Source organism: Kitasatospora purpeofusca, from assembly GCF_000718025.1.
GTDB classification, from domain to species: domain Bacteria; phylum Actinomycetota; class Actinomycetes; order Streptomycetales; family Streptomycetaceae; genus Kitasatospora; species Kitasatospora purpeofusca.
Genome location: NZ_JODS01000007.1, coordinates 57,672 through 114,690 on the forward strand (window position 1 = coordinate 57,672; position 57,019 = coordinate 114,690).

52 protein-coding genes (2 of these 52 only partly in view) are annotated in these 57,019 nt (G+C 72.5%); 13 read left to right on the forward strand and 39 right to left on the reverse strand.

Annotation, left to right across the window (positions count from 1 at the left end; all coding sequences use genetic code 11):
* Positions 1–2,109, reverse strand: partial view of a bifunctional FO biosynthesis protein CofGH gene (locus IF01_RS0112945; protein WP_030393504.1) — the 5' portion only. The gene continues 480 nt to the left of window position 1, outside the view; only the first 2,109 of its 2,589 coding nucleotides appear in the window; the start codon lies at positions 2,107–2,109; its stop codon lies off the left edge, out of view.
* Positions 2,110–2,297: 188 nt separating this feature from the next.
* On the opposite strand from IF01_RS0112945, the gene IF01_RS0112950 reads away from it, so the two are divergent.
* From IF01_RS0112950 to IF01_RS0112960, 3 genes are read left to right on the forward strand one after another with little or no spacing between them, the layout of a single operon-like run.
* Complete coding sequence (locus IF01_RS0112950) at positions 2,298–3,569, forward strand: LolA family protein (protein WP_051755273.1); 1,272 nt, start codon at positions 2,298–2,300, stop codon at positions 3,567–3,569.
* A 56-nt stretch (positions 3,570–3,625) separates the two neighbouring features.
* Positions 3,626–4,609, forward strand: coding sequence for an ABC transporter ATP-binding protein (locus IF01_RS0112955; protein ID WP_051740407.1), 984 nt, complete (start codon positions 3,626–3,628; stop codon positions 4,607–4,609).
* On the forward strand, positions 4,596–5,510 hold the full coding sequence (locus IF01_RS0112960; protein ID WP_030393507.1) for an ABC transporter permease: 915 nt from the start codon (positions 4,596–4,598) through the stop codon (positions 5,508–5,510). The genes IF01_RS0112955 and IF01_RS0112960 overlap by 14 nt, the downstream gene beginning before the upstream one ends.
* On the opposite strand, the gene rarD is transcribed toward IF01_RS0112960, so the two are convergent.
* Positions 5,500–6,552, reverse strand: a complete 1,053-nt coding sequence (gene rarD, locus IF01_RS0112965) for an EamA family transporter RarD (protein WP_030393508.1) — start codon at positions 6,550–6,552, stop codon at positions 5,500–5,502. The genes IF01_RS0112960 and rarD overlap by 11 nt on opposite strands.
* 171 nt (positions 6,553–6,723) lie before the next feature.
* On the reverse strand, positions 6,724–7,572 hold the full coding sequence (locus tag IF01_RS0112970) for an SDR family oxidoreductase (protein WP_030393509.1): 849 nt from the start codon (positions 7,570–7,572) through the stop codon (positions 6,724–6,726).
* Between the two features lie 139 nt (positions 7,573–7,711).
* Here IF01_RS0112970 and IF01_RS0112975 point away from each other — a divergent pair, with 139 nt between their 5' ends.
* The gene (locus tag IF01_RS0112975) at positions 7,712–8,113 is read left to right on the forward strand and encodes a winged helix-turn-helix transcriptional regulator (RefSeq protein ID WP_167349742.1); all 402 of its coding nucleotides are present in this window, start codon (positions 7,712–7,714) and stop codon (positions 8,111–8,113) included.
* Here the strand turns inward: IF01_RS0112975 and IF01_RS0112980 are convergent.
* Positions 8,100–8,867 (reverse strand): TetR/AcrR family transcriptional regulator, encoded by a 768-nt coding sequence (locus IF01_RS0112980; RefSeq protein ID WP_030393511.1) that lies wholly within the window; start codon positions 8,865–8,867, stop codon positions 8,100–8,102. The genes IF01_RS0112975 and IF01_RS0112980 overlap by 14 nt on opposite strands.
* A 43-nt stretch (positions 8,868–8,910) precedes the next feature.
* Here IF01_RS0112980 and IF01_RS0112985 point away from each other — a divergent pair, with 43 nt between their 5' ends.
* Positions 8,911–9,111, forward strand: a complete 201-nt coding sequence (locus tag IF01_RS0112985) for a DUF6011 domain-containing protein (RefSeq protein WP_030393512.1) — start codon at positions 8,911–8,913, stop codon at positions 9,109–9,111.
* A 114-nt stretch (positions 9,112–9,225) separates the two neighbouring features.
* A complete protein-coding gene (locus tag IF01_RS0112990; protein ID WP_030393513.1) occupies positions 9,226–9,612 on the forward strand; it encodes a VOC family protein in 387 nt (128 codons plus the stop codon).
* 178 nt (positions 9,613–9,790) lie between these two features.
* On the opposite strand, the gene IF01_RS0112995 is transcribed toward IF01_RS0112990, so the two are convergent.
* From IF01_RS0112995 to IF01_RS0113090, 20 genes are all read right to left on the reverse strand, one after another.
* Entirely contained in the window at positions 9,791–10,843 is a 1,053-nt protein-coding gene (locus tag IF01_RS0112995; RefSeq protein WP_030393514.1) for a 2-oxoacid:ferredoxin oxidoreductase subunit beta, read from the reverse strand.
* Complete coding sequence (locus tag IF01_RS0113000; protein ID WP_037779730.1) at positions 10,840–12,819, reverse strand: 2-oxoacid:acceptor oxidoreductase subunit alpha; 1,980 nt, start codon at positions 12,817–12,819, stop codon at positions 10,840–10,842. Before IF01_RS0113000 ends, IF01_RS0112995 begins: the two co-directional genes overlap by 4 nt.
* Before the next feature lie 234 nt (positions 12,820–13,053).
* The gene (locus IF01_RS0113005) at positions 13,054–13,716 is read right to left on the reverse strand and encodes a response regulator transcription factor (RefSeq protein ID WP_030393516.1); all 663 of its coding nucleotides are present in this window, start codon (positions 13,714–13,716) and stop codon (positions 13,054–13,056) included.
* Positions 13,717–13,830: 114 nt separating this feature from the next.
* Positions 13,831–14,841: a polyprenyl synthetase family protein gene (locus tag IF01_RS0113010; protein WP_030393517.1), complete on the reverse strand. Its 1,011-nt coding sequence runs from the start codon at positions 14,839–14,841 to the stop codon at positions 13,831–13,833.
* A gap of 257 nt (positions 14,842–15,098) precedes the next feature.
* The gene (gene nuoN, locus IF01_RS0113015) at positions 15,099–16,736 is read right to left on the reverse strand and encodes an NADH-quinone oxidoreductase subunit NuoN (RefSeq protein WP_030393518.1); all 1,638 of its coding nucleotides are present in this window, start codon (positions 16,734–16,736) and stop codon (positions 15,099–15,101) included.
* Complete coding sequence (locus IF01_RS0113020) at positions 16,733–18,382, reverse strand: NADH-quinone oxidoreductase subunit M (protein ID WP_030393519.1); 1,650 nt, start codon at positions 18,380–18,382, stop codon at positions 16,733–16,735. The genes nuoN and IF01_RS0113020 overlap by 4 nt, the downstream gene beginning before the upstream one ends.
* Positions 18,383–18,419: 37 nt before the next feature.
* Positions 18,420–20,315 carry an NADH-quinone oxidoreductase subunit L gene (gene nuoL, locus IF01_RS0113025; protein WP_030393520.1) on the reverse strand — a complete coding sequence of 632 codons (1,896 nt, stop codon included), beginning with the start codon at positions 20,313–20,315 and terminating at the stop codon, positions 18,420–18,422.
* 13 nt (positions 20,316–20,328) lie between these two features.
* A complete protein-coding gene (gene nuoK / locus IF01_RS0113030) occupies positions 20,329–20,628 on the reverse strand; it encodes an NADH-quinone oxidoreductase subunit NuoK (protein ID WP_030300898.1) in 300 nt (99 codons plus the stop codon).
* Complete coding sequence (locus tag IF01_RS0113035; protein ID WP_369826062.1) at positions 20,625–21,554, reverse strand: NADH-quinone oxidoreductase subunit J; 930 nt, start codon at positions 21,552–21,554, stop codon at positions 20,625–20,627. Before IF01_RS0113035 ends, nuoK begins: the two co-directional genes overlap by 4 nt.
* The gene (gene nuoI, locus IF01_RS0113040; RefSeq protein WP_051740409.1) at positions 21,551–22,162 is read right to left on the reverse strand and encodes an NADH-quinone oxidoreductase subunit NuoI; all 612 of its coding nucleotides are present in this window, start codon (positions 22,160–22,162) and stop codon (positions 21,551–21,553) included. The genes IF01_RS0113035 and nuoI overlap by 4 nt, the downstream gene beginning before the upstream one ends.
* Before the next feature lie 6 nt (positions 22,163–22,168).
* Complete coding sequence (gene nuoH, locus IF01_RS0113045; RefSeq protein ID WP_030393523.1) at positions 22,169–23,545, reverse strand: NADH-quinone oxidoreductase subunit NuoH; 1,377 nt, start codon at positions 23,543–23,545, stop codon at positions 22,169–22,171.
* Positions 23,542–26,043 carry an NADH-quinone oxidoreductase subunit G gene (locus IF01_RS0113050; RefSeq protein WP_030393524.1) on the reverse strand — a complete coding sequence of 834 codons (2,502 nt, stop codon included), beginning with the start codon at positions 26,041–26,043 and terminating at the stop codon, positions 23,542–23,544. The genes nuoH and IF01_RS0113050 overlap by 4 nt, the downstream gene beginning before the upstream one ends.
* Complete coding sequence (nuoF, locus tag IF01_RS0113055; RefSeq protein ID WP_030393525.1) at positions 26,040–27,401, reverse strand: NADH-quinone oxidoreductase subunit NuoF; 1,362 nt, start codon at positions 27,399–27,401, stop codon at positions 26,040–26,042. The genes IF01_RS0113050 and nuoF overlap by 4 nt, the downstream gene beginning before the upstream one ends.
* On the reverse strand, positions 27,401–28,201 hold the full coding sequence (gene nuoE, locus IF01_RS0113060) for an NADH-quinone oxidoreductase subunit NuoE (protein ID WP_078879915.1): 801 nt from the start codon (positions 28,199–28,201) through the stop codon (positions 27,401–27,403). Before nuoE ends, nuoF begins: the two co-directional genes overlap by 1 nt.
* The gene (locus IF01_RS0113065; RefSeq protein ID WP_030393527.1) at positions 28,198–29,553 is read right to left on the reverse strand and encodes an NADH-quinone oxidoreductase subunit D; all 1,356 of its coding nucleotides are present in this window, start codon (positions 29,551–29,553) and stop codon (positions 28,198–28,200) included. The genes nuoE and IF01_RS0113065 overlap by 4 nt, the downstream gene beginning before the upstream one ends.
* Positions 29,553–30,266: an NADH-quinone oxidoreductase subunit C gene (locus tag IF01_RS0113070; RefSeq protein WP_030393528.1), complete on the reverse strand. Its 714-nt coding sequence runs from the start codon at positions 30,264–30,266 to the stop codon at positions 29,553–29,555. The genes IF01_RS0113065 and IF01_RS0113070 overlap by 1 nt, the downstream gene beginning before the upstream one ends.
* Positions 30,263–30,817, reverse strand: coding sequence for a NuoB/complex I 20 kDa subunit family protein (locus IF01_RS0113075; RefSeq protein ID WP_030300882.1), 555 nt, complete (start codon positions 30,815–30,817; stop codon positions 30,263–30,265). The genes IF01_RS0113070 and IF01_RS0113075 overlap by 4 nt, the downstream gene beginning before the upstream one ends.
* Before the next feature lie 125 nt (positions 30,818–30,942).
* On the reverse strand, positions 30,943–31,302 hold the full coding sequence (locus IF01_RS0113080; RefSeq protein ID WP_014137597.1) for an NADH-quinone oxidoreductase subunit A: 360 nt from the start codon (positions 31,300–31,302) through the stop codon (positions 30,943–30,945).
* 713 nt (positions 31,303–32,015) lie between these two features.
* The gene (locus tag IF01_RS0113085; protein ID WP_030393529.1) at positions 32,016–32,738 is read right to left on the reverse strand and encodes a response regulator; all 723 of its coding nucleotides are present in this window, start codon (positions 32,736–32,738) and stop codon (positions 32,016–32,018) included.
* A 149-nt stretch (positions 32,739–32,887) separates the two neighbouring features.
* The gene (locus tag IF01_RS0113090; RefSeq protein WP_051755274.1) at positions 32,888–33,964 is read right to left on the reverse strand and encodes a sensor histidine kinase; all 1,077 of its coding nucleotides are present in this window, start codon (positions 33,962–33,964) and stop codon (positions 32,888–32,890) included.
* 188 nt (positions 33,965–34,152) lie between these two features.
* Between IF01_RS0113090 and IF01_RS0113095 the strand changes: the two genes are divergently transcribed.
* Positions 34,153–34,776, forward strand: a complete 624-nt coding sequence (locus IF01_RS0113095; protein ID WP_078879917.1) for a hypothetical protein — start codon at positions 34,153–34,155, stop codon at positions 34,774–34,776.
* Positions 34,777–34,831: 55 nt separating this feature from the next.
* Here IF01_RS0113095 and IF01_RS0113100 read toward each other — a convergent pair whose 3' ends face one another.
* Positions 34,832–35,761: a DMT family transporter gene (locus IF01_RS0113100; protein WP_051755277.1), complete on the reverse strand. Its 930-nt coding sequence runs from the start codon at positions 35,759–35,761 to the stop codon at positions 34,832–34,834.
* 237 nt (positions 35,762–35,998) lie between these two features.
* Here IF01_RS0113100 and IF01_RS0113105 point away from each other — a divergent pair, with 237 nt between their 5' ends.
* Entirely contained in the window at positions 35,999–36,718 is a 720-nt protein-coding gene (locus IF01_RS0113105; protein WP_244215496.1) for a peptidylprolyl isomerase, read from the forward strand.
* 71 nt (positions 36,719–36,789) lie between these two features.
* Complete coding sequence (locus tag IF01_RS0113110; protein ID WP_037779732.1) at positions 36,790–37,119, forward strand: MazG-like family protein; 330 nt, start codon at positions 36,790–36,792, stop codon at positions 37,117–37,119.
* Positions 37,120–37,225: 106 nt separating this feature from the next.
* Here the strand turns inward: IF01_RS0113110 and IF01_RS0113115 are convergent, their stop codons facing one another.
* From IF01_RS0113115 to IF01_RS0113145, 7 genes are all read right to left on the reverse strand, one after another.
* On the reverse strand, positions 37,226–38,509 hold the full coding sequence (locus tag IF01_RS0113115) for a geranylgeranyl reductase family protein (RefSeq protein ID WP_030393534.1): 1,284 nt from the start codon (positions 38,507–38,509) through the stop codon (positions 37,226–37,228).
* A 158-nt stretch (positions 38,510–38,667) separates the two neighbouring features.
* A complete protein-coding gene (locus IF01_RS0113120) occupies positions 38,668–39,360 on the reverse strand; it encodes a demethylmenaquinone methyltransferase (protein WP_030393535.1) in 693 nt (230 codons plus the stop codon).
* Between the two features lie 216 nt (positions 39,361–39,576).
* The gene (locus tag IF01_RS0113125) at positions 39,577–40,164 is read right to left on the reverse strand and encodes a hypothetical protein (RefSeq protein ID WP_043466611.1); all 588 of its coding nucleotides are present in this window, start codon (positions 40,162–40,164) and stop codon (positions 39,577–39,579) included.
* A 354-nt stretch (positions 40,165–40,518) separates the two neighbouring features.
* Complete coding sequence (locus tag IF01_RS0113130; protein WP_030393537.1) at positions 40,519–41,217, reverse strand: amidohydrolase family protein; 699 nt, start codon at positions 41,215–41,217, stop codon at positions 40,519–40,521.
* Between the two features lie 65 nt (positions 41,218–41,282).
* The gene (mqnC, locus tag IF01_RS0113135) at positions 41,283–42,506 is read right to left on the reverse strand and encodes a cyclic dehypoxanthinyl futalosine synthase (protein WP_051740416.1); all 1,224 of its coding nucleotides are present in this window, start codon (positions 42,504–42,506) and stop codon (positions 41,283–41,285) included.
* A 176-nt stretch (positions 42,507–42,682) separates the two neighbouring features.
* Positions 42,683–44,500: a serine/threonine-protein kinase gene (locus IF01_RS0113140; protein ID WP_030393539.1), complete on the reverse strand. Its 1,818-nt coding sequence runs from the start codon at positions 44,498–44,500 to the stop codon at positions 42,683–42,685.
* Between the two features lie 142 nt (positions 44,501–44,642).
* Positions 44,643–45,581, reverse strand: coding sequence for a menaquinone biosynthetic enzyme MqnA/MqnD family protein (locus IF01_RS0113145; protein WP_051740419.1), 939 nt, complete (start codon positions 45,579–45,581; stop codon positions 44,643–44,645).
* 356 nt (positions 45,582–45,937) lie between these two features.
* Between IF01_RS0113145 and IF01_RS0113150 the strand changes: the two genes are divergently transcribed.
* Complete coding sequence (locus tag IF01_RS0113150; RefSeq protein ID WP_030393541.1) at positions 45,938–46,141, forward strand: cold-shock protein; 204 nt, start codon at positions 45,938–45,940, stop codon at positions 46,139–46,141.
* Between the two features lie 253 nt (positions 46,142–46,394).
* Here IF01_RS0113150 and IF01_RS0113155 read toward each other — a convergent pair whose 3' ends face one another.
* Positions 46,395–47,744, reverse strand: a complete 1,350-nt coding sequence (locus tag IF01_RS0113155) for a dicarboxylate/amino acid:cation symporter (protein WP_030393542.1) — start codon at positions 47,742–47,744, stop codon at positions 46,395–46,397.
* Positions 47,745–48,228: 484 nt separating this feature from the next.
* On the opposite strand from IF01_RS0113155, the gene IF01_RS0113160 reads away from it, so the two are divergent.
* Positions 48,229–49,467 (forward strand): MFS transporter, encoded by a 1,239-nt coding sequence (locus IF01_RS0113160; protein WP_030393543.1) that lies wholly within the window; start codon positions 48,229–48,231, stop codon positions 49,465–49,467.
* Between the two features lie 203 nt (positions 49,468–49,670).
* Here IF01_RS0113160 and IF01_RS0113165 read toward each other — a convergent pair whose 3' ends face one another.
* The 5 genes from IF01_RS0113165 to IF01_RS47475 form a co-directional block, all read right to left on the reverse strand.
* Positions 49,671–50,765 carry a LacI family DNA-binding transcriptional regulator gene (locus IF01_RS0113165; RefSeq protein ID WP_051755279.1) on the reverse strand — a complete coding sequence of 365 codons (1,095 nt, stop codon included), beginning with the start codon at positions 50,763–50,765 and terminating at the stop codon, positions 49,671–49,673.
* 11 nt (positions 50,766–50,776) lie between these two features.
* The gene (locus IF01_RS0113170) at positions 50,777–51,154 is read right to left on the reverse strand and encodes a DUF4229 domain-containing protein (protein ID WP_233290062.1); all 378 of its coding nucleotides are present in this window, start codon (positions 51,152–51,154) and stop codon (positions 50,777–50,779) included.
* Positions 51,155–51,264: 110 nt separating this feature from the next.
* A complete protein-coding gene (locus IF01_RS0113175; protein ID WP_030393546.1) occupies positions 51,265–51,792 on the reverse strand; it encodes a GNAT family N-acetyltransferase in 528 nt (175 codons plus the stop codon).
* A gap of 77 nt (positions 51,793–51,869) precedes the next feature.
* On the reverse strand, positions 51,870–53,267 hold the full coding sequence (locus tag IF01_RS0113180) for an MFS transporter (RefSeq protein WP_375340979.1): 1,398 nt from the start codon (positions 53,265–53,267) through the stop codon (positions 51,870–51,872).
* A 509-nt stretch (positions 53,268–53,776) separates the two neighbouring features.
* Positions 53,777–54,370, reverse strand: coding sequence for an ATP-binding protein (locus IF01_RS47475; RefSeq protein ID WP_106981204.1), 594 nt, complete (start codon positions 54,368–54,370; stop codon positions 53,777–53,779).
* A gap of 560 nt (positions 54,371–54,930) precedes the next feature.
* Between IF01_RS47475 and IF01_RS0113190 the strand changes: the two genes are divergently transcribed.
* Together IF01_RS0113190 and IF01_RS0113195 are read left to right on the forward strand one after the other, a co-directional pair.
* A complete protein-coding gene (locus tag IF01_RS0113190; RefSeq protein ID WP_063764201.1) occupies positions 54,931–55,593 on the forward strand; it encodes a sigma-70 family RNA polymerase sigma factor in 663 nt (220 codons plus the stop codon).
* Positions 55,590–56,813, forward strand: a complete 1,224-nt coding sequence (locus IF01_RS0113195; RefSeq protein WP_030393550.1) for a zf-HC2 domain-containing protein — start codon at positions 55,590–55,592, stop codon at positions 56,811–56,813. The genes IF01_RS0113190 and IF01_RS0113195 overlap by 4 nt, the downstream gene beginning before the upstream one ends.
* A gap of 31 nt (positions 56,814–56,844) precedes the next feature.
* Here IF01_RS0113195 and purU read toward each other — a convergent pair whose 3' ends face one another.
* On the reverse strand, positions 56,845–57,019 hold the 3' end of the coding sequence (gene purU, locus IF01_RS0113200) for a formyltetrahydrofolate deformylase (protein ID WP_030393551.1). It continues 692 nt past the right edge of the window; 175 of the gene's 867 nt are visible here — the last part of the coding sequence; its start codon lies off the right edge, out of view; its stop codon occupies positions 56,845–56,847.

Sequence of the window (57,019 nt, forward strand, 5' to 3'; positions counted from 1 at the left end):
GTGCGCGGGGGTGTCCACATGCCCGTACATCATCGTGGAGGAGGAGCGGATGCCCAGCTCGTGCGCGGTGCTGACGACCTCCACCCAGGTCGCGGCCGGCAGCTTGCCCTTGGTGAGCACCCAGCGGACCTCGTCGTCCAGGATCTCGGCGGCCGTGCCCGGGATGGTGTCCAGACCGGACTCCTTGGCCCGCTGCAGCCAGTCCCGGATCGACAGACCGGTCCGGGTCGCGCCGTTGACCACCTCCATCGGCGAGAAGGCGTGCACATGGATCCCCGGGACCCGCTCCTTCACCGCGCGGGCGATGTCGAAGTAGGCGGTGCCGGGCAGGTCCGGGTGGATGCCGCCCTGCATGCAGACCTCGGTGGCGCCGACCTCCCAGGCCTGCGCGGCCCGGTCGGCGACCTGCTCCAGCGAGAGGCTGTAGGCGTCGGCGTCGGTGCGGCGCTGGGCGAAGGCGCAGAACCGGCAGCCGGTGTAGCAGACGTTGGTGAAGTTGATGTTCCGGGTGACGCAGTAGGTGACCTCGTCGCCGACCGCGTCCCGGCGGACCGCGTCGGCGATCCGGCACAGCGCGTCCAGGGCCGGGCCGTCCGCCTGGAACAGCGCCAGCGCCTGCGCGTCGGTGAGCCGGGTCGGGTCGTCGGCCGCCACCGCGAGCGCGGCCCTGACCTCGTCGTCCAGCCGCTCCGGGGCCCCGGTCGGGCCGGGGACGGCCGAGGCGGCCTGCTCCCGCAACACCTCCCAGTCGCCGTAGACGTCCTCGAAGTCGGCCCGCCGGTCGCCGGTCCGGCCCTCGGTGTCGATGGTGCTGTGCAGATCGGTGCGGCCGTAGGACTCCGGCAGGTCCTCCGGCTCCTGCCAGGGGTGTCCGGTGACCACCGCGTCCGGGCGGGCCAGTCCGGTCTCCGGGTCGGCCAGCGCCCGGACGTGCGGCAGCACCCGCGGGTCCAGCCAGGGCTCGCCGTGCCGGACGTACTCGGGGTAGACGGCGAGCCGCTCGCGCAGCTCGAAGCCGGCCGCCGCCGAACGCTCGGCCAGCTGGTCGATCTGCGGCCAGGGGCGCTCCGGGTTGACGTGGTCGGGCGTCAGCGGGGAGACGCCGCCCCAGTCGTCGACGCCGGCCGCGATCAGCCGCTCGTACTCGCCGTCCACCAGGTTCGGCGGGGCCTGCAGACAGGCGGAGGGGCCCATGATGTGCCGGGCCACCGCGACGGTGGCGACCAGTTCGTCCAGCTCAGCGTCCGGCATGCCGCGCATCGCGGTGTCCGGCTTGGCACGGAAGTTCTGCAGGATCAGTTCCTGGATGCCGTGGTAGGCCCGGGAGACCCGGCGCAGCGCGAACAGCGACTCGGCGCGCTCCTCGTACGTCTCGCCGATGCCGATCAGCAGGCCGCTGGTGAACGGCACCGAGCTGCGGCCGGCGTCCTCCAGCACCCGGAGCCGGACGGCCGGCTCCTTGTCGGGCGAGCCGTGGTGCGGGCCGCCGGGCTCGCTCCAGAGCCGGGTGGCGGTGGTCTCCAGCATCATCCCCATCGAGGCGGAGACCGGCTTGAGCCGCTGGAAGTCGGTCCAGCTCAGCACCCCGGGGTTGAGGTGCGGGAGCAGCCCGGTCTCCTCCAGGATGCGGATCGACATGGCGCGGACGTAGGCGATCGTGTCGTCGTAGCCGTGCGCGTCCAGCCACTCACGGGCCTCGGGCCAGCGGTCCTCGGGCTTGTCGCCGAGGGTGATGAGCGCTTCCTTGCAGCCGAGCGCGGCGCCTCTGCGGGCGACGTCCAGCACCTCGTCCGGGGACATGTACATCCCGTGGCCGGCCCGGCGGAGCTTGCCGGGGACGGTCACGAAGGTGCAGTAGTGGCACTTGTCCCGGCAGAGCCGGGTGAGCGGGATGAACACGCTCTTGGAGTAGGTGATGACGCCGGGGCGGCCGGCCGCTTCGAGTCCGGCGTCGCGGACCCGGGCGGCGGAGGCGCAGAGGTCGCGCAGGTCCTCGCCCCTGGCCCGGAGCAGTACCGCCGCCTCGGTCGCGTCCAGCGCGACACCGTCCCGGGCGCGGCGCAGGGCGCGGCGCATCGCGTTGGCAGTCGGAGTGTTGGATGCGTCCATGCCGCGACCCTACGCCAGTTCACGTACGTTCCTCGTACGTTCGGAGGAGACGACCCTGAGGGGGAATCAGGGTCGGCTGCGTCGCGAGATCGACCCCTATCCAACCCTGCAGGGCGATGACGCGGGCGACGCGGCACCGTCTAATGGATACCCAGGGACAGTCGGTCACTGACGGAGGGGTTGGACGGATGACGGACGACAGGGCGACCGCGGGCAGCGGCCCGGCGGACGAGTGGCAGGACGGGGCTCCCTACCGGTCCCGCCGACGCACGCTGGTGCGCGTCGCGGTGCCGCTGGCGGTCACGGCAGCGATCGCCGCCGGGGTGGGGCTGGTACCGGCGCTGGCGGACTCCTCGCCGCCGGAGCTGCCCGCGCTGACGGCGGAGCAGGTGGTGGCGAAGGTGCTCGGCTCCCAGGCGGAGACGCTGACCGGCACGGTGTCGCTCTCGGCCGACCTCGGTGTGCCGAGCCAACTGCTGGGTGCCGCGGCCGGCGGCCTCGCCGGCGGCGCGCCGGGCGGCGGTTCCGGGGGCAAGTCCTCGGGCGCCGACCCGACGGCGAAGCTGACCGGCCTGCTCGGTGGCGAGCACCGGCTGCGGGTCGCGGTGGACGGGCCCGACCGGCAGCGGATCGGCCTGCTGGAGCAGCTGGCCGGCTACGAGATGATCCGCAACGGCGACCAGGTGTGGACCTGGGACAGCAGCAGCAACGAGGCCGTGCACCTGACCGGGGCCCGGCCGGACGCCAAGGCGGACGGCCACCCGGGCAAGGGTCCGCTGACCGGGGTGCCGACCACCCCGCAGGAGGCGGCCCAGCAGTTCCTGGGCGCGAGCGCGGGCACCACCACGGTCACCGTGGACGGCACCGTGAACGTGGCCGGGCAGAAGGCCTACCGGCTGAGCGTGAAGCCGACCGGCTCCGGTTCGACGATCGGCGAGGTCCGGATCGCGGTGGCCGCCGACAACGGCGTGCCGCTGTCGGTCGTGGTCAAGGGGACGGACGGCAGCACCGTGCTGGACGTCCACTTCACCGATGTCTCCTTCGCGGCGCCGTCCGCGAAGACCTTCGAGTTCACCGTGCCCAAGGGCGCCAAGGTGACGGAGCGCAAGGCCGACCCGGCGCCGCACGCCGAGATCTCCCCGGAGGAGGCCAAGGCCGCCACCGAGGGTCTGAACGTGATCGGCGAGGGCTGGACTGCGGTGCTCTCCGCCAAGCTGCCCGGCAACGACGTGTTCGTCCCGGCCGAGGGCAAGGGTCCGCGCGGCAAGGGCGGGCACGGCCCGGGCGGCGGCGGCAAGCTGGAGAACCCGCTCGCGCTGGTCAAGTCGCTCGGCAAGCCCGTCGCCGGCGGCTCGCTGATCAGCACCAAGGTGCTGAACGTGCTCGTCACCGACGACGGCCGGGTCTTCGCGGGCGCGGTGACGCTGCCGGTGCTGCAGAGTGCGGCCGGGGTGAAGTAGTGGCCCAGGCTTCCGTAACGGGGGACGTTACGGAGCCGGCCGGGGGGCCGGGCGCGTTGACGCGCCCGGCCCCCCGTGCCGCTTCGAGCTCCCACCGGTCCGACGACGTGATCAGCACCCGGGGCCTGACCAAGCGGTTCCGCGGCGGCCAGCTCGCCGTGGACGGGCTGGACCTGAGCGTCCCCCGGGGCTCCGTCTTCGGCTTCCTCGGGCCGAACGGCTCCGGCAAGACCACCACGATCCGGATGCTGATGGGGCTGATCGCCCCGACCTCCGGGGTCGCCTCGGTGCTCGGCGAGCCGATGCCGCAGTCGGTGTCCTCGGTGCTGCCCCGGGTCGGCGCGCTGATCGAGGGGCCCGCCCTGTACGGCTTCCTCTCCGGCCGGGACAACCTGGGCCGGTTCGACGCCGCCGACCCGACCGCCGACCCGCGGACCCGGGAGCGGCGGGTCTCCGAGGCCCTGGACCGGGTCGGGCTGACCGCCGCGGCCGGCAAGAAGGCCCGCGCCTACTCGCTGGGCATGAAGCAGCGGCTCGGCCTGGCCTCGGCGCTGCTCCAGCCGCGCGAGCTGCTCGTCCTGGACGAGCCCACCAACGGCCTGGACCCGCAGGGCATGCGGGAGATCCGGGCCCTGATCCGCGAGGTCGCGGCCGAGGGCACCACGGTCTTCCTCTCCTCGCACCTGCTGGACGAGATCGAGCAGGTCTGCACCCATGCCGCCGTGATGTCGCGCGGCAGGCTGCTGGTGCAGGGCACCGTCGCCGAGCTGGCCGCCCGGGCCCGGGGCCGGCTGGTGGTACGGACGCCGGACACCCACCGGGCGGGCGAGGTGCTGCTCGCGCACAAGGTCACCGAGCTCCGGATCGCCGAGAACCGGGTGGACGGCGAACTGGGCGCGCTCGCCGAGGACGCGCTGCCCGGGCTCTGCGCGGCGCTGGTCGCGGCGGAGGTCCGGGTCCACGGCTTCGGCGTGGAGCGGGGCACATTGGAGGACGCCTTCGTGGCGCTGACCGGGGAGGGCTTCGATGTCGCGGGCTGAGGCGGTGCCGGCCGAGGCGGTCGCGGCGACGGCCGTGACCACGGCTGCGGCTGCGGCGCGCGGACGGCGCCCGCAGACGGCGGCCGGGTTCCTGGCGCTGTTCCGCAACGAGCTGGTGCTGACCTTCCGCCGGCTGCGGACCATCGTGCTGCTGGGGATCCTGGCCCTGCTGCCGGTCCTGATCGGTGTGGTGGTCCGGATCGAGACGGACGGGCCGCGCGGCGGCGAGGGCCCGGCGTTCATCGCCCAGGTCACCCAGAACGGCCTGTTCCTCGTGTTCACGGCCCTCGCGGTGGCGCTGCCGGTGTTCCTGCCGATGACGGTCGGTGTGGTCGCCGGGGACTCGGTGGCCGGCGAGGCGGCCACCGGCACCCTGCGCTACCTGCTGGTGGCGCCGGCCGGGCGGACCAGGCTGCTGGCCGCCAAGTTCACCGCCGGGCTGGTGTTCTGCCTGGCGGCGACGGTCACCGTCGCCACGGCGGCGGTCATCGCCGGGGCGGCGCTGTTCCCGGTCGGCGATGTCACCCTGATCTCCGGCGAGACCATCGGCCTGGGGTCGGCGCTGCTGCGGGCGGTCCTGGTGGCCGCGGTGGTGGCCGCGTCGCTGGCCGGGCTGGTGGCGATCGGGCTGTTCATCTCCACCCTCACCGGCAGCGGCATCGCGGCGATGGCGGCGACGGTCGGCCTGGTGATCACGGTGCAGATCCTGGACAGCTTCCCGCAGTTGCACGCGATCCAGCCGTTCCTCTTCACCCACCACTGGCTCACCTTCGGCGATCTGCTGCGGGCGCCGATGGAGTGGGACGGGGTGCTGAAGAACCTCGGGCTGCAGGCCGCCTATGTGGCGGTGTTCGGCTCGGCGTCCTGGTCGCGGTTCACCGCGCGGGACATCACGGCCTGACCGGCACGGCGTCGGCCGTCCCGGCCACCGCGGCGGCCCCGGTCGCTGCGGTGGCCCCGGCGGCGGTGGTGGCAGTGGCGGCGGCATTGGCAGTGGCGGCGGCAGCAGTGGCGGCAGCGGCGGCGGTCCGGGTGCGGTCGGCCCGGACCCGCCGCAGCGCGTCCCAGGTGAGCACCACGAGCGCGGCCCACACCAGGGCGAAGCCGGCCCAGCGGGCGGGCGGCATCGACTCGTGGAAGACCGCGATGCCGATCAGGAACTGGAACACCGGCGCCAGGTACTGGAGCAGCCCGAGCACGCTCAGCGGCACCCGGACGGCCGCCGTGCCGAAGAGGAGCAGCGGGACGGCGGTGATCACCCCGCTGAGCATCAGCAGTCCGGTGTGGCCCCAGCCGTACTCGCCGGCCGCGGTGTGGCCGAAGGTGCCGCGGCCGGCGACCTCCAGGTACACCAGGTAGCCGAGGGCGAAGGGGAACATGAAGGCGCTCTCGGCGGCCAGGCTCTCCAGCCCGCTCAGCCCGACCTTCTTCTTCAGTAGCCCGTAGGTGGCGAAGGAGAACGCCAGGGTGAGCGCGATCCACGGCGGCCGCCCGTAGCCGACGGCCAGCACCGCCACCGCGAGCGCGCCGATCCCGACCGCCACCCACTGGGCCCGGCGCAGCCGCTCCTTGAGCACCAGCACGCCGAAGGCGATGGTGACCAGCGGGTTGATGAAGTAGCCGAGGCTGGTCTCCACCACGTGCCCGGTGTTGACGCCCCAGATGTAGACGCCCCAGTTGATCGAGATCACCGTGGCGGCGGCGCCCAGCATGGCGAGCCGGCGGGGCTGGCGGAGCAGCGGGCGGATCCAGCCCCAGTGCCGCTGGGCGACCAGCAGCAGGACCACCGCGACCAGGGACCAGACCATCCGGTTGGCCAGGATGTCGTCGGCGGCGCCGGGCTCCAGCAGCGGCCAGAACAGGGGGAAGAGCCCCCATATGCCGTAGGCGGCGAATCCGCTCCAGAGGCCGCGTCCGGCCTCCTGCTGGGTCGTGTCTGGCATGGACCGTCTGCCCTCCGCGCGCGCGAGTGTCGAGCCGACGGTAGCGGGCGCGACCGCGCCTGTCATCTCCGTATTCGGTTTTTGGTCATGACATGCCTCCGGCCCCACCCGCGACGGTCCGTCGGGGGTGGGGCCGGAGGTGGCGGGGGGCCGGGATCGGGCGTCCGGGGATCAGGCGCCCAGGACGGCCCGGACGGTGTCGGCCAGCGGCACGGTCGGGCGGCCGATCAGCCGGGACAGGTCGCCGGGAGCGGTGGCCAGCTCGCCGCGCGCGATACCGGCGTCCACGTCCACGAACACATCGGCGTAGCCCTCCGGCATGCCCGCGCCGATCAGCACCTCGCGGTGCTCGGCCGGGGTGACGTTCCGGTGCTCGACCGGACGGCCCGAGGCCTGCGCCAGCTCGGCGGCCAGCTCGGACAGGCCCCAGGCGGCGTCGCCGCTCAGCTCGTAGACCTTGTTCTCGTGGCCCTCGCCGACCAGGACGGCGACCGCGGCGTCGGCGTAGTCGCGGCGGGGGGCGGTGGCCACCCGGCCGTCGTTCGCACTGCCGACCACCGCACCGCGCTCGACCGTGCCGGCGGCGTCACCGAGGTAGTTCTCGGTGTACCAGCCGTTGCGCAGCAGGGCGTGCGGCAGGCCGGAGCCGAGCAGCACCTCCTCGGTCGCCCGGTGCTCGTCGGCCAGCCCGAAGGTGGCCGTGCCCAGGATGCTGGTGTACGCGAGCAGCGCGACCCCGGCAGCCTTCGCCGCGTCGATCACCGCACCGTGCTGGGCCGCCCGGCGGCCGAACTCGTTGCCGGAGATGAGCAGCACCCGGTCGCCGGCGGCGAAGACCCCGGCGAGCGTCTCGGGGCGGTTGTAGTCCGCCTCGTGGACGCGCACGCCCTGCTTCTCCCACTCCTCGGCCTTGGCGGCGGAACGCACCACCACCGCGATCTCGTTCGCCGGAACGGCTGCCAGCAGCCCCTCCACGACCAGGCGGCCGAGCTGTCCGGTGGCTCCGGTGACGACGTACATGTCCCTGCTCCTCTTGGGTGTGGCGACGGCTTCGAAGCCGCGGCGCGGTGTCCTGCTCCGAAGCCGCGTCGACTTCGATACTCACCCTAGGGATGGCACTAACTTCTGGATAGTACGCACTTTGAAGTAGGGTACTGACATGGAGGTAATGACACAGGGCTCGCCCCTGCTCGACCGGGCGCCCGACATCTACGACCGCATGTGTCCGTCCCGGGGCGTGCTGGAGCACGTCACCAGCCGCTGGGGGGTGCTGGTGCTGGTCGCCCTGCGGGAGCGCGGGTACCGCTTCAGCGAGCTGCGCCGCCGGGTGTCGGGCGTCAGCGAGAAGATGCTCGCGCAGACCCTGCAGACCCTGGAGCGGGACGGCTTCGTGCTCCGCGAGGCGCACCCGGTGATCCCGCCCCGGGTCGACTACAGCCTCACCCCGCTGGGCCTGGAGGCCGCCGAGTACGTGTCGGCGCTCGCCCACTGGGTGGAGGCCAGCATGTGCGCCGTCAGTGACGCGCGCGAGGAGTACGACGGACGGGCTACCCGCCCCTGACCAGCTCCGCCAGTCCGTCCAGCACCCGGGCCAGGCCGAAGGTGTAGGCGTGGTCGGGGTCGTACGCGGCGCCGTGCGCCTCGCCGGCGGCGGCGCCGACCCGGGCCGCGACCGGGTAGCGCTCGGGGTCGAGGACCCGGGCGAGCAGCTCGGCGTTGGCCTCCCACCACTGGGCGTCGGTCATCGCGCTGTCCTGCCGCGCGGCGCGTCGGTCGGCGGCCATCCGGGCGCAGGTCTGGACGAAGCCGAGCACATGGGTGAGCGCGGCGTCCAGGTCGAGGTCGGACAGGCCGGAGTCCTCGAAGGCGCGCAGCTCGTACTCGTACTTGGCCATCAGGCCCGGCCCCAGCGGCGGGCGGCCGGTGGCGACGACGGCGGTCCACGGGTGGGCGCGGTGGAGTGCGCGGTTGTCCTCGGCGACGGCGGCGACCCGGGCCCGCCAGCCGTCCCCGTCGGGCGCGGTGCGGGGCATGTCCGCGTAGGCGGTGTCCAGCATCAGGTCGACCAGTTCGGCCTTGCCGGGCACATAGGTGTACAGCGCCATCGGTGAGACGCCGAGTGCCTGGGCGACCCGCCGCATGGTCACGGCGTCCATCCCCTCGGCGTCCGCGATCGCGATCGCGGCGGCGGCGATCTCCGCCGGGGACTTCGCCTGGCGGGGCCCGCGCCGGCCGGGCTTCTCCTCCGCCGACACACCCCAGAGCAGCGCGAGCGTGCGCGCCGGGTCCCCGGAACTGCTGCGGTCACTGGCCATGGACCGATCCTTTCACGCCGGGCCCGCCGGTACGGTCGGAGCCATGACCACCGCCGACCCCGACCCGTTGCCGGGCACCGACACCCGCGAGGTCGTCCGCCCCCGGGTCACCTGCCGCCGCTGCCACCGCCCGCTGCACGACCCGGAGTCGCGCATCCTGCGACTCGGCCCCGAGTGCCGGGACCCGGCCGAGCGGGTCGCCCGGCACGAGGTCGAGCAGGACGCCCTGCCCGGGCTGGACTAGCCGCACTCTTCGAGAACGACCCGTGACTGTGACCGGCATCACTGTAGCCACATTCTCCGTACTATGTATAGTGTACTGCGTACGGGATAACAGTCGACGAGAGGGCCATCAGGCATGCAGATCACTTCCTCCGCCGTTTCACTCACCGTCGAGGACGTCGAGGCGTCCGCTTCGTTCCTGCGGGAGCACTTCGGGTTCGCCGAGCAGATGGCGGCGGACGGGTTCGTCTCGCTCGGGCACGGGAGTGCCGGGGTGAACGTGGTCTTCCTGCGGCGCGGGACCGAGGTCCTGCCCGAGGAGTACCGCGACGAGGTCGCCGCCGGGCTGATCCTCGCCTTCGTGGTCGGCGACGTGGCCGCCGAGGAGGCCCGACTGCGGGCCGCCGGGGTGGAGATCACCATGCCGCTGCGCGAGGAGCCGTGGGGCGAGCGGCTGTTCCAGGTCACCGACCCGAACGGGGTCGTGGTCCAGCTCGTGGAGTGGGCGGAGCAGCAGCACTGACAGCACTGACAACACCGACAGCATCTGGAGCACCGTGAACGGCGGCGCCCCCGGCCGGGAATGGCCGGGGGCACCGTCGTTCGCCTGTTCGTTCGTTCGGCTGGTCGGCTGGCCAGTCAGTCGGTCAGCCGGTCGGCTGGTCAGTCGGCCGGTCAGTCGGCCGGTCAGTCGGTCCGGGTCAGTCGACCGACCAGGTGTCGCCGCCCGCGAGCAGCGCGGCCAGGTCGCCCTCGCCCCGGTCGGCGACGGCGGTGTCCAGCTGGTCGGCCATCAGTTCGTCGTACACCGGCCGCCGGACCTGGCGCAGCACCCCGATCGGGGTGTGGTGCAGGGTGTCCGCGTCGGCGATCCGGGACAGCGCGAACGCCGTCGCCGGGCCGGCCGCGTGGGCGTCGTGGACCAGGACCGCCGACTCGTTGTCGGCGGTGACCTCGCCGACGGTCAGTTCGCCGTCGGCGCCGCGGAAGACGCCCCGGGCCAGGTCCGTCCCGAACCGGATCGGCCGGCCGTGCTCCAGCCGGATCAGCGCCTCGTCCCGGGTGCCGGGCTCCTTGAGCACCTCGAAGGCGCCGTCGTTGAAGATGTTGCAGTTCTGGTAGATCTCGACCAGCGCCGTGCCCTCGTGCTCGGCCGCCGCCCGCAGCACCGACTGGAGGTGCTGGCGGTCGGAGTCGATGGTCCGGGCGACGAAGGTGGCCTCCGCGCCGATGGCCAGCGAGAGCGGGTTGAACGGGGCGTCCAGCGATCCCATCGGGGTGGACTTGGTGATCTTGCCGATCTCGCTCGTCGGCGAGTACTGCCCCTTGGTCAGGCCGTAGATACGGTTGTTGAACAGCAGGATCTTCAGATTCACATTCCGGCGCAGCGCGTGGATCAGATGGTTCCCGCCGATCGACAGCGCGTCGCCGTCGCCGGTCACCACCCAGACGCTGAGGTCGCGCCGGGAGGAGGCCAGCCCGGTGGCGATCGCCGGGGCCCGGCCGTGGATCGAGTGCACTCCATAGGTGTTCATGTAGTACGGGAAACGGGAGGAGCAGCCGATACCGGAGACGAAGACGGTGTTCTCCCGTCTGATCCCCAGCTCCGGCATGAAGGCCTGTACCGCGGCCAGGATCGCGTAGTCACCGCAGCCGGGGCACCAGCGGACCTCCTGGTCGGTCTTGAACTCCTTGGCGCTCTGCGGCGCCTCGGCCTTCGGGACCAGCTTCAAGGAGGGGAACTGCTCGCTCATCGGTTGTCCTCCTCGTCCAGGTTTCCGATCGCCGCCCACAGCACGTCCGCCAACTGCGCCGCCTTGAAGGGCAGTCCGCGTACCTGGTTGTAGGACTGCGCGTCCACCAGGTACTTGGCCCGCAGCAGCAGCGCCAGCTGGCCGAGGTTCATCTCGGGCACGATGACCTTGTCGTAACTCCGCAGCACCGTGCCGAGGTTGGCCGGGAAGGGGTTGAGGTTGCGCAGGTGCGTCTGGGCGACCTCGCCGCCGTCCGCCCGGACCCGGCGGACCGCCGCGGTGATCGGGCCGTAGGTCGAACCCCAGCCGAGCACCAGGACCCGGGCCTCGCCGCTGGGGTCGTCGACCTCCAGGTCCGGTACCTCGATGCCGTCCACCTTGGCCTGCCGGGTGCGGACCATGAAGTCGTGGTTGGCCGGGTCGTAGGAGATGTTGCCGGTGCCGTCCTGCTTCTCGATGCCGCCGATCCGGTGCTCCAGGCCGGGCGTGCCGGGCACCGCCCACGGGCGGGCGAGCGTCTGCGGATCACGCAGGTACGGCCAGAAGGCGCCGTCCTCGCGGTTCGGCCCGGTGGCGAAGTCCGGCTCGATGGCGGGCAGTTCGTCCACCTCCGGGATCCGCCAGGGCTCCGATCCGTTGGCCAGGTAGCCGTCCGAGAGCAGGAAGACCGGGGTGCGGTAGGTGACCGCGATACGGGCCGCCTCCAGTGCCGCGTCGAAGCACTCGGCCGGGGTGGCCGGGGCCACGATCGGCACCGGGGCCTCGCCGTTGCGCCCGAACATCGCCTGCAGCAGGTCGGCCTGCTCGGTCTTGGTCGGCAGGCCGGTGGACGGGCCGCCGCGCTGGATGTCCACCACCAGCAGCGGGAGTTCGAGCGAGACGGCGAGCCCGATCGTCTCGCTCTTCAGGGCCACGCCCGGGCCGGAGGTGGTGGTCACGCCGAGCGCGCCGCCGAAGGCCGCGCCCAGGGCCGCGCCGATGCCGGCGATCTCGTCCTCGGCCTGGAAGGTGCGCACGCCGAAGTTCTTGTGCCGGCTCAGCTCGTGCAGGATGTCCGAGGCCGGGGTGATCGGGTAGGAGCCCAGGTAGAGCGGCAGTCCCGAGCGCCGGGAGGCGGCGATCAGGCCGTAGGACAGCGCCAGGTTGCCGGAGATGTTGCGGTAGCGGCCCGGCGGCAGCTTGGCCGGCGGCACCTCGTAGGAGACCGCGAAGGTCTCGGTGGTCTCACCGAAGTTCCAGCCCGCCCGGAAGGCGCTGATGTTGGCCTCGGCGATCTGCGGCTTCTTGGCGAACTTGGTGCGCAGGAACGCCTCGGTGCCGTGGGTCGGACGGTGGTACATCCAGGACAGCAGGCCCAGCGCGAACATGTTCTTCGCCCGCTCGGCGTCCTTGCGGGCCAGGCCGCTCTCCTTGAGGGCCTCCAGGGTCAGCGTGGTGAGCGGCACCTTGTGCAGGTGGTAGCCCTCCAGCGAACCGTCCCCCAGCGGGTCCGCGCCGTAGCCGACCTTGGCCAGCGCGCGCTTGGTGAACTCGTCGGTGTTGACGATGATCGACGCGCCGCGCGGGAGGTCGGGCAGGTTGGCCTTGAGGGCCGCGGGGTTCATCGCCACCAGGACGTTGGGCGCGTCCCCCGGGGTCAGGATGTCGTGGTCGGCGAAGTGGAGTTGGAAGGACGAGACACCCGGCAGCGTTCCGGCGGGAGCGCGGATCTCGGCCGGGAAGTTGGGCAGGGTGGAGAGGTCGTTGCCGAAGGACGCCGTCTCCGAGGTGAAGCGGTCACCGGTGAGCTGCATGCCGTCGCCGGAGTCTCCGGCGAATCTGATGATCACCCGGTCCAGCCTGCGGATCGGTTTGGCGCCACGGTGCTGCGGACCGACCGGCACGGCAGGGCCGGAGCGGCCCCCGCCGGGCCCGGACCCGCCCTCGTCGCCGTCCGAGCCGTCCACTGCTTCTGACTGATCGACCTGACTGGTCACTGCCGCGGACCTCCTCGTGGGCACCAGCCGCGGGCGTGAGCCGTGTGCCCCGTCCGCCTGGTGCACCTCTCGCATCCTATGCGGGTAAGGATTGCCTTGGACGGAACTCCCCGATGCGGCGGAAAATCACCGCCGCACCCATAAACAACGCCGTGGACGACCGGAACCGTACCCGACCGGGGAAGGTTGGTTCGAATACGAATACAGGCTGCGGGCGACCCGTCGGCGAGCCGGTCAGGAATTCAGATAAGTCAGCACGGCGAGAACCCGTCGGTGGTCACCGCGGCTCTGTTCCAGGCCCAGCTTGAGGAAGATGTTGCTGACGTGCTTCTCCACCGCGCCCTCCGAGACCACCAGCTGCTTGGCCACCGCGGTGTTGGTCCGGCCCTCCGCCATCAGCCCCAGCACCTCGCGCTCGCGCGGGGTCAGCCCGGCCAGCACATCGCCCTTGCGGCTGCGGCTGAGCAGCTGCTGGACGACCTCCGGGTCCAGCGCGGTGCCGCCCTCGGCGACCCGGACCACCGCGTCCACGAACTCGCGCACCTCGGCGACCCGGTCCTTCAGCAGGTAACCGACGCCCCGGGTGGATCCGGCCAGTAGTTCGGAGGCGTAGCGCTCCTCGACGAACTGCGAAAGCACCAGCACGCCGAGCTGCGGATAGCGGCCACGGAGCGTGACGCAGGCCCGCAGGCCCTCGTCGGTGTGGGTGGGGGGCATCCGCACGTCCGAAACCACCACGTCGGGCAGCGCGTCCTCGGCGGCCAAGTCGTGGATGGTCTTGATCAGCGCGTCACCGTCCGCGACGCCGGCCACGACCTCCAGGCCCCGGTCGGTGAGCAGCCGGGTCAGCCCCTCCCGCAGCAGTACGGAGTCCTCGGCGATGACGACGCGAAGCATGGCGGCCTTCCGGATGGGCGGAGCTGCGGACACGGTGCTGACGGGTGTCAGTCTCCCCCATCCGGGTGGCCGCCGGGACGCCGGACGGCGATTCGCACCGCCCGCCCGCGGGCGTCACATGGTGCGGATGGCCACCGTGTCGCAGAGCGCCTGGAGCGCGTCCTTGGCCGGCCCGTCCGGGAGCGGGTCCAGCATCGCGCGGGCCTCCTCGGCGTGGCGCAGGGTCTCCCGGCGGGCGTGCTCCAGCGCCGGGTGGCGGCGCAGCAGCCGCAGGGCCTCGGCGTGCAGCTCGTCGTCGGCGAGGTCCTGCTGCAGCAGCTCGCGCAGCCGGGCGTCGGCGGGGTCGGACGGGTCGGCCGGCATCTGCCGCAGCAGCAGGGTCGGCAGGGTCTCGATGCCCTCGCGCAGGTCGGTGCCGGGGGTCTTGCCGGACTCGTGGCCGTCGCTGGCGATGTCGAGCACGTCGTCGGCCAGCTGGAACGCGATGCCGATCCGCTCGCCGAAGGAGCTCAGGATGTCGATCATCCACGGCTCGGCGCCGGCCGCCAGTGCTCCTATCCGGCAGGAGACGGCGATCAGCGATCCGGTCTTGCCGGCCAGCACGCCCAGGTAGTGGTCGAGCGGGTCGTCGTCCGGGCCGGGGCCGGCGGTCTCCAGGATCTGGCCGGTGACCAGCCGCTCGAACGCGTCGGCCTGCAGCCGGACGGCCTCCGGGCCGAGGTCGGCCAGCACCTGGGAGGCGCGGGAGAAGAGGAAGTCGCCGGTCAGGATGGCGACCGAGTTGTCCCAGCGCGAGTTGGCGCTGGGGGCGCCGCGTCTCACCGGGGCCTCGTCCATGACGTCGTCGTGGTAGAGCGTGGCGAGGTGGGTGAGCTCGACCACGACGGCGGCCGGGATCACGCCGGTCGCGCCGGGATCGCCGAACTGGGCGGACAGCAGCACCAGCAGCGGACGGAAGCGCTTCCCGCCCGCGGCCATCAGATGGCTGGCGGTGACGGTGATGAAGGGGACGTCGCTCTTGACGGCCTCGGCGAGCGCGATCTCCACCGCGTCCATCCCGGCCTGGACGTCACGGGTCAGATCGCGGTCCTGCACGCTGAGCCCAAAGGGTCCCACGACGGTCACGAAGACCACTCCTCTGTCCCTGGTCGATCTAGCGGCCCGGTCCCTGAGTGCCGCCGCTGGCCATACAGGCAGGGTATCCGGTCACGAGTGGATCACTGCACGGGCGTGCGGCTCTGTCATGCGCGGGGCGTCCCCGCTGGCCAGCGGGGATGCCCGAACGAAGCGTCCGGGCCGCGCACGGGGCGCGACCCGGACGGTCGTCGGAGCGGTCGGACCGGACCGCCGCCGGGGCGTTCGGCCGGGCCGTCGGCGGACGGTCAGCCGACGAAGAACACTGCCTTCGAGGCGAGATCGAGGAAGTACTGCGGCAGCAGTCCGAGCCCGATCGTGACCAGCACGCCGATACCGATCGCGGTCGCCGTGAAGGCGCTCGGGACGGCGACGGTCGGGCCGCCCGGCTGCGGGTCGGAGAAGAACATCAGCACGATGACCCTGATGTAGAAGAAAGCCGCCACCGCCGAGCTGAGCACACCCACGATCACCAGCGGAGTGGCGCCGCCCGCCGCCGCGGCCTGGAACACCGCGAACTTGCCGGTGAACCCCGAGGTCAGCGGGATGCCCGCGAAGGCCAGCAGGAAGAGCGCGAACACCGCCGCGACCAGCGGGGAGCGCCGGCCGAGGCCGGCCCAGCTGGACAGGTGGGTGGCCTCGCCCTTGGAGTCGCGCACCAGCGTGACCACGGCGAAGGCGCCGAGGGTCACGAAGGAGTACGCCAGCAGGTAGAACAGCACCGAGCCGACGCCCTGCCGGTTGCTGGCGATCACACCGGTGAGGATGAACCCGGCGTGCGCGATCGAGGAGTAGGCGAGCAGCCGCTTCACGTCCTGCTGGGTGACGGCCAGGACCGCGCCGACCACCATGGTGAGGATCGCCACACCCCAGAGCACCGGCCGCCAGTCCAGCCGCAGCGCCGGGAAGGCCACGTAGAACAGCCGCAGCACCGCGCCGAACGCGGCCACCTTGGTCGCCGCCGCCATGAAGCCGGTGACCGGGGTCGGCGCGCCCTGGTAGACGTCCGGGGTCCAGGAGTGGAACGGCACAGCGCCGACCTTGAAGAGCAGACCGACCGTCAGCATCGCCAGGCCCACCAGCAGCAGGGCGTCGTTCTGGGTCGAGGAGACCAGCGCCGGGGTGAGCAGCGCGTTCCCGGAGATGACCTCGGCGACCTCGCCGAGCCGCACCGTGCCCGCGTAGCCGTACAGCAGCGCGGTGCCGAACAGGAAGAACGCCGAGGCGAAGGCACCGAGCAGGAAGTACTTGACCGCCGCCTCCTGGGAGAGCAGCCGGCGGCGCCGGGCCAGCGCGCAGAGCAGGTAGAGCGGGAGGGAGAAGACCTCCAGCGCCACGAACATGGTCAGCAGGTCGTTGGCGGCGGGGAACAGCAGCATGCCGCCGACCGCGAACATGGTGAGCGGGAAGACCTCACTGGTGGTGAAGCCGGCCCGGATCGCGCTGCGCTCCTGCTCGCCGCCGGGGGTGGCGGACGCCTGGGCGGCGAAGGCGTCGGCCGGCTCGCCGCCGGCCTTGGGCTCCAGCCGGCGCTCGGCGTAGGTCAGCACCGCGACCACCGCGACCAGCAGGATCACGCCCTGGAGGAACAGCGTCGGGCCGTCCAGGGCGACCGCGCCCATCGCGATCGCCCCGACCTTGGTGGTGCCGTAGCCCTGCACGGCGAGCACCAGGACGGCGACGAAGGCGCCGGCCAGGCCGACCAGGGCGGTCACCACCTGGGCCCAGTGCCGAAGCCGCCGGGGCAGGAAGGCCTCCAGCAGGATGCCGACCACCGCGGCGCCGAACACCACCAGCATCGGCGACAGCTGGCCGTACTCGATGTGCGGCGCGGGGATGCTCTGGGTACTGCCGCCGGCGGCGGCGAGCCATCCGGTGCTGCTCACTTGTGCTCACCTCCTGAGCGGGCGGTCCCGTCCTGGGCGGTCCCGTGGTCGGCGGACACCGGGTGCGCCGGCGTCGGGTCGGTCTGGTGCACCTGCGAGAGGGTGGCGTTCACCGACGGGTTGACGAGGTCGGTGAGCGGCTTCGGGTAGACACCGAGCAGCACGGTCAGTGCCACCAGCGGGGCGACCACGGCGAGTTCGCGGACCTTGAGGTCCGGCATGCCGCGCACCTCCTCCTTGACCGGGCCGGTCATGGTGCGCTGGTAGAGCAGCAGGGCGTACAGCGCGGCGAGCACGATGCCGAAGGTGGCGACGATGCCGACCGCGGGGTACCGGCTGAAGGTGCCGACCAGGACCAGGAACTCGCTGACGAACGGCGCCAGGCCGGGCAGCGAGAGCGTCGCCAGCCCGCCGATCAGGAAGGTCCCGGCGAGCACCGGGGCGACCTTCTGCACGCCGCCGTAGTCGGCGATCAGCCGGGAGCCGCGGCGGGAGATCAGGAACCCGGCCACCAGCATCCACGCGGCGGTGGAGATGCCGTGGTTGACCATGTAGAGGGTGGCACCGCTCTGGCCCTGGCTGGTCATCGCGAAGATGCCCATGATGATGAAGCCGAAGTGCGAGATCGAGGCGTAGGCGACCAGCCGCTTGATGTCCTTCTGGCCGATGGCCAGCAGCGCGCCGTAGACGATCCCGATCAGGGAGAGGACCAGGATCGCCGGGGCGAAGGTCTTCGAGGCGTCCGGGAACAGCCCGAGGCAGAAGCGCAGCATCGCGAAGGTGCCGACCTTGTCCACCACGGCGGTGATCAGCACGGCGGTGCCGGCGGTGGCCTCGCCCATCGCGTTCGGCAGCCAGGTGTGCAGCGGCCAGAGCGGGGCCTTGACCGCGAAGGCGAAGAAGAAGCCGAGGAACAGCGCCTTCTCCGCGGTGCCGCCGATCTGCAGCCGGCCGTCGGCGACCGCCGCGGTGAGCGTCTGCAGGTCGAAGGTGCCCAGGCCCTGGTCCTGCGCGATCACGTACAGGCCGATCACGGCGGCCAGCATGACCAGGCCGCCGAGCAGGTTGTAGAGCAGGAACTTGACCGCCGCGTAGGAGCGCTGGCGGGCGGACTCGGGGCCGCCCGCCCGGTCGCCGAAGCCGCCGATGAGGAAGTACATCGGGATCAGCATGGCTTCGAAGAAGACGTAGAAGAGGAAGACGTCGGTGGCGTAGAAGGAGACGATCACCATCGCCTCCACCGCCAGCACCAGGGCGAAGAACGCCTGGGTGCGCCGCCGGTTCTCGAACGACCCCTCCGGCGGTGCGACGGCCGGGTCCGCGTCGTGCCAGGAGGCGAGCAGCACGACCGGGACCAGGACGGCGGTGAGCAGGGCGAGGACGGCGCCGATGCCGTCCACCCCGAGCGCGAAGGTGATGCCGAAGGAGCGGATCCAGCTGTAGGACTCGGTCAGCTGGTAGCGGGCGCCGTCCGGGTCGAACCGCGCGGCCACCGCGCCGGCCAGGGCCAGGGTGGCGACGGAGAAGACCGTCGCCACGATCTTGGTGTTCCGCCGCCGCGCCTCGGTGGACCCGGCGGGCAGGGCGGCGGTGACCACCGCACCGACCGCCGGGACGGCGCAGGTGGCGGTGAGGAGGACGCTCATGCCTCGGCCTCCCCTCGATGTGTGTAATCCGGGTGCATCAGACGGACCTCATCAGGAGAGTCGTGGCGACCAGCACCAGCGTGCCGCCGAACATGGAGAGCGCGTACGTGCGGACGTAGCCGTTCTGGATCCGCCGCAGCCGGCTGGAGACGCCGCCGATGGTGGCCGCCAGGCCGTTGACGAAACCGTCCAGGCCGCGGCTGTCGAAGTAGACCAGCGCCGCGGCCAGCGCCGAACCGGGGCGGACCAGGACGGCGTGGTTGAAGTCGTCCTGGAGGAGGTCACGGCGGGCGGCCCGGGTGAGCGGGGAGCCGTACGGCGGCACCACCGGGACGGCGGAGCGGCCGTACATGAGGTACGAGAGCGCGACGCCGGCCAGCATGCAGGCGGTGGTGAGCAGGGTGACCACCAGCGGGGTGAGCGGGGAGTTGCCCTCCTCGTGCCCGGTGACCGGCTCCAGCCAGGTGAGGAAGGACTCGTGGAAGGCGAACAGCCCGCCGGCGAAGACCGAGCCGAAGGCCAGCACGATCATCGGGACGGTCATGGTCTTCGGCGACTCGTGCGGGTGCGGGTCGTGGCCCTCGGCGTCCGGCTGCCAGCGCTTCTCGCCGAAGAAGGTCAGGATCATCACCCGGGTCATGTAGAACGCGGTGACGGCGGCGCCGACCAGGGTGCACAGGCCGAGGATCCAGCCCTCGGTGCCGCCCTTGGCGAAGGCCGCCTCGATGATCTTGTCCTTGGAGAAGAAGCCGGACAGGCCGGGGAAGCCGATGATGGCCAGGTAGCCGAGGCCGAAGGTGACGAAGGTGACCGGCATGTACTTCCGCAGGCCGCCGTAGTGACGCATGTTCACCTCGTCGTTCATGCCGTGCATGACCGACCCGGCACCGAGGAACAGCCCGGCCTTGAAGAAGCCGTGGGTCACCAGGTGCATGATGGCGAAGGCGTAGCCGATCGGGCCGAGGCCGGCCGCGAGGATCATGAAGCCGATCTGCGACATGGTCGAGCCGGCCAGCGCCTTCTTGATGTCGTCCTTGGCGCAACCGACGATCGCACCGAAGAGCAGGGTGACCGCGCCGACCACCACCACGGCAGTCTGGGCGTCCGGCGCCAGGTTGAAGATCGCCCCGGAGCGGGTGATCAGGTAGACGCCGGCGGTGACCATGGTGGCCGCGTGGATCAGCGCGGAGACCGGGGTCGGGCCCTCCATCGCGTCCCCGAGCCAGGACTGCAGCGGCACCTGCGCGGACTTGCCGCATGCGGCGAGCAGCAGCATCAGGCCGATCGCGGTCAGCTTGCCCTCGCTGGCGCTGCCCGCGGCGCCGAACACCGGCTCGAAGGCGAAGGAGCCGAACTCGACGAACATCAGCATGATCGCGATGGACAGGCCCATGTCGCCGACGCGGTTGACGATGAACGCCTTCTTGGCGGCGGTGGCGGCGCTCGGCTTGTGCTGCCAGAAGCCGATCAGCAGGTAGGAGGCGAGGCCCACGCCCTCCCAGCCGAAGTACAGCAGCAGGTAGTTGTCGGCCACCACCAGCAGCAGCATGGCCGCCAGGAAGAGGTTCAGATAGGCGAAGAAACGGCGCCGGCGCTCGTCGTGCGCCATGTAGCCCACCGAGTAGAGGTGGATCAGGGTGCCGACGCCGGTGATCAGCAGGACGAAGGTCATCGAGAGCTGGTCGAGCTGGAAGGAGATGTCGGCCTGGAAGCCGTTCACCGGGATCCAGCTGAACAGGTGCTGGGTCAGGGTGCGGTCCTCCGCGTCCCGGCCCAGCATGTCCGAGAACAGCGCGAGGCCGAAGCCGAAGGAGAGCGCGGCGAGCGCGGTGGCCAGCCAGTGGCCCAGGCGGTCGAAGGCCCGGCCGCCGAGCAGCAGCAGGACGGCACCGGCCAGCGGGGCCGCGACCAGCAGGGGAATGAGAGAGTTCACCGAGGTCCTCCGCCTACAGCTTCATCAGGTTGCTGTCGTCGACCGAAGCGGAATGCCTGGTCCGGAAGATCGAGACGATGATCGCGAGGCCGACCACGACCTCGGCCGCCGCCACCACCATGGTGAAGAACGCGATGATCTGGCCGTCGAGGTTCCCGTGCATCCGGGAGAAGGTGACCAGCGCCAGGTTGGAGGCGTTCAGCATCAGCTCGACGCACATGAACAGGACGATCGCGTTCCGCCGGATCAGCACGCCGGAGGCGCCGATGGTGAACAGCAGGGCGGAGAGATAGAGGTAGTTGACCGGATTCACTCCGCCCCCTCCTCGTCGTGGTCGGACGCCGGGCGGTTCGCCGGCGCCGGGTGGTTGGCGGCCACCGGCTCCAGGGCCTTGCGCGGGCCGGTCACCGGCGGGCGCTCGGACGGCGGGCGGCCCAGCCAGTCGGCGGTGGTGGACTCCAGCTCGGCCATCCGGGCCAGCATCTCCTGGCTGACGTCGCGGATCTGGCCGCGCTCGCGCAGGGTCGCCATCACCGAGTCCTCGGCGATCGAGCCGTCCGGCAGCAGCGCCGGGATGTCCACCGCGTTGTGCCGGGCGTAGATGCCGGGCGCGGGCAGCGGCGGCACCTGGATGTTGTCGGCGACCCGCTGGGCGGCCAGCTCGCGCTGGGTCTTCGGGGCCTTCACGTGCTCGCGGTGGGTCAGCACCATGGCCCCGATCGCGGCCGTGATCAGCAGCGCCCCGGTGACCTCGAAGGCCCACACGTACTTGGTGAAGATCAGTCGGGCCAGGCCCTGGACATTGCCCTCGGCGTTGGCCTCGCCGAGACCGGCGAAGCTGTCCAGCTTGGCGTTGGCGATCCCGGCGACCATCAGCACGCCGAAGCCGAGGCCGCAGAGCGCGGCGGCGAACCGCTGGCCCTTCAGCTGCTCCTTCAGCGAGTCCGCGCTGGTCACGCCGACCAGCATCACCACGAACAGGAAGAGCATCATGATCGCGCCGGTGTAGACCACGATCTGCACCACACCCAGGAACACCGCGCCCTGGGCCATGTAACAGACCGCCAGGGCGAGCATGGTGGCGGCCAGGCAGAGCGCGCTGTGCACCGCCTTGCGCATCAGCAGCGTCCCGAGCGCGCCGCCGACGGCGATCACCGCGAGCACCCAGAACTGGACGGCCTCACCGGTGGAGGTCGCGCCCGTCACGGCCGCGAGGTTCAGCGAGGTGGCGGCGCTCACGACTGGGCCTCCTTCTCCCGCTCGGTCGGCTCCTGACGGACCGTGCCCGGCGCCGCCGCGGTGATCTCGCCCCGGTAGTAGGCGCCCTCGTCGGCGCCGGGGAAGATCGAGTGCGGGCTGTCGACCATGCCCTCGGAGAGGCCGACCAGCAGCTGCTCCTTGGTGAAGATGAGGTCCTGGCGGGAGGAGTCCGCGAGCTCGTACTCGTTGGTCATGGTGAGCGCGCGGGTCGGGCAGGCCTCGATGCAGAGCCCGCACAGGATGCAGCGGGCGTAGTTGATCTGGTAGACCGCCCCGTACCGCTCACCGGGCGAGTAGCGCTCGTCCTCGCGGTTGTCCGCGCCCTCGACGTAGATCGCGTCGGCCGGGCAGGCCCAGGCGCACAGCTCGCAGCCCACGCACTTCTCCAGGCCGTCCGGGTGCCGGTTCAGCTGGTGGCGGCCGTGGAAACGCGGGGCGGTGGGCTTCTTCTGCTCCGGGTACTGCTCGGTGAGCCGCTTCTTGAACATGGCCTTGAAGGTCACGCCGAAGCCGGCGGCCGGTCCGAGGATGGACGGCTTGTCGGCCCGTTCGGACCGGTCGTTCCGGGCGTTCTGGTCGGACGACATCTCGGTTCAGCTCCCTTCGGAATGGTCGGCCCCGTTGAGGGCGTCCTGCAGTTGCTTCGGGGCGCGGCTGCGCCGGCGCGGGACCGGCGGGAGCTGCTGGCCGGGCAGCGGGGGCACCGGGTAGCCGCCGGCCATCGGGTCGAACTCCCCCTGCGGCGCCTCGGACCCGGGCTCCGGCTTGCGCTTCAGGACGTCCCGCAGCAGGCCGAGCAGCAGCAGCGCGCCGACCGGGGCACCGACGTACAGCACCACCTCGCCGAAGCCGTAGCCCTCGTTGCGCAGGGCCCGGACGCTGGCCACCATGACCAGCCAGGCCAGCGAGACCGGGATCAGCACCTTCCAGCCGAGCTTCATGAACTGGTCGTAGCGGAACCGGGGCAGGGTGCCGCGCAGCCAGATGAAGAAGAACAGCAGCAGCTGGATCTTGAGAGTGATCCAGAGCAGCGGCCACCAGCCGTGGTTGGCGCCCTCCCAGAACGTGGAGACCGGCCACGGGGCCCGCCACCCGCCCAGGAACAGGGTCGAGGCGACCGCCGAGACGGTGACCATGTTGACGTACTCGGCCAGCATGAACATCGCGAACTTCAGCGAGGAGTACTCGGTGTTGAAGCCGCCGACCAGCTCGCCCTCGGCCTCCGGGAGGTCGAACGGCGCGCGGTTGGTCTCACCGACCATCGCGACGATGTAGACGATGAACGACACCGGCAGCAGGACCGCGAACCAGGTGGGCTGCTGCGAGGAGACGATCTCCGAGGTGGACATCGAGCCGGAGTAGATGAAGACCGCCGCGAAGGACAGGCCCATCGCGATCTCGTAGCTGATCATCTGGGCAGAGGAGCGGATCCCGCCGAGCAGCGGGTAGGTCGAGCCGGAGGACCAGCCCGCCAGCACGATGCCGTAGATGCCGACCGAGGCAGTGGCCAGGATGTAGAGCAGCGCCACCGGGAAGTCGGTCAGCTGCATCGGCGTCCGGGTGCCGAAGATCGAGATCTCGTCGCCGGCCGGGCCGAAGGGGATCACCGCGAAGGCCATGAACGCCGGGATGGCGCAGACGATCGGGGCCAGGATGTAGACGACCTTGTCGGCGCCGGTGACCACCAGGTCTTCCTTGAGCGCCAGCTTCACGCCGTCGGCGAGCGACTGCAGCAGGCCCCACGGGCCGTGCCGGTTGGGCCCGATGCGCAGCTGCATCCAGGCCACCACCTTGCGCTCCCAGACGATCGCCACGAGGACCGTGCCGACCAGGAAGCCGAAGCAGAACACCGCCTTCAGCAGGACCAGCCACCACGGGTCCCGGCCGAAGAAGCCGAGCGTCTCGTTCGCGGCGAGCTCGGCCAGCGCGGCCGGGCCGTGTCCGGCGAGCGGGTGCGGGGTCGGGGTCACTTCTCCTCCTCCTCGGGCCCGGCCGTCCCGGCCGGCGCGGTGGCCTCGGCGGCGGCGATGGTGACCAGGTGGCCGACGGTGGTGCCGAGCGTCCGGTAGGCGCCGCCCGGCGTGGAGTTGAGCGGGATCCAGACCGTGCGGTCCGGCATCTCCTTGGCGATCTCCAGCGGCAGGGTGAGCGAGCCGGCCGGGCCGGTCAGCCGCAGCGCGGTCGCGGTCGCGGCGCCGATCTCGGCGGCGGTGGTCGGCGAGACCCGGGCGACCGCCGGGTGCCGGGTGCCGGCCAGGTGCGGGTCGCCCTGCTGGAGCGAGCCCCGGTCGAGCAGCAGCCGCCAGCCGGCCAGGACCGCCTGGCCGGTGGCCGGGCGGGGCAGCAGGCCGGGGTGGGCGGACGGCGCGGCCGGGCGGTCGCCCGTCCAGGGCAGGAACCGGTCCAGCTCCTGCCGGGCGGCGCGGACGTCGGGCAGGCCGAGCCGGTGGCCCAGGGCGTCCGCGAGCATGTTCAGCACCCGCAGATCCGGGTGCAGGTGGCGGCCCATCTGCTGGTCCGGCTTGAGCGCGGCCTCGAACATCCGCACCCGGCCCTCCCAGTCCAGGAAGGTGCCGGCCTTCTCGGCGACCGCGGCCACCGGCAGCACCACGTCGGCGTGGGCCGTGACGGCGGACGGGCGCAGCTCCAGCGAGAGCACGAACGGCACCGCGGCCAGCGCCTCCTCGGCCAGGGCCGGATCCGGCAGGTCCTCCGGGTCGACCCCGCCGACCAGCAGCGCGTCCAGGTCGCCGCTGACGGCGGCGGCGAGGATCTGCTCGGTGTCCCGGCCCAGTCGGGCGGGGAGTTCGGCCACGCCCCAGGCGGCGGCGGCCTCGGCCCGGGCGGCCGGTGCGGCGACCGGACGGCCGCCGGGCAGCAGGCCGGGCAGGGCGCCGGCCTCGACCGCGCCGCGTTCACCGGCCCGGCGGGGGATCCAGGCCAGCCGGGCGCCGGTGGCGTGCGACAGCCGCAGTGCGGCGGTGAGCGCACCGGGGGCCGCGGCCGCCCGCTCGCCGACCAGGATCACCGCGCCGGGGGTGCGGAGCAGTTCGGCGGCGCGGCCGGCGTCGTCGTTGAGCGGCTCGTCGGCGGCGAGCGCGGCCAGCCACTCGGCCTCGGTGCCGGGGGCGGCCGGCAGCAGCGATCCGTGCAGCTTGGCCAGGCCCCGGGAGGCGTGCGGAGCGATCGAGAAGACCCTGAGGCCGTGGCCCCGGTTGGCCTTGCGCAGCCGCAGGAAGACGATCGGCGACTCCTCCTCGGGCTCCAGGGCCAGCAGCAGGACCGCCGGGGCGGCCTCCAGCTCCTCGTAGCCGAAGGGGCTGCCACCGATGTCGACGCCCTGGCCTGCGACGGCGGCGGCCAGGAAGTCGGCCTCCTCGCCGCTGTGCGGGCGGGACCTGAAGTCCACGTCGTTGGTGCCGAGCACCACCCGGGCGAACTTGGCGTACGCGTAGGCGTCCTCGACCGTGACCCGGCCGCCGGTGAGCACTCCGGCGCGGGTCCCGCGCAGCCCCTCGGCGGCCCGGGCCAGCGCCTCCGGCCAGGAGGCGGCGACGAGTTCGCCGTCCCGCCGGACCAGCGGGGTGGTGAGCCGGTCCCGCTGCTGGGCGTAGCGGAAGGCGAACCGGCCCTTGTCGCAGTTCCACTCCTCGTTGACCGCCGGGTCCTCACCGGCCAGCCGGCGCAGCACCTTGCCGCGGCGGTGGTCGGTGCGCTGGGCGCAGCCGGAGGAGCAGTGCTCGCAGACGCTCGGCGAGGAGGTCAGGTCGAACGGGCGGGAGCGGAAACGATAAGCCGCCGAGGTGAGCGCGCCGACCGGGCAGATCTGGATGGTGTTGCCGGAGAAGTACGACTCGAAGTCGTCGCCCTCGCCGGTGCCGACCTGCTGGAGGGCTCCGCGCTCGACCAGGTCGATGAACGGGTCCCCGGCGATCTGCTGGGAGAACCGGGTGCAGCGGGCGCAGAGCACGCAGCGCTCGCGGTCCAGCAGCACCTGGCTGCTGATCGGCACCGGCTTCTCGTAGGTGCGCTTCATCCCCTCGAAGCGGGAGTCCGTGTCACCGGTGGACATCGCCTGGTTCTGCAGCGGGCACTCGCCACCCTTGTCGCAGACCGGGCAGTCCAGCGGGTGGTTGATCAGCAGCAGCTCCATCACACCGCGCTGGGCCTTCTCGGCGACCGGCGAGCTGAGGTGGGTGCGCACCACCATGCCCTCGGCGACCGGGATGGTGCAGGAGGCGACCGGCTTGCGCTGGCCCTCGATCTCGACGATGCACTGCCGGCAGGCGCCGGCCGGGTCGAGCAGCGGGTGGTCGCAGAAGCGCGGGATCTGGGTGCCGATCTGCTCGGCGGCCCTGATCACCAGGGTCCCCTTGGGGACCTGCACTTCGACGCCGTCGATGGTGAGCGTGACCAGCTCGACCGCGGCCTTGTCGCCCGTGGAGGTGGATGGCTCTGTGATCGTCACGCGTGCACCTCCCTTTCGGTGGCGGACTGGTGGCCGGGGCGGGGGCCGTCGGCCCAGACGGTGGAGGCGGCCGGGTCGAACGGGCAGCGGCGCTCGGCGAGGTGCTGCTCGTACTCGGCCCGGAAGTACTGGAGCGAGGAGACGATCGGGCTGGCCGCGCCGTCGCCCAGGGCGCAGAAGGACTTGCCGTTGATGTTGTCGGCGATGTCGAGGAGCTTCTCGAGGTCGCCCTCGACGCCCTGGCCGGCCTCGATCCGCTTGAGCAGCTGGACCAGCCAGTAGGTGCCCTCGCGGCAGGGGGTGCACTTGCCGCAGGACTCGTGCGCGTAGAACTCGGTCCAGCGGGTGACGGCGCGGACCACGCAGGTCGTCTCGTCGAAGATCTGCAGGGCCTTGGTGCCGAGCATCGAGCCGGCCGCGCCGACGCCCTCGTAGTCCAGCGGGACGTCGAGGTGCTCGTCGGTGAACATCGGGGTGGAGGAGCCGCCCGGGGTCCAGAACTTGAGCTGGTGGCCGGCCCGGATGCCGCCGCTGATGTCGAGCAGCTGGCGCAGGGTGATGCCGAGCGGGGCCTCGTACTGACCGGGGTTGGTGACGTGGCCGGAGAGCGAGTAGAGCGTGAAGCCGGGGGACTTCTCGGTGCCCAGGCCCTTGAACCACTCCTTGCCGCGGGCCAGGATCGGCGGCACCGAGGCGATCGACTCGACGTTGTTCACCACGGTCGGGCAGGCGTAGAGGCCGGCGATGGCCGGGAACGGCGGGCGCAGCCTGGGCTGGCCCCGGCGTCCCTCCAGCGAGTCCAGCAGCGCCGTCTCCTCGCCGCAGATGTAGGCGCCGGCGCCGGCGTGGACGGTGATGTCCAGGTCGAGTCCGGAGCCGAGGATGTTCCGGCCGAGCAGCCCCGCCTCGTAGGCCTCGGCGACGGCGGCCTGGAGCCGGCGCAGCACCGGGACGACCTCGCCGCGCAGATAGATGAAGGCGTGGTCGCAGCGGATCGCGTAGGACGCGATGATCATGCCCTCGATCAGCGAGTGCGGGTTGGCGAACAGCAGCGGGATGTCCTTGCAGGTGCCCGGCTCGGACTCGTCCGCGTTGACCACCAGGTAGTGCGGCTTGCCGTCGTTCTGCGGGATGAACTGCCACTTCAGGCCGGTGGGGAAGCCGGCGCCGCCGCGACCGCGCAGACCGGAGTCCTTGACCAGGGCGATCACGTCGTCCGGGGGCATCGCGAGGGCGGCCTTGAGTCCCTCGTAGCCGGCGTGGCGGCGGTAGGTGGCGAGCGTCCAGGGGCGGTTGTCGTCCCAGAACGCCGACAGCACGGGGGTGAGCAGCTTCTCGGCCGGCTCGGCGGAAGTCATCACGCTTCAGTCCCTTCCTGGCCGGTGCCTTCGGCGGACCCGCCCTCGTGGCGTACGCCCTCGTGGCGGGGGTCCTCGTGGCGGGGGGAGACGACGCGGGTGCCGCCGGTGCCGGGCAGGGCCTCGCCGCGGGCCAGCCGCAGACCGGCCAGCGAGGCCGCGCCGCCCGCGCCCGACTCGTCGACGGCGCCGGGGCGCTCGTCGGGGAAGCCGGCCAGGATCCGGGCGGAGTCCTTGAAGGAGCAGAGCCGGGCGCCACGGGTGGGGACGGCCTCACGGCCCGCGCGCAGGTCGTCGACCAGCAGCTTGGCGCTCTCCGGCGTCTGGTTGTCGAAGAACTCCCAGTTGACCATCACCACCGGCGCGTAGTCGCAGGCGGCGTTGCACTCGATGTGCTCGATCGAGATCCGGCCGTCCTCGGTGGTCTCGTTGTTCGCGATCCCGAGGTGCTCCTGGAGCTCGGCGAAGATCTGGTCGCCGCCGAGCACCGCGCACAGGGTGTTGGTGCAGACCCCGACGTGGTACTCGCCCGCGGGCCGGCGCCGGTACATGGTGTAGAAGGTGGCGACGGCGGTGACCTCGGCGGTGGTGAGGTCCAGTTGCTCGGCGCAGAACCGGATGCCGGTCGGGCTGACGAAGCCCTCCTCGGCCTGCACCAGGTGCAGCAGCGGCAGCAGCGCGGACCGGGCCACCGGGTAGCGGCCGATCAGCTCGGCGGCGTCGGCGGCCAGCCGGGCGCGCACCTCCTCGGGGTACGGCCTGGCCGGCAGCGCCGGCATCCCCAGTTGGACGTCTGTCACCGGTCCACGCCTCCCATCACCGGGTCGATCCCGGCCACCGAGACGATGACGTCGGCCACCTGGCCGCCCTCGCACATCGCCGCCATCGTCTGCAGATTGGTGAACGACGGGTCCCGGAAGTGGACCCGGTACGGGCGGGTCCCGCCGTCGCTGACCACGTGCACGCCCAGCTCGCCCTTGGGCGACTCGACCGCCGCGTAGGCCTGGCCGACCGGGACCCGGAAGCCCTCGGTGACCAGCTTGAAGTGGTGGATCAGGGCCTCCATCGAGGTGCCCATGATCTTCCGGATGTGGTCGAGGGAGTTGCCCATGCCGTCCGGGCCGACCGCGAGTTGGGCCGGCCAGGCGATCTTCTTGTCCGCCACCATGACCGGACCGGGGCGCAGCCGGTCCAGGCACTGCTCGACGATCCGCAGGGACTGCTTCATCTCCTCCAGCCGGATCAGGAAGCGGCCGTAGGAGTCGGCGCCGTCCGCGACCGCGACCTCGAAGTCGTAGTTCTCGTAGCCGCAGTACGGGTCGGTCTTGCGCAGGTCGTGCGGCAGGCCGGTGGCGCGCAGGATGGGACCGGTGGCACCGAGGGCGAGGCAGCCGGGCAGGTCGAGGAAGCCGACGTCGACCAGACGGGCCTTGAACACCGGGTTGCCGGTGGCGAGTTTGTCGTACTCGTGCATCCGCGAGCGGATGGTCTTCACGGCCTCGCGGATCTGGTCGACCGCGCCGGGCGGGAGGTCCTGGGCGAGGCCGCCGGGGCGGACGTAGGCGTGGTTCATCCGCAGACCGGTGACCAGCTCGAACACGTCCAGGATCAGCTCGCGGTCGCGGAAGCCGTAGATCATCAGGGTGGTGGAGCCGATCTCCATGCCGCCGGTGGCCAGGCAGACCAGGTGGGAGGAGATCCGGTTGAGCTCCATCATCAGCACCCGGATGACGTCGGCGCGCTCCGGGATGTCGTCGGTGATGCCGAGCAGCTTCTCGACCGCCAGGCAGTAGGCGGTCTCGTTGAACAGCGGGGTCAGGTAGTCCATGCGGGTCACGAAGGTGGTGCCCTGGACCCAGCTGCGGAACTCCATGTTCTTCTCGATGCCGGTGTGGAGGTAGCCGATGCCGCAGCGGGCCTCCGTCACCGTCTCGCCGTCGATCTCCAGGATCAGCCGCAACACCCCGTGGGTGGAGGGGTGCTGGGGGCCCATGTTGACGATGATGCGCTCGTCGTCGGCCCGGGCCACGGCGTCGACCACCTCGCCCCAGTCGCCGCCGGTGACCGTGAAGACCCGGCCCTCGGTGGTTTCCCGGGCGCCTGCCTCGGCCGCGCCGCCCTGGTTCGTCTCCTCGTAGTGCTGGGTGTTCATCAGCTGTACGACCTCCGCTGGTCGGGCGCCGGGATCTGGGCGCCCTTGTACTCGACGGGGATGCCGCCGAGCGGGTAGTCCTTGCGCTGCGGGTGTCCCAGCCAGTCGTCCGGCATCATGATCCGGGTGAGGGCCGGGTGCCCCTCGAAGACCAGGCCGAAGAAGTCGTAGGCCTCGCGCTCGTGCCAGTCGTTGGTGGGATAGACGCTCACCACGGACGGGATGCGCGGATCCGCGTCCGGCGCGGTGACCTCCAGCCGGATCAGCCGGCCGTGGGTGATCGAGCGCAGGTGGTAGACCGCGTGCAGTTCGCGGCCCTTGTCGCCCGGGTAGTGCACACCGCTCACGCCGAGGCAGAGCTCGAACCGCAGCGCCGGGTCGTCGCGCAGGGTGCGCGCGGTGCGGAGGAGGTGCTCGCGGGCGATCCGGAAGGTGAGCTCGGCGCGGTCGACGACGGTCTTCTCGATCACCTCGGCCGGGTCGAGGCCCTGTTCCTCCAGGGCACCCTCCAACTCGTCGGCGACCTCGTCGAACCAGCCGCCGTACGGGCGCTCGGTGGCTCCGGGCAGGACGACCGGGGCGACCAGGCCGCCGAAGCCGGAGGTGTCGCCGCTGCCCTGGGCGCCGAACATGCCCTGCCGGCGACCGACCACCTCGACCGGGATCTCCCGGCGCGGCTCCTCGCGGCGGGTCTCGGGTACCTGCTCGTTCATCGCAGCAGCCCCCGCATCTCGCTCACCGGGGTGGCCTGCAGCGCGAGCGCCTCGCCCAACTCCTCGGCACGGCGCTTGTTCACACCGAGCGGCTCGTGCTGGATCTTGTCGTGCAGCTTCAGGATCGCGTCCATCAGCATCTCCGGGCGCGGCGGGCAGCCGGGCAGGTAGATGTCCACCGGGACGATGTGGTCGACGCCCTGCACGATCGCGTAGTTGTTGAACATCCCGCCCGAGGAGGCGCAGACGCCCATCGAGATGACCCACTTCGGGTTGGCCATCTGGTCGTAGACCTGGCGCAGTACCGGGGCCATCTTCTGGCTCACCCGGCCCGCCACGATCATCAGATCGGCCTGCCGGGGCGAGCCCCGGAACACCTCCATGCCGAACCGCGCCAGGTCGTAGCGGCCCGCGCCGGTGGTCATCATCTCGATCGCGCAGCAGGCCAGCCCGAAGGTGGCCGGGAAGAGCGACGCCTTGCGTACCCAGCCGGCCGCTGTCTCCACGGTCGTGAGTAGAAAGCCGCTCGGCAGCTTCTCCTCGATTCCCATCAGATCCCTCTCAATGCCCTCAAGTCCTGTGGTTCGCCCACCCGTTCGGGCCTGTCCGCTGGTCCGGGCTTGTCCGCCCGTTCACAAGGTCCGACGGACGCCCGGTACCCGGCCCCTCCCCCGGCTCAGTCCCACTCCAGGCCGCCGCGACGCCAGACGTAGGCGTAGGCGACGAAGACAGTGGCGATGAACAGGAGCATCTCGACCAGTCCGAAGATCCCCAGGGCGTCGAAACTCACCGCCCACGGATAGAGAAAGACGATCTCGATGTCGAAGACGATGAAGAGCATCGCCGTCAGGTAGTACTTGATCGGGAACCGACCGCCGCCCACGGGCTGCGGGGTCGGCTCGATGCCGCACTCGTACGCCTCCAACTTGGCCCGGTTGTACCGCTTGGGCCCGGTCAGTGAGGCCATCACGACGGAGCCGACCGCGAACGCCGCCGCGATGGCACCGAGTACGAGGATCGGCGCGTAGGCATTCATAGCCCCCGCTCCCTCCGTCCAGTCGTCCTTGACTGCAGATCGGAACCGTCGGGTCACACTGTGGTGAACCCGGCGTTCCAGTTCCCGGAATCCACCCCATGTGAGGCAGTTCACAAAGCCTGGAACGAGCGCATCCTATGCCCGTCGGCTTGTGATCTGCGACACGCAGTTCAAGACGATCTTTGTGATCTCCGCCACCTTGTGAATCATGATGAAGGTGAGCATGACGAGAGTTGTCAACACAAAGAAGTCAAATGGTCACAAGCAGTCGCAATTATCTGCGAAGCGGCTGGTCAGGGCCGTGGTCCTATATCAACTTCGTCTAGCGGAAGGCAAATTTCCGGGCGTCATGTTGACGTGTTATGGCGGCTCACCCTCAGGGGTGGCGGCCCCGCGAACGCCCGCTTGACCCTTCGTTCACAAGCGCGCCGAGCGCAGGCCGGAGCGTCTCCCGGCAGTGGGCCGGGGCGCCTCTCGGCGGTGGGCCGGGGTGCGTTTTGGTGGTGGGCCGGGGCGCCTCTCGGCGGTGGGTCGGGACGCGTCTTGGTGGTGGGCCGGGGTGCGGCTCGGTGGTGGGCCGGAGCGCGTCTTGGTGGTGGGCCGGAGCGTGGCCCAACCGCGGGTCGGGACGCCTTGGTCCGGCGGTGGGTCGGGCCGTCTGCCGACGGTGGGGCTGGGTGCGTCCCGGCGGTACCCCGACGGGACGGAGCGACTCAGGCTCCGCTCTCCCAGGCCCAGGCGGCGATACCGACCCGGTTGCGCGCGCCGAGCTTCCGCTGGACCGAGGCCAGGTGGTTCTTCACCGTGCCCGCGCTGATGAACAGTTGCTCCGCGATCTCGCCGTTGGTGGCGCCGTCCGCGACCAGCCGCGCGATCTCCTTCTCGCGTGCGGTGAGTTCCTCGACCGGGCCGATCCGCTCGCTCTCCGCGATCCGTCCGCCCAGGGGGCGCCGTGCCCCCTGGCCTGCGGCACCACCGGTGCTGCTGCTTCTGATACCTCCTCCGATGCCGCTCCCGCTTCCGACTCCGGAGAGTTGGCGGAGCAGGCGGACGGTGATCTGCGGGCTGATCAACGCGTCCCCCGCCACGGCGGCCCGGACCGCCTCCGCGAGCAGCGCGGGCCCCGAGCGCTTGAGCAGAAAGCCCGCCGCCCCGGCGCGGAGCGCCTCGTGCACGTATTCGTCCAGATCGAAGGTGGTCACCACAACCACCCGGAACTCCCCGCCCAGCCGTCGGGTCAGCTCCAGGCCGTCCAGCCTGGGCATCCGGATATCGGCGAGGATCACGTCCGGACGCAGCCGCTCGGCCAGGGCGACCGCCACTTCACCGTCCGCGGCCTCGTCGACCACCTCGATGTCGGGCTGTGCGTCGAGGATGATCCGGTACGCGCTGCGGATCGCCTCGTCGTCGTCGGCAAGGAGCACCCGGATGCTCATCGGCCGAACCTCCTTCCGTTCCCCGGCAGGGCCTCTGTCCCTCGCCTGCCGTTCCTGTCCCACCTGTCCGTTGCACCGTCGTGGTGGTGCCTCTCCCGCCCGAGGCGGTGCGGCTCTCGCTCCGCCCCGGAGCCCCGACCCCGGAGCCGCTACCCGTTCTTCAAGGGCATGGTGACCGCCACCTGCCAACCGCTGCCCTCGCAGCCGGCACTCAGCGTGCCGCCCAGCGCCTCCACCCGGGCGGACAGACCTGCCAGTCCACTGCCGCCCCCGCCCCGCCTCGACCCGGACGGCGGCGAGACCCCACCGCCGTCGTCCCGGACCCGTACCGTCAACCGCCGCCCCTCGCTCCGCACCCGGACGTCGACCACACGGGCGGCGGGAGCATGCCGCCGCACATTGGTCAGGGCCTCGACCACGATCCGGTAAGCGGTGGCCGCCACCTCCCGGGGAACCGTCGGCTCCTCGGCCGGAGCGTCCAGTCTCACCACCACCTCGCCCGAGCCTGTGAACCGCTCGGTGAGCTCGGCCAGTTCGGCCAGGCCGGGCTGCGGGCCACGCTCCGGGCCGTCCCCTTCCCCGTCCTCGCTGCGCAGCAGGTGGACCGTCCGGTCGAGCGAGGCCAGGGCCTGCAACCCGGCCTGCTCTATCCGCTCGAACAGAGCTGCGGCCCGCACCGGGTCGAAGGCCGCAAGTACGGTGCCCGCCTGCGCCTGGGCGACCATGCCGCTGACGTCATGGGCGACGAAGTCGTGCAGGTCGTGGGCGAGTTCCAGTCGCTGGGCGCGTCTGGCCGCGGCCACCGAGCGCCGTCGGCTCTCGTCCAGCCCGCGCAGGTAGAGCCCGATCAGGACCGGCGGCAACGTGAGGACCGAACCGAAGCCGAAGAGGGTCAGCGCGCCCACCGCTCCGGAAGCGTCCTGGAACCGGGACGGCCAGAGCGCGACCGCGCCGCCGATCGTCCAGACCGCGACGGCTCCGCGCCGACCGCCCTCGGCCCGCAGGGTCAGGACCACCAGCGCCAGCAGGGAGGCGAGTTCGAGCATGCCGACCAGGCCCGTCCAGCGCTCCGACTCGGCCCAGCGGCCGGCGGCCCAGGCGCCGATCGTGGCCCCGATCGACACCACGGCGGCCGCCAGGCACACCGCCGCGATCCCGTACCGGGACCGCAGGAACCACCCGCAGAGAACCGCCGCCGGGGCGGCCAACGCCAGCATCTGACTCATCATCGCCTCCTTCCTGCGAGCAGCCTACGGATCGTCGGAGGCCTCCGCCTGTGCCGATCGGCACATTTCCGCACCCGATTCGAGCAGCCAAGACAGCCCGATCGGCACTGATGGCGACCCCGGTCCGACGGCCAGTCTTGATCCCGTCGGACCGGCCACGAGGGCCGGCCGGGAAGGAGTCGGCCACCATGTCCACCACCGCACCCACCGCGCCCGTCGCAGGCGTCGCAGTCGTCGGAGTCGCCCCGGGCACGACCGCCACCACCACTCCCCGGGCCGCCCGCAAGCGCGCCGTCCGCCCGGACGGCACCCCCCGCTGGGCCGAGCTGGCCGCCAGGGCCACCGTCTGGACCACCGTGCCGTCCGGGCTCTGGCGGCTCGCCCTCGGCGTCGGCATCCCGGTCGGCTTCAGCGGGGAGCTGGCCGCGGTGTTCGAGCACAACACCCCCGGCTGGGGCACCGCGTACCTCGTCACGCTGAGCGGGCTGGCCGAGTTCCTGGCCTTCCTCACCCTGGGGCTCGTCCGGCCCTGGGGCGAGGTGGTCCCGTCCTGGATCCCGCTGATCGGCGGCCGCGCCGTCCGGCCGCTCGCCGCGATCGTCCCCGCCGCGATCGGCTCGGCCGTGCTGACCTACATCGGGACGAGCGCGCTCTTCGGCGGCTGGGCCGACCAGTTGAGCGATCCCGAGGCCCCTCAGGGCCTCGCCGCGGTGGTCATGACCCTCTGCTACCTGCCCATGGTCGCCTGGGGCCCGCTGGTCGCCGCGGTCACCTTCGCCTACGCCCGCCGCACCCTGGGGCGGCGCAGGTGACCGGGCCGACGACGGCCGGGGGCAGGATCGCCCGCACCGGAGGACCGGCCCGCGGTCACACCGGGACGGACACCGGCTCCACCGGCTCCACCGCACGGCGCGGTGCCGAGGCGGTCCGGCGGCCCCACTCGGTGCCGACCAGGACGAGGGCGCCGCCCAGCAGGGCGAGCGGTCCGAGGTGGTTGCCGGCCAGGGTGATGCCGAACACCGCCGCCCACAGCGGCTCGGTGCCCAGCAGCAGGCTGACCCTGGAGGGAGAGGTGGTGCGGACGGCCCACATCTGTACGAAGAACGCGAACAGCGTGCAGAGCAGCGTCAGGTGGAGCAGCCAGCCCCACTGGGCCGGCCCGTAGGTGGCCGCGACCGTCCAGGGCAGCGGGCCGACGAACGGCGCGACAACGGCGAACACCAGCGTCGCGGTCGCCAGTTGGACCCAGGTGACGGCCAGCGTGTCGGTCTCCCGGATCGCCCGGACGCGGGCGGTGGCCAGCACATTGACCGTCCGCACGACGGCGGCACCCAGCACCAGCAGGTCCCCGGCCGACGGGGCCCGCAGCCCGCCCTCGCCGGTCAGCAGCGCGATGCCCACCACCGCCAGACCGGCTGCCGCGAGGAAGGGGCGCGGCAGCGGCGTCCGGGCGAGCGCGCTCTCCGCGAGCGGGGTGAAGACGATCGTGAGACTGATGATCAGGCCCGCGTTGGTCGCCGAGGTGTGCACCGCGCCGAAGGTCTCCAGGAGGAAGATCGCGCCGAGCACCAGCCCCAGGGCGGCCCCGCCCAGCCACTCGGCACGCCGCAGCCGCCGCAGCGCCCGCCAGGCGAACAGTCCGAGCACGGGGAGGACCAGGCCGAACCTCAGGACCAGCATCGCCACCACTGTGTCCGGTTCGGCCACCCGCTGCACGGCCAGGAAGCTCGACCCCCACACCACCGCCACCAGCAGTACCGGCAGGTCACGCAGAAGGACGGAGGACGATGCGCGCATGGGCGGGACCCTCTCGAAGCGAACGGAGGCGGCACACGAGAGTCGCGCACGTCGTCGGACGGATCCCGGAGTTGAGCAGGCGCCCGTCATCCTCGCGCACCGCACCGTTCCCGATCAACGGTTTTCGACTCCCGCCTGCCACGTCGCTCCTGCCGCACCCTGCCTGTCGAACCCCGCCCACCGAACCCTTCCCACCGACCCCTACCGGATCTCCACCCCGGCGTGGATGATGTCGCCATGACAATGCAGTTGTCCCCCACGGACCGGAAGGCCAGCCAAGTGACCCGGAAGCACTGGGCGTTGATCGCCGCAGCCACCGTTCTGCCGATCGTGGTGAGCACCGGCACCGCCGTCGCGGACACCCCGTCGACCGGGGCCGGAACCGGCGCGGCCGGCACCACCTGCACCTACAGCCCGGCGGTTCCCGCCGACAACTTCAAGGGCATCCCGGTCTTCGACGCCAAGAAGGCCGCCAAGCCCTACAGCGCGACCCTGAAGACCTCCCAGGGGTCGATCACCTTCCAGGCCCTCACCGACAAGGCGCCCTGCACGACCTTCTCCTTCCGCTTCCTTGCCGAGCGTGACTACTTCGACCGCAGCCACTGCCACCGGCTGACCACCCAGCGGATCTTCGTCCTGCAGTGCGGCGACCCGACCGGCACCGGCAGCGGCGGCCCCGGCTACTCCTTCCCGGACGAGAACCTGGAGGGCGCGACCTACCCGGCCGGCACGGTCGCGATGGCCAACGCGGGCCCCAACACCAATGGCAGCCAGTTCTTCTTCGTCTGGAAGGACACCAAGCTCTCCCCCGCCTACACGCCCTTCGGCCGGATCACCGCTGGTCTGGACGTCCTGCAGAAGATCGCCGCCGGCGGCGAGGACGACCAGAACAACCCCGGCGACGGTTTCCCCACCCTGCCCGTGAACATCCGCAATGTGAAGATCTCCACCCGCTGAGCCACCTTCGGGGCCTGCCGGGCTCCCGTACGGTGGTCAGCACGACCGCCAGCCGTACGGGAGCCGTGCCGATGGACAGCAGGATCTGGGAAAGCGTCGACCACGTGGTCGCCTGGCTCGACGAGGAGAGCCCGCTCCCTCCGCAGGAGGAGCGGCTGGCCCGGATCCTCAAGCTCTCCGAGGAGGTGGGTGAGGTCAGCGCGGCCGTGATCGGTGCGACCGGTCAGAATCCGCGCAAGGGCGTGACCCACACCTGGGAGGACGTCCAGCACGAGCTGTGCGACGTGGTCTTCTCCGCCCTCGTCGCGCTCCGCACGCTCACCCCCGACGCCGCCCAGGTCTTCGCCGACCGCCTCGCGTACGTCGAGAACCGCTCCGCAGCCAGCCGCCGCGAGGCGTAGGCCCCCGGGTGGCCTGGGCCACCCGGGCCGGGCTGCCCGAAGGCCAGCGGTCAGGCCTCGGGCATCAGACGCCAAGCGTCAGACCTCAGACCTCAGACCTCAGGCCTCAGGCGTTGGGCGCGACCTTGGCCAGGCCGTTGATGACGCGGTCCATCGCGTCGCCGCCCTGCGGGTCGGTGAGGTTGGCGAGGAGCTTGAGGACGAACTTCATCAGGAGCGGGTGGGTCAGCCCCCGCTGGGTCGCGAGCTGCATGACCTTCGGGTTGCCGATGAGCTTCACGAAGGCGCGGCCCAGCGTGTAGTACCCGCCGTAGACGTCCTTGAGGATGCGCGGGTAGGCCTGGAGAGCGCGCTCCCGGCCGGACTCGGTCACCCGGGCGTGGGCCTGGACGATCACCCCGGCGGCGATCTGACCGGATTCCATCGCGTAGGCGATGCCCTCGCCGTTGAACGGGTTGACCATGCCGCCCGCGTCGCCGACCAGCAGCAGGCCGCGGGTGTAGTGCGGCTGCCGGTTGAAGGCCATCGGCAGCGCGGCGCCCCGGATCGGGTCGGTCATGTTCTCGGGGGTGTAGCCCCACTCCTCCGGCATGCTCGCGCACCAGGCCTTGAGGACCTCGCGCCAGTCGAGCTCGCCGAAGGCGGGCGAGGAGTTCAGGATGCCGAGACCGACGTTGGAGGTGCCGTCGCCCATGCCGAAGACCCAGCCGTAGCCGGGCAGCAGCTTGCGCTCCCCGGCCCGGGTGTCCCACAGCTCCAGCCAGGACTCCAGGTAGTCGTCGTCGTGGCGCGGCGAGTTGAAGTAGGTGCGGTAGGCGACGCCCATCGGGCGGTCCTCGCGGCGGTGCAGGCCCATGGCGAGCGAGAGCCGGGTGGAGTTGCCGTCGGCCGCCACGACCAGCGGGGCGCGGAAGGTCACCGGTCGCTTCTCGTCGCCGAGCTTGGCGGTGACGCCGACGATCCGGCCGGTCCGCTCGTCCAGCACCGGGCCGCTGACGTTGCAGCGCTCGTACAGCCGGGCCCCGGCCTTCTCCGCCTGACGGGCGAGCAGCTCGTCGAAGTCGGCCCGCTTGCGGACCAGACCGTAGTCCGGGAAGGCCGACAGCTCGGGCCAGTCCAGCTCCAGCCGGATCCCGCCACCGATGATCCGCAGCCCCTTGTTGTGCAGCCAGCCGTTCTCGGTCGACACATCGATGCCCATGTCCACCAGCTGCTTGGTGGCCCGCGGGGTCAGGCCGTCGCCGCAGACCTTCTCCCGGGGGAAGCTGGTCTTCTCCAGCAGCAGCACGTCCAGACCGGCCTGCGCGAGGTAGTACGCGGTGGTGGCCCCGGCCGGGCCCGCGCCGACCACGATGACGTCCGCGGTGCTCTCCACAACGCCTGCGCTCAGGTCAACGGCGGTCTCGGACACGGTGGGCACACTCCTGCTGGGGGTCGACCGGCCGGCGGGGGCCGGCGCGGCTGGGCTTGGACGAGTCTATGAGCTGCGGACGGCGCTTCGGCCGGTCCCGGCGGAGGCGCCGCCGGACCGGACCGGCCCGTGACCGGTCAGACCTTGTGGGCCCGGTGCAGGGCGACGATCCCACCGGTCAGGTTGCGCCAGGCCACCTTGGACCAGCCGGCCTCCTGGAGCCGGGCGGCCAGCGCGGGCTGGTCGGGCCACTCCCGGATGGACTCGGCGAGGTAGACGTAGGCGTCCGGGTTGCTGCTCACCGCGGTGGCGACCGGGGGCAGCGCGCGCATCAGGTACTCGGTGTAGACGGTCCGGAACGGCGTCCAGGTCGGCGTGGAGAACTCGCAGATGACCAGCTTGCCGCCGGGCTTGGTGACCCGGTACATCTCGCTCAGCGCGGCCTCGGTGTCGTGGACGTTGCGCAGCGCGAAGGAGATCGTCACCGAGTCGAAGGTGTTGTCGGCGAACGGCAGCCGGGTGGCGTCGCCGGCGGTCAGCGCCAGCTCGGGGTGGCGGCGCTTGCCCTCGGCGAGCATGCCGACCGAGAAGTCGCACGGGACGACCTTGGCCCCGGCCTCCGCGAAGGGGAGCGAGGAGGTGCCGGTGCCGGCCCCGAGGTCGAGCACGACGTCCCCCGGCCCGGCGTCCACCGCCTCGGCCACCGCGCGGCGCCAGGCGCGGGCCTGGCCGAGCGAGAGCACGTCGTTGGTGCGGTCGTACTTGGCCGCGACGTCGTCGAACATGGCGGCGACTTCGTGCGGCTGCTTGTCCAGGGAGGCTCGGGTCACGCCCCCATTGTTCACCCTGGCTCCGGCGATCCGGGCAAGGGGGCGCCTTCCGGACAGTCCGGGATCGGCACCGGCCCGCCGTTGCCCCGGTCTCGAAGCACTCGGAGGGCGCACAGGGCCGCCCTCACGCCCCCCGAACAACCGCCACCCCGGTCCGACTCCCCGCCCGACTCCCCGGTCCGACTGCCGGTCCCGACTCCCCGGGAACGGACCGCCTCAGTGCAGGGCGCGTCGCCCGCCCGAGCGGCGCCGACGGCGCGAGCGCTTGCCCTGGGTTATCGCGGGCATCCCGTCGGCCAGCGCACCGGTCGCCAGGGCGACCGTGGTGGCGAACCGGTTCTGCCCGCTCCGCACGGCCACCGCGCGCCGGTGCCGCCGGATCCGCAGCATGCAGACCGCGAACAGCAGCACCGCCACCGGCACACTGAACCGGGCCAGGCCGACGCCGACCGGCTGCGGATAGGTGTCGCCGCAGATCCGTACCGCGCCCGGGTCGTCGGCCGCGTGCTCCAGGCAGACCCCGTCGCCGACCTTGGCACCGTCGGCGAGCGGCAGCGCGGTGGCGGTGTGGTGCTGGCCACCGGCCTGGTAGCTGACGGTGCTGTAGGAACCGCCGCCGCCCGGCAACTGGGTCACCACGCCCTCGACCCGCACCGGGTGGGCTCCGATCCGGTCGGCCTGCTCGGCCTGACGCCACCCCAGCAGGCACATCCCGACGGCCAGCACGGCGCTGAGCACGGCGGTGACGTACCAGCCACGGCCCAACCGCGGGGATCGCTGCGGGGGGACGGTCGCGGATCGCATGGTTCCTGTCCTGGCGTGCGTTCGGGGCCTGGGACGGGGCCCCGCCGCCCGCGGGAACGGGCGAAGTGTGGTGAGGGTACGGACTGAGCTGAGCCGGATGCTATCCGCTGGCGGGCCTTCAGGTCACGGCGAAGGGGGAATCAGGCCACCGGGACGGACCCGAAGTTCGACGGCATACGAAGCAAGTCCCGTACGTCGCAAGGGAGTACGGAGTACCGGAGGAAAAATCGAACGCCTACCGACGAGTAGGCGACACGCGCCGCGGGAAACGCCCGGCAGCGGACCGGGGCGGGAACGGCAGCGAAAGGAGAAAGAGACAGCGAGAACGAGGAGGTGGACGGACCCGGACGACGCTCAGCGCCGCCGGAACACCAGCCGCCCGCCGAGCACCACCGCGCGGCACCCACCGGCCGACGGCCCACGGTCCGAGGGACCACCCGCCGACGGCCCACCGTCCGCACCGGGCGCGAACAGCGCGAAGTCCGCCCGGCCGCCCACCACCAGCCGACCGTGCACGGCCTCGGCGAACGGCAGCCCCACCAGCGGATCCAGCGACCACACCCCCTCCGGCAGGGAGCCAGCCTCCGACAGGGAGCCCGCCCCCGGCGGAGCTACCGCCCCCGGCAACGCGACCAGCCCCGAACGGGTGACCGCCGTCCGCACCGAGGCACGCTCGAACGGCCCGGCCACCGCCGTCACCCCGAACCCGAGCATGCGCTGCAGCCCGCGCCGCGCGCTCGCCCCGCACCGTGCCTCGTCCGCCTCCCCCACCAGGCCGTCCGGCACCGGAGCGTCCCCGAGTTCCTCGCGCGGGTCGGGGTGGTACGCCCGTTCCAGCAGCCGGTGCCCCTCGGGGTGCCGCAGCCCGGGGGTGAGCAGCGCGTCAGCCCAGTCCCGGACCCGGGCCGTCGGCTGCGCCGCCGCCAGCTCCGCGTACGGGCCGACCGCCTCGACCAGCCCGTCGCGCACCAGCACCGCCCCGTCGAGGTGGGACGGGGCGGTGGGATCGGCCGGGTCGGGCAGCACGAGAGCGGCCCGGTGCAGGGTCAGCACGGCGGTGCGGGAGCCTCAGCAGTCAGCGGTCGGGTCAGCGGTCAGCGGTCGGTGGCGGTCGACGATCAGCGGTTGTCGAGGATCTTCAGCTCGGGGTGCGCCGTGCCGCCCTCGATCGCGGTGGAGGCGATGTGCGAGGCGACCCGCGGGTCGACCGGGTCGTTGGCCGGGTCGTCCAGCACGCGCAGGTGCTGGTAGGTGGTCGAGCGCTGGGCGGGGACGCGGTCGGCGGCCCGGATCAGGTGGATCAGCTCGGTGAGGTTGGAGCGGTGCTTGGCCCCGGCCGCCGAGACCACGTTCTCCTCCAGCATGACCGAGCCGAGGTCGTCCGCGCCGTAGTGCAGCGACAGCTGGCCGGCCTCCTTGCCGGTGGTCAGCCAGGAGCCCTGGATGTGGGCGATGTTGTCGAGGAACAGGCGGGCGATGGCGATCATCCGCAGGTACTCGAAGACGGTCGCCTGGGTCGAACCCTGGAGCTTGTTGTTCTGCGGCTGGTAGGTGTACGGGATGAAGGCGCGGAAGCCGCCGGTGCGGTCCTGCACGTCGCGGATCATCCGCAGGTGCTCGATCCGCTCGGCGTTGGTCTCGCCGGTGCCCATCAGCATGGTGGAGGTGGACTCGACGCCCAGCTTGTGGGCGGCCTCCATGATCTCCAGCCAGCGCTCGCCCGACTCCTTGAGCGGCGCGATCGCCTTGCGCGGGCGCTCGGGCAGCAGTTCGGCCCCGGCGCCGGCGAAGGAGTCCAGGCCCGCCTTGTGGATCCGGGTGATGGCCTCCTCGATCGAGACGCCGGAGATCCGCGCCATGTGGTCGACCTCGGAGGCGCCCAGCGAGTGGATCACCAGCTGCGGGAAGTCCGCCTTGATCGCCGAGAAGGCGCGCTCGTAGTACTCGACGCCGTAGTCCGGGTGGTGGCCGCCCTGGAACATGATCTGGGTGCCGCCCAGCTCGACGGTCTCCGCGCAGCGGCGCAGGATCTCCTCGAGGTCGCGGGACCAGCCCTTGTCGCTCTTCGGCGGCACGTAGAAGGCGCAGAACTTGCACGCCGTCACGCAGACGTTGGTGTAGTTGATGTTGCGCTCGATGATGTACGTCGCGATGTGCTCGGTACCGGCGTAGCGGCGGCGGCGCACGGCGTCGGCCGCCGAGCCGAGCGCGTGCAGGGGGGCCGAGCGGTAGAGCTCCAGCGCCTCCTCCGGGCTGATCCGGCCACCGCCGGCGGCCCGGTCGAGGACGGCCTGCAGGTCGGTGCTGGGCGCATCGAGGGTGGTCGCTGCGAGCTCGGACACCTTGCGGCCTTCTCTCTCTCGGGTACATCCGGTACTTCCGGTACTACCGGTGTTTCGCGTGCTCCGGGCCGTTCGACGGTGCCGACCGCTCCGGGTACTACGACGTGCGACGACTCCGTGCCGCGGCACCGGGTCGCATCCGGATCAGCCTACGCCAGGGCCCTCGGAGCCCTGCGTCAGCCCGTCCGCCGCAGCGTCCCGGACGGGTTCCCGGCGTTGGGGTCGGCGGAGGCGAAGCGGACGGTGCCGTCCTTCTGCAGGGTGAGCGTCTCGGAGTAGGCACCGCCAGTGCACGCCCCGGGCAGCGAGGAGCGGACGAGGCGGGAGGTGAAGACCAGTTTCTCCGGCTCGGCCGAGGTGAGCGTCCAGGCGCCCTCGCAGGTGATCGAGAGCAGGCCGGTCAGCTCGTTGCGGCTGGTGGTGGCCTCCTGCCCGATCGCGGCCCGGCCGATGACCAGGGTGGTGGCGCCGGCAGGAACCCCCTTCTGGGTGACCATGTCCCCGCGCCAGGTACCGAGGAAGGCCTCGGGCACGACGTTCGGCCCCGACGGCGCGGTCGTCGCCGACGAACCTGTCGAACCGGTCGGCGAGGACGACGAGGGCGAACCGGTCGGCGAGAGTGACGAGGACGGTGGGACGGACCGGACCGGCGAGGGCGGCGCCTGGGTGACCCCACCTGTCGCCCCACCGGTGGCCGAGGTCGCACCCGACGCCGTCGCCGTCGGCCCCGGGCCCGGCTCCTCCGGTCCCCACGCCAGGTACGCGCCGTACCCGCCTCCCGCGAGCACCAGCAGCACCGCGGCGGCCGCCAGCGCTGCCGCACCCCGTCGCCGTCGGGGTGTCGCGTCCGCTACCCCCGGCCGAGGCGCCACCGACGGCACCGGCGGCACCTCCCGCGACCCCGTCCCCGTCCCCGAAGCCCCCTCGACCCCGGCCGACACACCGACCCCGACCCCGACCCCGACCCCGGCACCGGCACCGGCACCGCCCTCGGCCCCCGCCGACGCCCCGCCGCCCCCCGTCACAGAGGTCGGCGTCCGCTCCACCGCCACCCCTCCGGCGGACGCGTCCCCCTCCGGGTCCAGCCCCTCCAGGTCCAGCAGCTGCACCGCACTGCGCCCGACCGCGGCCGCCAGCGCCGGCGGGAGCCAGCCGCCGCCCTGCCCCAGCCGGCCGACCGCCGAGCCGTCGGGGTCCAACAGCTCCCGCAGCCGCCGCGGCGTCGGCCGGAGGGCCGGGTCCTTGGCCAGGCAGTCCAGCACGATCGAGCGCAGCGGCCCGGGGGCCAGCCCGCTCAGGTCCGGCTCCTCGTGCACCACCCGGTAGAGCAGGACGGCCGCGCTCACCCCCTCGCCGAACGGGTGCACCCCGGTGGCCGCGTAGGCGAGCACCGCGCCGAGCGAGAAGACGTCGCCGGGCGGCCCGACCGGGCGGCCGTTCGCCTGTTCCGGCGACATGAAGCCGGGCGATCCGACCACGAACCCGGACTGGGTGAGCCCGGTGGCCGCGTCGAGGGCGCGGGCGATACCGAAGTCGATCAGCCGCGGGCCGTCCAGGGTGAGCAGCACATTGGACGGCTTGACGTCCCGGTGCACCAGGCCGAGCCCGTGCACGTGCTCCAGTGCCTGGGCCAGGACGGCGCCCAGGGTGCGGACGGCGGGGTCGGTCAGCGGCCCGTACTCCCGGACGGCGCCGCCCAGCGCGGGGCCGGCGACGTAGCCGGTGGCCACCCAGGGGTGGGCCCCCTCGGTGTCGGCGTCCAGGACGGGGGCGGTCCAGGTCCCGCCGACCCGGCGGGCGGCGGCCACCTCCTGCCGGAACCGGGCCCGGAACTCGGCGTCCTCGGCGAGTTCGCCGCGGACCACCTTGACCGCCACCGTGCGGCCGCCCGCCGTCCGGCCGAGGTAGACCCGGCCCATGCCGCCCGCGCCGAGCCGTCGCAGCAGCCGGTACGCGCCCACCTGTCGCGGGTCGTCCGATCCCAGTGCCTGCATCCCCCGCACGCTCCCGTCACCCGCCCGGCCCGCCGCCGGGGCCCGCTCGGGTGCAGACGCTATCGGGCGGCGGGCGGACGCCGTGCCGCAACCCGCTTCCTCCCTTGGCGGCACGCCGTCCCGGGAGGAGGCGGGGAGGTGCTCAGACCACCAGCGGCGCGGGCTCCAGCAGCGCCGGCTCCAGCGGCTCCACCGGCGCGGGCTCCAGCAGCCGGACGGCCACATCGGGTGCGAACCCGCTGTCGTGCGCGACCCGCCGGGCGAACTCGGCCACCCCGGCCAACTGCCGCTCGCCGAGCGAGAAGTCCAGGGCCTCGCTGAAGTACCGCTCCAGCACCTCCGCGTCGAAGGTCTCCCAGCGGGCGGCGTGCGTCGCCACCTCGCGGGCCTCGACCAGCGAGAGGTCCCGGGACTCCAGGAAGGCGCGGTGGACGGCCGCGGTCAGTTCGGGCCGGCGCTCGGCGAAGTCGCGGCGGGCGGCCCAGACGGCGAAGACGAACGGCAGCCCGGTCCACTCCTTCCACATATCGCCCAGGTCGTGCACGGTCAGGCCGCGTTCGGCCGCCTGCCCCAGGTAGGCGCGCAGCGCCGGGTCGCCGATCAGCACGGCCGCGTCGGCCTCGGCGAGCATCGCCTCCAGGTCGGGCGGGCAGCTGTAGTACTCCGGCCGCACCCCCTCCCGCTCCTCCAGCAGCAGGCGGGCGAGCCGGACGGAGGTCCGGCTGGTGGAGCCGAGGGCGACCTTCCGGCCGTCCAGCTCGGCGAGCGGCACCTTGCTGACGATCACGCAGGACATCACCGGGCCGTCGCTGCCGACGGCGATGTCGGGGAGCACGAGCAGCTCGTCCGCGTGGCGCAGGTACTCCACACAGGTGATCGGACCGATGTCCAGCGAACCCGCGACCAGCTGGTCGCTGAGCTTCTCCGGCGTGTCCTTGGTGAGGTCCAGGTCGAGCAGATTGCCGGTCCTGGCCAGCCCCCAGTAGAGGGGCACGCAGTTCAGGAACTGAATATGCCCCACTCGGGGCCGGACCGGGGTGTTCTCCCGGGTCTCCCGCGTTTCCTCGTCCGGTACTGCCACCGCGCCGCTCCCTTACTGTTCGTGCGCCTCCCCGCAGGGTATGCCTGCTGGTCGGGAAGCCCCGCACCACCCTTCCGTGACGCACCGTGCCGATCATCGCAACCGCCTTACGACACGCGGTGTCCAGCACGCAAGTCACCCCTGGTCGTCACAGCAGCCGCATGCTAGCGTTGCCCTCAGTTGCAGTTTGATTCCCCTTGCAGTACTTGAAGCCTGCGGAGCATGTAACCGCAGGCTTTTTGTAGTTTTTCAGCAATATCGAAAACTCCGGACCCGTCCGGAGGCAGGGCGATCAGCGCAGCGGACCGGGAGCCACACGGTGTGGTCCCCGACACGTCCCTCGCAAGGAGAACGGCATGGCTCAGGGAACCGTCAAGTGGTTCAACGCTGAGAAGGGCTTCGGCTTCATCGCCCAGGATGGCGGCGGGCCCGACGTCTTCGTCCACTACTCCGCCATCAACGCGAGCGGTTTCCGCTCGCTGGAGGAGAACCAGGCGGTCAGCTTCGACGTCACCCAGGGTCCGAAGGGCCCGCAGGCGGAGAACGTCACCCTTGTCTGAACCATCCTCGATGAGGATCTGATCGCTCGGGACCCGTCGGGTCCGTCGACGGCCGCAGGGCCGTCTCGGTGAGCACAAGAGCAGCAGTACCCAAGGGGGCCCGCCTTTCGGCGGGCCCCCTGCCTTTTCCGGGCCCGGCCCGGGACACCTCCCCGCACCCCGGAGCACCGCAGGTGCCCGGGTGCGCGTACGAGGACGGCCCCCTCTCCCGTTGTTCACCGGGAGAGGGGGCCGTCCTCGTACGGGGCGGGCGTCAGGCCGTCGCGGGGGCCTTGGCACCGGCCTGGGCCGGAACGGTGACCGTGGCCGGGGCCTCGTCGTAGAGGTCGGCGGCCGGGTTGTTGTACGCGACCAGGTCGAGCGTCTTCTCCCGGGCCGCGACCACGACCGGCACCAGGGCCTGGCCGGCGACGTTGGTCGCGGTGCGGACCATGTCGAGGATCGGGTCGATGGCCAGCAGCAGACCGACGCCCTCCAGCGGCAGACCCAGGGTGGAGAGGGTCAGCGTCAGCATCACGATCGCACCGGTCAGACCGGCGGTGGCGGCCGAGCCGATCACCGAGACGAAGGCGATCAGCAGGTAGTCCTTGATGCCGAGGTCGATGCCGTACACCTGGGCGACGAAGATCGCGGCCAGCGAGGGGTAGATCGCGGCGCAGCCGTCCATCTTGGTGGTGGCGCCGAACGGGACGGCGAAGGAGGCGTACTCGCCCGGGACGCCGAGCCGCTCGGTGACCTTGCGGGTGACCGGCAGGGTGCCGACCGAGGAGCGGGAGACGAAGGCCAGCTGGATGGCGGGCCAGGCGCCCTTGAAGAAGTTGACCGGGTTGAGGCCGGCGGCGAACTTCAGCAGCAGCGAGTAGACGCCGAACAGCACCAGCGCGCAACCGACGTAGACGTCGACGGTCAGGGTCGCGAACGGCTCCAGCAGGTCCCAGCCGTACTTGGCGACGGACTTGCCGATCAGGCCGAGGGTGCCGAGCGGCGAGAGCCGGATGACCCACCAGAGGGCGGTCTGGATCAGCTCGAGCACCGACTCGCTGAGCTTGAGCACCGGCTCGGCCTTGGCGCCGAGCTTGATGATCGCCGCACCGGCCACGATCGCCAGGAAGACGATCTGCAGGACCTCGACCTCGGTGAAGGCGGTGACGATGTTGGTCGGGAAGATCCCGGTGAGGAAGTCGATCCAGCTACCGGTGGACTTCGGCGCCTTGAGGCCCTCGGTCTTGAGGTTGGTGCCCTCGCCCGGGTTGGTGAGCAGGCCGAGGCCGAGGCCGATGGCCACCGCGATCAGCGAGGTGATCGCGAACCAGAGCAGGGTGCGGACGGCCAGCCGGGCGGCGTTGGTGACGTTCCGCAGGTTGGCGACGCTGACCAGGATCGCGGTGAAGACCAGCGGCGGGACGGCGAGCTTCAGCAGCTGGACGAAGATCCGGCCGATGGTCTCCAGGGTGGTGGCCAGCCAGGAGATGTCGGCCGCGCGGGCCAGGTAACCGAGGGCGACACCGAGCACGAGGCCGGCGACGATCTGGGCCCAGAAGGGCGTCTTGCGGATTCTGGCGAGCACGGACGGCGACGAGGTCGCCTCGGGCGCTGTGGACATGACGGTGCGGCTCCGGGGGAGGCGTGACTGACGGTGTGGCGGGGGGGCGGGAAAGGCGGCACGGCGCGGGAGCCGGAGCGGGAAGGGAACCGGCCCCGATCAGGGGCGTGCCGCCTGAATACAGCTCATGGCGCGACAACGGCGCGGGCTGTCCACAGCACCGGACAGACGCCCGCGGGCGGCACCGGGCTGCGAGCCCAGGCCGTGCGCCGAACGTGCGTCTGAGGTGGTCATGGGCGACACGTTAGCAGTAAAGGTTTGAGATGTTCAAAGTAGTTGTTTGAGTTCCGGACGCGAAGGATCCCGGCGCGACACCCGGGGGCCTGCACGGACTCCGAGGGGCGCTCCGCGCGGACCCCGGGGGGTCGCTCCGGGCGGGCCCTGAGGAACGCCCCGCGCGGGCCTGATTGACCGCTCAGCAGTTATACGTATAACTTGGAGAGCATCCCCCGCCCGCCCCTGCCCAGACCGGAGAATCCCGCCCATGGGCTACCTCGCCCTGCTCCGCGCCCCGCACGTCGGCCGCCTGCTCTTCGGCACCCTGCTCGGCCGCCTCCCGGCCGGTATGACCGCCCTGGTGATCGCCCTCGCGCTGCGCGACGCCGGCGCGCCCTACAGCCGGATCGGGCTGGCCACCGCCGCGTACGCGATCGCGGCGGCCATCGGCGGGCCGGTGCTCGGCCGGATCGTGGACCGCACCGGCCAGCCGCGCGTGCTGCTGGTCTCCGCGGTGATCGCCGGCGGCGGGTACGCCCTGCTGGCGCTGGCACCGGCGTCGGCGGTCTCCGCCACCGTCGGCGCGGCGATCGCCGGACTGGCGATGCCCCCGCTCGAACCCTGCCTGCGCTCGCTCTGGCCGGACGTCGTCGAGGAGAAGCAGCTCGACACCGCCTACGCGTTCGACTCCGCCTCGCAGCAGATCCTCTATGTCGCCGGCCCGCTCGCGGTGGCCGGCATCGCGGGCACCGCCGGCCCGGTCACGGCGCTCTGGGTGGCGGCCGGACTCGGCCTGGCCGGGGCACTGGTGGTCGCCACCACCGCACCGGCCCGCGCCTGGCAGGCGCCGCCGCGCGCGCACTCGGCGGGCCTGCTCGGACCGCTCCGCTCCCCCGGCCTGGTCCTGCTGCTGATCGGCCTGGCCGGCGCCGGTTGGGCAGTAGGCGCGCAGAACGTGCTGTTCATCGCCTACGCCGAGGCCCAGCACGGGAACGGCCTGCCCGGCGGCGCCGGGAGCCTGCTGGCCCTGGCGGCACTCGGCGGCCTGCTCGGCGCGCTCGCCTACGGCGCGGTGCGGTGGCGCAGCTCGACGGCCACCCGGACCTGGCTGATGGCGCTCGGCATGGCCGTCAGCTACCTGCCGCTGGTGCTGGTCCCGGGCCCGGCCGTGATGGCCGTGCTCGCCTTCGTCTCCGGGATCGCGCTGGCTCCGCTGCTGGCGGCGGCCTTCGTACTGGTCGCCGAGCTGGCCCCGCAGGGCACCGTGACGGAGGCGTTCGCCTGGCTGGTCACGCTCTTCGCGACCGGGAACTCGCTGGGCTACGCGGTCTCCGGCCACCTCGCGGAGGGGTCGCTGCGCTCGGTGGCGCTCTGCGCGGCGGGCGGGATCGGCCTGGGCGGGCTGCTGCTGTTCGGTGCCCGCCGCTGGATCCGCCCGGCCGGCGGGACCTCGGCCGGGGCGCACCCGCTGCCCGCCGCCGAGCCGGTTCCGGTGCCGGTGGGCTGACGCCCGCCGCATCCCCATGGACGTGGCTGCGCCTGTCGGGCCGGTGGTCTGGCTGACGGGCGCAGCCACTTTGTCGTACCCGCTCCGGTCCGCGCCGGCACCGCGCGCCCGTCCGCCCCGCAGGCGCGCCCCTGCGCCCCTGCGCCGGGGCAGCGGGCGGCGGGCGGCGGGCGGCGGGCGGCGGGCGGCGAATACCGTCGGAGTCAGTGCTCCTGGGAGACCGGAGCGGTGGAGGAGCGCAGCACCAGCGAGGTGGCGAGCGGCGGTACGGGTGCGACCGCCTCGCCCCGGAGCAGTCCGGCGAGCGCCGCCACCCCGGCCCGGCCCAGCTCCTCGCCGGGCAGGTCGACCGTGGTGAGCGGCGGGGTGAGCAGCGCCGCCACCGGGACGTTGTCGATCCCGACCACCGAGAGGTCGGCGGGCACCCGCAGGCCCCGCTCGGCCGCGGCCTGGTAGACGCCGGCGGCGACCACGTCGTCGTCGCAGATCACCGCGTGCGGCCGGTCCGGCAGCTCCAGCAGCCGGTGGGCGACCTCGCGGGCGGCGGCCTGGCCCTCGTTCAGGCTGACGCCGAGTTCGACCGCGTCCAGGCCCAGCGCCCGGACCGTCTCCTCGAAGGCCGCCTGGCGGACCCGGAAGGTGTACGCGGCGTGGGTGGAGCGGAGCCTGGCGATCCGGCGGTGGCCGAGGGCGGCGAGGTGGGCGACGGCGGCGCGCATCCCGCCGCCCACGTCCAGCTCGACGGTCGGACGGGCCGGGTCGGTGCCGGGGTCGGCGTCCAGGAAGACGACGGGGGTGTCGGCGGGCAGTTCGCCGAGCTGGCTGTCGTCCGGGGAGCAGATCAGCAGGCCGTCGAAGCGGCTGGTGGTGGCGGCCTCGGCGAGGGTGGCGCTCCCCCAGCCCGAGCTGATCACGACGGCCAGGCCGTGCTTGCCGGCCTCCTCGTGGACGCCCTCCAGCACCCGGCCGAAGAACGGGCCGAGGATGTTCGGCACGGCCAGCAGGATCATGCCGCTGCGGCCCAGCCGGAGTTGACGGCCGGCGGCCTGCGGCCGGTAGCCGAGGCCCCGGGCGGCCTCACGGACCCGCTCACGGGTGGCGTCGGAGACCCGGCGGCCCGCCTCGGAGCCGGAGAACACCAGCGAGACGGTGGCCTGCGAGACCCCGGCGAGGCGGGCGACGTCCCGGCCGGTCGGGCGGCGGACCGGGGCCGGCCAGGTCCCGGCGGCCGGTTCGGGGCGCACCGGCGGTACGGCGTCCCCCGGCTCCGCGCCCTCCGGTGCGGCGTTCTCCGGCACGGTGGCGCGGGTCAGTTCTGCGGGGCCGAGGCGGCGGGGCCGGTCGGCGCCTTGGTGGTCGCGGCGCGCAGCGCGTCGTCCACCGCGGCGTCCTCCTCGGCGTTCTGCGCGGCGATCCGGGAGGCCGTCCGGGTGCGGATGCCGTCCACCCGGCCGGAGATCTCGACCGACATCTCGTCACGCTGCCGGCTGAGCAGCACATAGCTGAGCGGCGCCGAGACGACGGCGGCCAGCAGGAAGAGGAAGATCACCCCGGCCTCGCCGGAGACCGGGATCACCTGGAAGTGGCCGAGGATCAGCGCGACCAGCAGGCAGGCCAGGAAGACGGAGACCCGCATCGAGGTGTAGCGGAGTGTGGCGTGCGACTTCTTGCTCACATTGCTGCTCACCGGGGACACATCCTTCACTGCGCTGGGACCGGCCGGTCTCCCAGTGAAGCATGCCCGACGGGCCCGGCGGGGAACGGGTCCCGCCCCGGACCGCCCCGGCACGGGCATGATCAGCGCAGGTCGCGCCACATGACGACATCGTCCCGGTCGTCACCGGGGGCGACCCGGATGGCGCCGGGCACCCGGCCGACCTCGACGTAGCCGCTGCGGAGGTAGAAGGACTCCAGGCCGAGCCCGCCCCGCACCTGGAGCTTCAGCCCGGCCAGTCCCCACTCCCGGGCGATCCGCTCGGCCTCGGCCAGCAGCGCCGCGCCGTAGCCGCGCCCCTGGAGCTCGGGGTGGACCATGACCTTGGAGACCAGCCGCCAGTGGTCCATCGGCCCGAACCGCATCGACTCCAGGAGCAGCATGGCGGCCAGCCGCCCGGTCCCGGCCTCCCGGGCGATCAGCAGCCGGTCCGGTCCGGCCGGGGCGAGCCCGGCGAACTGCTTCGCCCCGACGGCGCCGACCTCGTCCTCGGTCACCCGGTGGACGAAACCGACCGCCCCGCCGGCGTTGCTGGCGGCCGTCCACAGGCTGGTGACCTCGGCGCGCAGTTCGGGGCCGAATCCGGGGTCCAGGGTGAAGCTCAGCGTCATGGCTCCGGAGCCTAGCCACCCCTTACGACACTCAGGCGCCCCAGCTCGGCCCACTCGTCCCACCGAGCTCGGCTCACTCAGCTCAGGGCCGGGACCGCGCGGTCCGTCCCCCGCCCCGGCGTCCGCAGGGCCAGGCAGAGCAGCACCGCGAAGGCGCAGAGCCCGCCCGCCACGTACCAGGCGAGGTCGTAGTCGCCGAGCGCGTCCCGGGCGACGCCCGCCAGGCCGGCCACCACCGCGGCGCCGATCTGGTGGCAGGCCAGCACCCAGCCGAAGACGATCGGCGCGTCCTCCCCGAAGTACTGCCGGCAGAGCGCGACCGTCGGCGGGACGGTGGCCACCCAGTCCAGACCGTAGAAGATCACGAACGCCAGGATCGGCGGTTCCAGCGAGCCGGCGAACAACTGCGGCAGCAGGAGCAGCGAGAGCCCGCGCAGCGCGTAGTAGACGACCAGCAGTCCCCCGGCGTCGAAGCGGTCCGTGAACCAGCCGCTGGCGACGGTGCCGATCACGTCGAACACACCGATCAGCGCGAGCAGGCTCGCCGCGGTGGTGACCGGCAGGCCGTGGTCGTGGGCGGCCGGGATGAAGTGGGTGCCGACCAGCCCGGCGGTGGTCGCGCCGCAGATCGCGAAGGACGCGGCCAGCAGCCAGAACGCCCGGGTTCGGGCGGCATCCCTGAGCACCCGCAGCGAACGGGCCAGCGCCCGCCCCTCGGCCGCCGGGGCGGGCGGGGGCTCGGTCGCGCCGTACGGGAGCAGGCCGAGGTCGGCGGGCCGCTCGCGCATCAGCAGCAGGACCGGGACGGCCACCGCGCTGGCAGCCAGCGAGACCACCACGACCGCCGAACGCCAGCCGTGCTGCTGGACCAGCCAGGCGCCGAGCGGGAGGAAGACCAGGTTGCCCGCTGCCCCGGCGGCCGTCAGCACCCCGGTCACCAGGCCCTGCCTGGCCCTGAACCAGCGGCCGGTGACGGTGGTGGCGAACGCCCCGGCCATCGAGCCGCTGCCGAGGCCGACCAACACGCCCCAGCACAGCACCAGTTGCCAGGGTTCGCGCATCAGCATGGTGAGGCCGGATCCGACCGAGATGGTCAGCAGCGCGCAGACCACCATCAACCGGACGCCGAACCGGTCCATCAGCGCGGCGGCGAACGGGGCCGTGAGGCCGTAGAGGCTGAGGTTCACCGAGGTGGCGCTGGATATCGTGCCCATCGACCAGCCGAACTCGGTGTGCAGCGCGTCCATCATCAGACTGGGCGTGGAGCGGAATCCGGCCGAGCCGAGCAGCACCAGCAGGGCGACTCCGGCCACCACCCAGGCGTAGTGCACCCGGGGGGCGCGGGCCGGGGCGACCGGGCCCGCCGCTCCGCCGAGGTCGGCAGGTCCGGCAGATCCAGCGAGGTCGGCAGGGTCGACACGGTCGACAGGCCCGGCCGGGGCCGCCGTGCCGGTGGGGGCGTTCGCTTCGTTCACGCGGCCGAGTCTCCCGAAGGGGCCGTGGCGCGACGAGGGGCGGGGCTGCCAGCTTTCGTCGGAATCGGGCCAACCGGGGAGCGGGAACCGGCCGTCCGGAGTCCGCGCCCGGACGAACCGGGACCGGTGGCCGAAAAGGATCGCCCACAGCGGGCGGATCGGATGGCGGCGGGCCGCACGCACCCCGAGCACGGCACGGCCGGCCGCCATCCAACCTCGGTGCACGGGCCCTGAACCCGTGCCACGCCCTCCGCACTCGCCGAGGAACAGTCGCCCGACCGTCCCTGCCTACGGCCCCCCTGCTGACGTGATCCCCCTGGACAGCAGCACCGCGGCGGCGTTCGGATGTCCCTCGGCGTCCCCTCGCGACGGAGAGCTGCACCCAAGCGTGATCAGTCGGATACGTCACGTCAATGGGTTGTCCGAAATTCGGAATGGTTGCGTCAGCTTTCGGCCCGGCGATCACCGGGCCCCGACGGCCCGCCCGAAGCCTGTCCCGCGGCCCGGCCCTACTGCGCGAGGGCCGCCCAGTCGACGGTGGCCAGCGGGTCCACCGGCCGGGCGTCCGGGCTGATCTCGCACCAGACCCGCTTGCCCGAGCCGTCCGGGTACCAGCCCCAGCGGTCGCAGAGCAGCTCGACCAGCTCCAGCCCGCGCCCGTTGGTGGCGTCGACGTCCGCACCCGCGTGCCGGGGTGCGGGGGCGACCTGGCTGGCGTCGGCGACCTCGACCCGCAGCGGGCCCACCGTCGCCGCCTCGCGCACCTCACCGCCCCCGGCCGGGGCGGCACTTGAGGAGGACGAGCCATTCGCACAGACACCCGACGGGCCGACCGCCGACCCGGCCGCCGAGCCCGCCGGGGAGCCGTCGGGTGGCGCGCCCGGGAAGTCGCCCAGCGGGAAGCAGAGCCGCAGCACGGCCGGACACCCGGTGTGCACCACGGCGTTGGTGACCAGTTCGGAGACCACCAGCACCACCGTCTCGGCGATCGGAGCGTCCGGGTCCACCCCGTGGTTGAGCAGCCGGGAGCGGACCCACCGGCGGGCCCGGCCGACCTCGGCGGGGTCCGCCTGCACCGCCAGCTGTACCTGAAGAACCTGCACCGCTCCACCACCCGCACTCGCAGTTCGGCACCGTCTCGACCGGGCCCTGGTCGCCCGGCCGGCCCGGGTACGCACCGGGCCCGTCCTCCGGGCCGCTGTCCGCCGGGTCACCGCACGTCACGCCCGGTGCGGTGCACCCGCACCGGCTCGTCCGTCGCTCATCGACCACGACGCGAATACGCCTCAGGATGAGTCGGCCGGCGGACCGCAGCAAGCGCTTCGGGCATATTCCAGCGATCGGGGGACGGGGCAGGGCATACTGTCCCGCTCACTCTGGCGAGCCTCGGACCGGCGATCGCCCGGCCGCTCCGACCGGCCCCGGACGCAGAGGCGAACCTACCGCCGTCCGCCCCTCGCGCCGCGCCCGCCACTCGCGAACCACCCGTGCGACATATGTCCAACCACTCTCGAACAGCGCAACAGCGGGATCGGCCGCAGATCCCACGATCCGACCATCCGAAGCACCGGGCTCCGTTCTTCCCCGAATCGCTCCGCCGCCCGAACACCCCGGGATACCGTGGACGCGTCAGCGGTCGGTCCGGCAGGAGGGGTGGTGACCGGTGGCCACCACCGACGACGCCCCGCGCCGGGACGAGCAGCTGCAACGGCGCCTGGCCCGCGGCGAGGAGACCGCCCTCGGCGAGCTGTACGACCAACTCGCCCCGATGGTGCACGGATTGGCGGGCCGGATACTGTCCGACCAGACCGCCGCGGCCCAGCTCACCCGGGAGATCTTCGCGCACGTCTGGGAGCACCCCGAGGCCTTCGACCCGTCCCGCGGCTCGCTCCGCTCCTGGCTCGGCGCGCTGACCCACCGTCGCGCGGTGGACCGGCTGCGCGCCCGCCGCGCCGAGGCGGCGGGTTACGCCGGTCCCGCCGAGGAGGACGAGATCCGTACGGTGGCCACCGCCGCCCGGGTCCAGTACGTGGTCTCCGCCCTGCCGGAACCGCTGCGTGAGACGATCACGGAGTCCTACTACGACGGCCGCACCTACCAGGAGACGGCCCGTCGGCTCGGGATCAGCGAACAGGCCGCCAAACAGCGGATGCGGCTGGGGCTGGCGCTGCTGGCCACCGAACTGGAGCAGGAGCGCGAGCGGCACCGGCCCTCCGCCCCGGCGGCCGGCGGTCCGCGCGGCGGGCTGCCGACCCACGGCGCCGGGAGCGCGGACGGGCCGAGGGCCGGGGAGGACGGGCAACGGACGGAGGGCGGAGGGACGTGACGACCACCGACGAGCGGCACGAGGCGCTGCGCTCACTGCTCGGCGCCTGGGCCCTCGGCGCCGTCCCCTCCGCCGAGGCCGCCGAACTCGAACTCCACCTGACCGACTGCCCGCAGTGCGCCGAGGAGGCCGGACGGCTCCGCGAGGCGGCCGGCTGGCTCTCCGTCGAGGAGCCGCTGGACCAGCCCGGCGCACTGCGCCAGCAGGTGCTCGACTGGTGCCTGACCCGCCGTCCGGCGGACCTGCCGGTGCCCACCTGGGGCATGCCGTACACCGCCGAGACCGCCAAGCTCGACGCCCTGCTGCGCGACCTCGGCCCCGAGGAGTGGCAGGAGGTGGCCGAACTCCCCTGGCACGGCGGCACCGAGTACCTGCGCCCGGCCGAGGTCCTGTGCCATCTCGCCGCCGTGGACGGCTATCTGGCCGTCGCGCTCGGCCTGCCCGACCCGGTACCGGGCGGCCCGGGCGCCGGCAGTGGGCCGCCCGCCGGACGACGGGTCCCGCCGCAGGAGGCCGTCGCCGCACCCCGGGTGCCGCCGCAGGCGGGCCCGCCCTGGGCCCGGATCACCGAACGCACCGCCCGGCTCACCGCCGAGCAGGCCGGCCAGCCGCCCCAGCGGATCCGCGCCCGGTGGCGCCGGCACTGCCACGAACTGGTCCGCTCGGCCGCGCTCGCCCCGCAGGGCAACACCCCGGTGGACTTCGGCTTCGCCACCGTCCCGCTGCGGGACGCCTTCGTCGACCGGGCCTTCGAGTGCTACGTGCACGGCGAGGACATCGCCCGGGCGGTCGCCTACCCGTACGACCCGCCGACCCCGCAGCACCTGCGGCAGATGATCGACCTGGCGGTGCGGATGCTGCCGCTGGCCCTGGCCGGGCAGCGGGCGGCACGCCCCGAACCGGCCGGCGCGGCGCTCGGCGGCGCCGACGGGCGGCCGGACGGCTCCGGAACGGGTGTCGGCACCGGGCGCCGGACCGGTCGGCGGATCCGGCTGGTGATCGACGGCCCGGCGGCCGGCGAGTGGCTGATACCGCTGGACGGCCCGGACGCCGGTCCGCCCGGGGGCGAGCCGGTGGCCGCGATGGTGCTGGACGGGCTGGAGTTCTGCCAGCTGGCCGCCGCGCACCGCGACCCGGACCGGGTGCCGGTCGGCGAGCACGGCGACCGGGCCGCGATCCGCGAGGTGCTGCGCGCGACGCCCCTGCTGTCCCGGCCGTAGCGAGCCGGACGGGACGGGCAGCCCCGCAGGCTCAGGCGAAGACGACCGTCCGGCTGCCGTTCAGCAGCACCCGGTGCTCGCTGTGCCACTTCACCGCACGCGCCAGCGCCTGGCACTCGACGTCCCGCCCGAGCGCGACCAGCTGGTCCGGGGTGACGTCGTGGGTCACCCGGGCCACCTCCTGCTCGATGATCGGGCCCTCGTCG

Excerpts from the sequence above, each read along its gene's own strand:
- IF01_RS0113075 (WP_030300882.1), bottom strand. The coding sequence starts at position 30,817 with ATGGGAATCGAGGAGAAGCTGCCGAGCGGCTTTCTACTCACGACCGTG.
- IF01_RS0113160 (WP_030393543.1), top strand. The coding sequence starts at position 48,229 with ATGGGCTACCTCGCCCTGCTCCGCGCCCCGCACGTCGGCCGCCTGCTC.
- IF01_RS0112950 (WP_051755273.1), top strand. The coding sequence starts at position 2,298 with ATGACGGACGACAGGGCGACCGCGGGCAGCGGCCCGGCGGACGAGTGG.
- IF01_RS0113020 (WP_030393519.1), bottom strand. The coding sequence starts at position 18,382 with ATGAGCGTCCTCCTCACCGCCACCTGCGCCGTCCCGGCGGTCGGTGCG.
- IF01_RS0112985 (WP_030393512.1), top strand. The coding sequence starts at position 8,911 with ATGACCACCGCCGACCCCGACCCGTTGCCGGGCACCGACACCCGCGAG.
- IF01_RS0113125 (WP_043466611.1), bottom strand. The coding sequence starts at position 40,164 with ATGCGATCCGCGACCGTCCCCCCGCAGCGATCCCCGCGGTTGGGCCGT.
- IF01_RS0112975 (WP_167349742.1), top strand. The coding sequence starts at position 7,712 with ATGGAGGTAATGACACAGGGCTCGCCCCTGCTCGACCGGGCGCCCGAC.
- IF01_RS0113095 (WP_078879917.1), top strand. The coding sequence starts at position 34,153 with ATGTCCACCACCGCACCCACCGCGCCCGTCGCAGGCGTCGCAGTCGTC.
- nuoI (WP_051740409.1), bottom strand. The coding sequence starts at position 22,162 with ATGTCGTCCGACCAGAACGCCCGGAACGACCGGTCCGAACGGGCCGAC.
- IF01_RS0113110 (WP_037779732.1), top strand. The coding sequence starts at position 36,790 with ATGGACAGCAGGATCTGGGAAAGCGTCGACCACGTGGTCGCCTGGCTC.
- IF01_RS0113175 (WP_030393546.1), bottom strand. The coding sequence starts at position 51,792 with ATGACGCTGAGCTTCACCCTGGACCCCGGATTCGGCCCCGAACTGCGC.
- IF01_RS0113155 (WP_030393542.1), bottom strand. The coding sequence starts at position 47,744 with ATGTCCACAGCGCCCGAGGCGACCTCGTCGCCGTCCGTGCTCGCCAGA.
- IF01_RS0112980 (WP_030393511.1), bottom strand. The coding sequence starts at position 8,867 with ATGGCCAGTGACCGCAGCAGTTCCGGGGACCCGGCGCGCACGCTCGCG.
- IF01_RS0113090 (WP_051755274.1), bottom strand. The coding sequence starts at position 33,964 with ATGAGTCAGATGCTGGCGTTGGCCGCCCCGGCGGCGGTTCTCTGCGGG.
- IF01_RS0113150 (WP_030393541.1), top strand. The coding sequence starts at position 45,938 with ATGGCTCAGGGAACCGTCAAGTGGTTCAACGCTGAGAAGGGCTTCGGC.
- IF01_RS0113080 (WP_014137597.1), bottom strand. The coding sequence starts at position 31,302 with ATGAATGCCTACGCGCCGATCCTCGTACTCGGTGCCATCGCGGCGGCG.
- IF01_RS0113005 (WP_030393516.1), bottom strand. The coding sequence starts at position 13,716 with ATGCTTCGCGTCGTCATCGCCGAGGACTCCGTACTGCTGCGGGAGGGG.
- IF01_RS0112995 (WP_030393514.1), bottom strand. The coding sequence starts at position 10,843 with ATGAGCGAGCAGTTCCCCTCCTTGAAGCTGGTCCCGAAGGCCGAGGCG.
- rarD (WP_030393508.1), bottom strand. The coding sequence starts at position 6,552 with ATGCCAGACACGACCCAGCAGGAGGCCGGACGCGGCCTCTGGAGCGGA.
- IF01_RS0113105 (WP_244215496.1), top strand. The coding sequence starts at position 35,999 with ATGACAATGCAGTTGTCCCCCACGGACCGGAAGGCCAGCCAAGTGACC.
- IF01_RS0112960 (WP_030393507.1), top strand. The coding sequence starts at position 4,596 with ATGTCGCGGGCTGAGGCGGTGCCGGCCGAGGCGGTCGCGGCGACGGCC.
- IF01_RS0113140 (WP_030393539.1), bottom strand. The coding sequence starts at position 44,500 with ATGCAGGCACTGGGATCGGACGACCCGCGACAGGTGGGCGCGTACCGG.
- IF01_RS0113100 (WP_051755277.1), bottom strand. The coding sequence starts at position 35,761 with ATGCGCGCATCGTCCTCCGTCCTTCTGCGTGACCTGCCGGTACTGCTG.
- IF01_RS0113065 (WP_030393527.1), bottom strand. The coding sequence starts at position 29,553 with ATGAACACCCAGCACTACGAGGAGACGAACCAGGGCGGCGCGGCCGAG.
- IF01_RS0113085 (WP_030393529.1), bottom strand. The coding sequence starts at position 32,738 with ATGAGCATCCGGGTGCTCCTTGCCGACGACGACGAGGCGATCCGCAGC.
- nuoF (WP_030393525.1), bottom strand. The coding sequence starts at position 27,401 with ATGACTTCCGCCGAGCCGGCCGAGAAGCTGCTCACCCCCGTGCTGTCG.
- IF01_RS0112990 (WP_030393513.1), top strand. The coding sequence starts at position 9,226 with ATGCAGATCACTTCCTCCGCCGTTTCACTCACCGTCGAGGACGTCGAG.
- IF01_RS0112970 (WP_030393509.1), bottom strand. The coding sequence starts at position 7,572 with ATGTACGTCGTCACCGGAGCCACCGGACAGCTCGGCCGCCTGGTCGTG.
- IF01_RS0113070 (WP_030393528.1), bottom strand. The coding sequence starts at position 30,266 with ATGAACGAGCAGGTACCCGAGACCCGCCGCGAGGAGCCGCGCCGGGAG.